Origin of the sequence: Streptomyces sp. NPDC002994 (assembly GCF_040611155.1) — a bacterium.
Classification (GTDB): domain Bacteria; phylum Actinomycetota; class Actinomycetes; order Streptomycetales; family Streptomycetaceae; genus Streptomyces.
Genome location: NZ_JBEXNQ010000024.1, coordinates 55,305 through 112,547 on the forward strand (window position 1 = coordinate 55,305; position 57,243 = coordinate 112,547).

A 57,243-nucleotide genomic window follows, 5' to 3' on the forward strand; every position below is an offset into this window, starting at 1 on the left:
GGTGCTTCTGAAGCAGCGGTACGACGACCATCTGCGCGAAGAGCCCCTTGCGAGCGGCCTGGAGCATGGTCCAGCGGCTGCGCAGCTTCAGCGAGCTGGGCCGGCCGAACTCGATGCCGATCATGAGCCCGCGCCCGCGTACGTCGTGCAGCAGCTCATAACGGCCGATGAGCGCGGTCAGCCGCTCGCGCAGCAGGTCGCCGGAGCGCCGGGCGTTCGCGACGATCTCCTCGTCCTCCATCACCGCGAGGACGGCCAGCCCCGCCGCCATGGCCTGGGCATTGGAGCCGAAGCTGGCCGAGTGGACCAGCACCCGGTCCATCGACGAGTAGACGCGCTTGAAGATCCAGTCCTTGCCGAGGGTCGCGCCGACCGGAACGTAGCCGCCCGAGAGCGCCTTCGCGACGCACAGCAGATCGGGTTCCACGCCCTCCTCGTGCTGGTACGCGTAGAAGTCACCGGTCCGGCCCAGCCCCGTCTGCACCTCGTCGGCGATCAGCAGCGCCTTGTGCCGCCGAAGAAGCTCCTGGGCTGCCCGGAGAAACCCGGGCGGCGATTCATGAACGCCCTTGCCCTGGATCGGTTCGACGACGAAACCGGCCACGTCGCCGCGCTTCAGCTCCCGCTCCAGGGCGTCCAGGTCGCCGAGCGCGATCGCGGTGTCGGGCAACAGCGGCGCGAACCCGTCCCGGAAGCCGGCCTCGCCGTTGACCGACAGCGAGCCGGTGGTCAGTCCGTGGAAGGCGTGCGCGCAGTACAGGATCCTGGGCTTGCCGGTCGCGTACCGGGCGAACTTCAGCGCGGTCTCGACGGCTTCCGTGCCGCTGTTGCCGAAGAACACGCGGTCCAGGTGCGGGCTGTGGGTGAGCAGCTTCTCCGCGAGCAGACCGGGGAGCGGCTGGCAGTCGAACCGCGTCAGGTCTGCGAGCGAGGCGTCCAGGACGTCGTGCAGCGCCTTGCGTACGACGGGATGGTGCCGGCCGAGGCCCATCACGCCGAAGCCCGCGAGCATGTCGAGGTAGTCGTTGCCTTCGGCGTCCCAGAAGTAGGCGCCTTCGGCCCGCTCGTAGACCTTGTCGAACCCGATGGTGCGCAGCATGCGGGGCAGCTGATGGTTCAGGTGTCTGCCGTGCAGCTCGTAGCGCTCGGCCCCGCGCTCGGCGAGAAGCTTCACCAGGTCGAACCCGTCCCGTGCGCCGTCCGTCATTCCACGGTCTCCTTAGCGTTCACCAGTTGGGCCGCCCGCGCTTCCCCGGCTGCCAGGGCGAGGCTGATCCGCCCCGCGATCGATGCGGGCGTGAGCCCGATGTCGGCCAGCACCTCACCGCGCTTGGCGTGCGCGAGGAACTGCTCGGGGATGCCGTACGTACGCAGAGGTACGTCGACTCCGGCATCCCGCAGCGCCTGCCCGACGGCCGAACCGACCCCGCCACTGCGGCTGTTGTCCTCGACGACCGCGACCAGGCGGTGCCGCTCCGCGAGCGGCGCGAGCTGCTCGTCGACGGGCTTGACCCAGCGCGGATCGACGACCGTGCAGCCGACACCGCGCTCCGCCAGCAGCGCGGCGGCCTCCAGGCAGACGGACGCGAGCGCGCCGACGGAGACCAGGAGTACGTCGGATTCGCCGCCGCGGTGCAGTACGTCCATCCCGCCCACCCGGCCGGCCGCCGGGATCGCGGGCCCCACCGAATCCTTGGGGAAGCGCACGACGGTCGGCGCGTCGTCGACGTCGACGGCCTCGCGCAGCTGGGCGCGGAGCTGGTCGGCGTCGCGCGGTGCGGCGATCCGCAGCGTCGGGACGCACTGGAGGATCGACATGTCCCACATGCCGTTGTGCGAGGCGCCGTCGACGCCGGTGACGCCCGCCCGGTCGAGGACGAAGGTCACGCCGCACTTGTGCAGCGACACGTCCATCAGCAGCTGGTCGAAGGCGCGGTTGAGGAACGTCGCGTAGACGGCGACGACGGGGTGCAGCCCGCCGGTGGCCAGCCCGGCGGCACAGACCGCGGCGTGCTGCTCGGCGATGCCGACGTCCCAGACCCGGTCGGGGAACGCCTCGGCGAACCTGGTCAGCCCGACGGGGTGCAGCATGGCCGCCGTGATCGCCACGACGTCGGGCCGCTCGGCGCCGATCCGAACGATCTCGTCGCCGAACACCGATGTCCAGGAGGGGCCGTTGGCCGGCGCGAGGGGCTCGCAGGTCAGCGGGTCCATCGCACCGACCGCGTGGAAGCGGTCGGCCTCGTCCTGCTCGGCGGCGGCGTAACCGCGCCCCTTCTCGGTCAGGCAGTGCACCAGCACCGGTCCGTGGAAGCGTTTCGCGCGGCTCAGTGCCGACTCGACGGCGGCGATGTCGTGGCCGTCGATCGGACCGACGTACTTGAGCCCCAGGTCTTCGAACATCCCCTGCGGGGCGATGAAGTCCTTGAAGCCCTTCTTCGCGCCGTGCAACGACCCGTACAGCGGCTGCCCGATGACGGGCGTGTGCTGGAGCACGTCCTTGCACCGGGCGAGGAACCGCTCGTACCCGTCCGTCGTCCGGAGGGTGGCGAGGTGGTCGGCGAGCCCGCCGATGGTGGGGGCGTACGAGCGCTCGTTGTCGTTGACGACGATGATCAGCGGCCGGTCCCGGGCGGCGGCGATGTTGTTCAGCGCCTCCCAGGCCATGCCGCCGGTGAGAGCGCCGTCACCGATCACCGCGACGACGTGGTCGTGCCTGCCGAGCACCTGGTTGGCCTTGGCGAGTCCGTCGGCCCAGCCGAGGACCGTCGAGGCGTGCGAGTTCTCGATGACGTCGTGCGCGGATTCCTCTCGCGACGGATAGCCGGAGAGGCCGCCCTTGCCGCGCAGTTTGGAGAAGTCCTGCCGGCCGGTGAGCAGTTTGTGTACGTAGCTCTGGTGGCCGGTGTCCCACAGGACGCGGTCGACGGGTGAGTCGAAGACCCGGTGCAGGGCGATGGTCAGTTCCACCACCCCGAGATTGGGCCCGAGATGACCGCCCGTCCGGGCCACGGCCTTTACCAGGAACTCCCGGATTTCGGACGCCAGCTGAGAGATTTCGCTCTCTGCCAGATGCTTCAGGTCGCGCGGCCCCCGGATGCCTTCCAAGATAGTCACGCTCGGGCCCCCTCTCTCTGATCCTTCAGCTCACAGTGACGGCGGGTGCCCCCGAAGGGATGCCCTCGTCCTCCATGGCTGCGGCGATCTTCATCGCCTCTTCGATGAGCGTCTCGACGATCTTCGACTCGGGCACGGTCTTGATGACCTCGCCCTTGACGAAGATCTGACCCTTGCCGTTGCCGGAGGCGACCCCGAGATCCGCCTCACGCGCCTCGCCCGGACCGTTGACGACGCACCCCATCACGGCGACGCGCAGCGGCACCTCCAGGCCGTCGAGACCGGCGGCGACCTGGTCGGCGAGCTTGTAGACGTCGACCTGGGCGCGGCCGCAGGACGGACACGACACGATCTCCAGGCGGCGCTGCTTGAGGTTGAGCGCCTCCAGGATCTGGAGGCCGACCTTGACCTCTTCCACGGGCGGCGCCGACAGCGAGACCCGGATGGTGTCGCCGATGCCCTCGCTCAGCAGCGCGCCGAAGGCGACGGCCGACTTGATGGTGCCCTGGAAGGCGGGGCCCGCCTCCGTCACTCCCAGATGCAGCGGGTAGTCCGACCGCGCCGCCAGCTGCCGGTACGCGTTGACCATCACGACCGGGTCGTTGTGCTTGACCGAGATCTTGATGTCACCGAAGCCGTGCTCCTCGAAGAGCGACGCCTCCCACAGCGCCGACTCCACCAGGGCCTCGGGCGTGGCCTTGCCGTACTTCTCGAGCAGCCGCCGGTCCAGCGACCCCGCGTTCACGCCGATACGGATCGGCGTCCCCGCGTCGGACGCCGCCTTGGCGATCTCCTTCACCTTGTCGTCGAACTGCTTGATGTTGCCCGGGTTCACCCGGACCGCCGCGCAGCCCGCGTCGATCGCCGCGAACACGTACTTCGGCTGGAAGTGAATGTCCGCGATCACCGGGATCTGCGACTTGCGCGCGATGGTGGCCAGCGCGTCCGCGTCGTCCTGTGTCGGACACGCAACCCGTACGATCTGGCAGCCCGAAGCGGTCAGCTCCGCGATCTGCTGAAGCGTCGCCCCGATGTCGGACGTCCTCGTCGTCGTCATCGACTGCACCGAAACGGGCGCGTCCCCGCCGACCGCCACCGACCCGACCTGGATACGCCGCGAAGCGCGACGCACCGCCAACGGCCGGGCCGGCAGCTCGGGGAGCCCCAGTGCTACAGGCTCACCAACGCTCATCACGTCACCCGTGGCTTCCCGAGACCGTATCGCGGACCGCGCGCAGCGACTCCTTGAGCGAGCCCATGGTCGCGAGGACGGCCGTCGGCTCGTAGCCGCAGTGCGCCATGCAGTTGGCGCACCTCGGGTCCTTGCCCCGCCCGTACTTGCTCCAGTCGGTGTCCTCGATGAGCTCCCGGTACGTCGCGACGTACCCGTCGCTCATCAGGTAGCAGGGCCGCTGCCACCCGAAGAGCGTGTAGTTCGGAATCGCCCACGCCGTGCACGGGAAGTCCGCCTTGCCCTCCAGGAAGTCCAGGAAGAGCGGCGAATGGTTCAGCCGCCAGCGCCGCCGGTTGCCACCCGCGAACGCCTTCTTGAACAGCTCCCTGGTCTGCTCGACCCCGAGGAAGTGCTCCTGGTCGGGAGCCTTCTCGTACGCGTAGGCGGGCGAGATCATCATCTCGTCCACCTTCAGGTCGTCATTGAGGTAGTTGAGCACCTCGATGATCGTCTGCGGCGTGTCCGTGTTGAAGAAGGTGGAGTTGGTGGTGACCCGGAAGCCGCGCTTCTTGGCCTCCTTGATCGCCTCCACCGCCTCGTCGAACACCCCTTCCTTCGCCACCGATTCGTCGTGCCGCTCCCGCAGCCCGTCGATGTGCACGGCGAAGGCGAAGTACGGCGACGGCGTGAACTTCTCCATCTTCTTGCGCATCAGCAGCGCGTTGGTGCAGAGGAATACATACTTCCTCTTCGCCACCAGCTGCCGCACGATCTCATCGATCTGAGGGTGCATCAGCGGCTCGCCACCCGCGATGGACACCATCGGAGCGCCCGACTCAAGTACGGCGCCCACGGCCTGGGCCACGGGCATGCGCTGCTTCAGAACCCCGGCGGGGTGCTGGATCTTGCCGCAGCCCTCGCATGCGAGGTTGCAGGCGTAAAGAGGTTCGAGCTCGACGATGAGCGGGAACTTCTCACGCTTGCGGAGCTTTTGTTCAACGAGGTACGTCCCGACCCTGATGGTCTGACGGAGCGGCATGGCCATCTAGCTCACCTCCTGGGGAGCAGCAAAGAACGGTGCCATTCAAAAAAAGCCGGCAGAACTGCGCGGAGAACACGAAAGGCCGATATTCCACCGCGAAGCGTCCCAATGCGTACGAGCTCGTGCTCCGGAGCGTCCACGACCACCCGAACGGCCGCAACCGGACGCGGCCCGGCCCGCAGCGCGCTCCAGAGCGTCGCGGCGGATTCCATGTCCACCGCGATGGCGCCGGTTGCCCGCAGCTCGGCCCGCTCGTGTCCCCGTACGACGTGGTCGGCGCCGGTCAGCGGGCCGGTGTGGACGGTGCGCCCGGGCACCGCCCTGGCCAGCGCCTTCGCCAGCAGCTCCACGCCCGTACAGGCGGTGCTGCCGCGGGGGCCGCGGGTCTCGTCGGCGACGATCAGGTCCCCGGGGTGCATCCCGGGTGCGAGTCCCGCGCAGAAGCCGGACGCGATGACGCAGGCGTCCTCGGCCGGTCCGCCGGGGGCGAGCGCCCGGGTGACGGCCTCCTCGGCCGCCTTGGGCCCCATGCCCGTACGCACAACGGTCACGGGCGGCCCCGGCACCTCCTTGCGCGCACCGCTGCGCAGCGCGAACCGCTCGATGCCGAGCGCGCAGGCGATCAGCAGCGGTGCGGGCCGCGGGGGCTCCGAGGTCCGGCGCATGGGGTCCATCGGACCCATCGGGTCCATCAGGCCCATCAGGTCCCTTCCCGGATGCCCAGGTCCGGGAAAGTGGGCTCCCCGTGGACGTACCGCCCGAGAGCGGTGAGCGGGAAGACCTGCCGGTAGAGGTTGTAGTTGATGGAGAAGTCCCACGGGAATCCGGTCCCCGTGAAGTACGGCTCGTCCCAGGAGCCGTCCTCCCGCTGGGTCTCGGCGAGCCAGGCGACGCCCCGCTCGACGGACTTGGCCTCCTGCTCCCCCGCCGCGAGGAGTGCGAGCAGCGCCCACGCGGTCTGTGAAGCGGTCGAGGCGCCGCGACCGGCCCAGTCGGCCGTACGGTACGAGCGCAGGTCCTCGCCCCAGCCCCCGTCGTCGTTCTGGACGGACTCCAGCCAGTCGACGGCGCGGCGGATCGCGGGGTGGGCGGTGGGCAGCCCGGCCGCGGTCAGTGCCGGTACGACCGACCCTGTTCCGTAGACGTAGTTGACGCCCCAGCGTCCGAACCAGGCGCCGTTCGGCTCCTGTTGGCCCAGCAGCCACTCGATGCCGCGCCGGGTGCGCGGGTCGTGTGCCTTGCCCTCGACGGCCAGCATCTCCACCACATGGGCGGTGACGTCGGCGGACGGCGGGTCGATGACCTCGCCGAAGTCGCAGAAGGGCAGCCGGTTGGGGAAGGGGCTGGTGTTGTCGGCGTCGAAAGCGGCCCAGGCACCGTTCCTGGACTGCATTCCCAGGTTCCAGCGGACGCCGCGTTCGATGCTCGCTTCGGTCCACGCGCGGTCCGGGTGCGCGACGCGCCGCAGCGCCAGAACGACCTCGGCGGTGTCGTCGATGTCCGGGTAGTTGTCGTTGTGGAACTCGAACGCCCAGCCGCCCGGCTCCAGCCCTGGCCGGCGTACGGCCCAGTCACCCGGCCGCACGATCTGCTCGCGCATCATCCAGTCGGCGGCCTTGACGAGCGCCGGGTCGTCGGGCCGTACCCCCGCGTCGGCGAGCGCGATGGTGGCGAGGCAGGTGTCCCAGACCGGCGACTGGCAGGCCTCGATCATGCGGGAACCGTCCTCGCGCCACACCGTGAACCGGTCGAGCGATTCGAGTCCGGCGCGCATCACCGGATGGTCCAGGTCGTATCCGAGCAGGTGGAGCGCGATCAGCGAGTACACGGCGGGCGGCTGGATGCCGCCCCAGCAGCCGTCGTTCTCCTGCCGCTCGATGATCCAGCGCGCCGCGCGCTTCATCGCCGCGCCGCGCAGCCTGGCAGGGGCGAACTTGCGGTAGACGTGCAGGGCCTTGTCGAGCCGCTGGAAGGCGCCTTCCCAACTGGTGGGCGTGGCAAGCCGCTTGCGGGGGTTCGGCACGCGGGCGTTGGTGTGCAGCTCGTCGAGCGCGAACGGCGCGGGACGCACCGGCCGCTTCGCCGAGACCACGGTCAGCGGCACTATGGTCTGCCGCGCCCAGCAGCCGAAGTCGTAGATGTTGAGCGGGAACCACGGGGGAAGGAAGATCAGCTCGGGTGGCAGCTCGGGCAGATCGTCCCACTTCCACCAGCCGAACAGCGCCAGCCAGATCCGGGTGAAGACGCGGCTCGCGGCGATGCCGCCGCGCTCCCTGATCCAGGCCGCGGCACGCTCCATGTGCGCGGCGTCCGGCAGGTCTCCGGCGAGCCGCAGGGCGACGTACGCCTCGATGGTGGTGGAGAGGTCGCCGGGTCCGCCGTAGAAGGTGGCCCAGGTGCCGTCGTCGCGCTGCTCGTCGCGGATGAAGAGAGCGGCGGCCCCGAGGGTCTTCTCGTCCTGAATGCCAAGGAACTGACGGAGCATCAGGTCCTCGGCGTCCATCGTCACATTGGTTTCGAGGTCACCTTTCCACCAGCCCTGATCGTCCTGCTTGGCAAGCAGATGCGCGACCGCGCGGTCCGTGGCCCGCCGCGCCGCGTCCAGGACGTCGGTGGTGTTGGTGTTGGTGTTGGGGGTGTTGGGGGTGTTGGTGTTTTTGGTCTGCTGGGCGAATTCGCTGGCCGCGGCTGCGCGGGGCTTCATGGCCCCGGTGCTTCCGTCGGTCGTCGCTGTCATGGCTTCCCCTTCGTGGCAGTTGGACATCTGCTGTGCTGGGGTCTGACGTCGTCCGGTGCCGGGTTTACGGCGGGTCCCGGCACCGGACGGCGACTTGCGAGTCATATGAGGCGGATGCTGATCATCTCTTTCGTACGACGACGAAGTCCGCGAGCGCGGTGAGCTGCGCACGGACCTGCGGGGGCATGTCGACGCCGTCCAGCGCCTCGATGGCGACGGCATGCTGCCTGCGGGCTTCCTGCGCCGTCCACTCACGGCCGCCCGCCTCCTCGATCAGAGCCGCCCTGGTGGCGAACTCCTTCTCGGAGAAGCTCTCGAAGTCGTTGCTCTTGGCGTCGGCGGAGAGCAGCTCGCCGAGCCGCTTCGACGCCGGACCGCCCGCGGCCAGCGCCGCCACGACGGGCAGGGACTTCTTGCGCTGGCGCAGATCGCTCCAGGTCTGCTTTCCCGTGGCGTCCGGGTCGCCCCAGATGCCGAGCAGGTCGTCGACAGCCTGGAAGGCGAGACCGAGGTGGTAGCCGTACGCCTCCAGCGTGTCGGCGGTACGGTCGTCCGCCCCGCCGAGCACCGCGCCGATGGAGACCGCGCAGGCGAGCAGCGCGCCCGTCTTGTTGCCCTCCATCTCCAGGCACTCCTCGACGGTGACCCGCTCGCGGTGCTCGAAGGAGATGTCCTGCGCCTGGCCGTCGATGAGCTTGCGGGTGGCGGTGGTGAGCCGGCGCGTGGCACGCCCCGCCTCGACGGTGCCCATCTCCAGCAGCAGCTCGTTGGCGAGCGCGAAGAGCGCGTCGCCGACGAGGATCGCCTGCGCGGGGCCGTGCACCTTCCACACCGTGTCACGGTGCCGGCGCTGCTCGTCGCCGTCCATCAGGTCGTCGTGGAGCAGCGAGAAGTTGTGTACGAGTTCGACGGCGACGGCGCCGGGGACGCCGATCTCGGGCGGCGCGCCCGCCGCCTCCGCCGACAGCAGCGCGAGCGCCGGCCGTACCGCCTTGCCGCCGTCACCGTCGGCCGGCCGGCCCTGGGCGTCGATCCACCCGAAGTGGTACGCCGCGACGGTGTCCATGGGCGGCGCGAGCCGGTCCACGGCGGCCTTCAGCACCGGCGTGGACATGGTGCGGCCGCGCTCGAGCAGCGCGGCGATGTCCACCGTGGTGTTGTCGACCGGATTCACCGGGGTCACAGGCTCTCCTCTTGTTTCCATACCAGTGCTCATACCGCCTCCTGCAACGGATGTTTATGGACGCGGCCGAGTTCGCGGAGGGCCGCGCCGGCGGCGGTGATGCCGCTTCGCACGGCGCCCTCCATGGTCGCGGGCCATCCGGTGGCGGTCCACGCGCCCGCCAGGTACAGGCCGGGCGCGTGCGTACGGGCGCCGGGGCGCAGCCGTCCGACGCCGGGGGTGGGAGCGAACGTCGCTGTCCGCTCCCGGGTGACGAAGAAGTCGCGTACGCCCGCACCGCGCGCGGCGGGCAACAGCCGCTCCAGCTCGGGCAGATAGCGCTCGCGCAGCTCGGCGACGGGCGCGTCGATCTCGTCCTGGGCCGCGGACTGGGAGACGGCGAGGTACTGCCCGCCGCCCTTCAGCCCGGAGGACTCCGTGCGGTCGAAGACCCACTGCACGGGGCTGCCGAGCGCCGCGAAGAAGGGCCGGCGCAGCACCTTGCGGTCGTACACGACATGGAGGTTGAGGATCGGCGCGGTGCCGATGTCGAGCAGCCGGTCGGGGGCGTCGATGACGCCCTCGGGCAGCAGTGCGTGCGTCTCGCGCTGGGGTACGGCGAGCACGACGGTGTCGGCCGCGATCCGCTCCCCTGCCGTCTCGACCTCCCAACCACCTTCTGCCGAACGGGAGATGGAGGCGACCCGGGTGCGCAGCTCGGTCCGTACACCCGCCGAGTCGAGCGCCTTGCGGGCGAGCGTGTCGTGCAGGTCGCCGAGCGGTACGTGCGCCCAGCCGATGTCGGCGGCGCCCGGCTCGGAGAGCAGCCCGGTCTTGAAGACCATCGCGGCGAGGCCGAGCGAGGCGTTCGGCGCGGTCGCGTTCAGCGTCGCGACGCCGACGAGGTCCCACAGGGCCTCGATGGTGCGCCGGGACTGCCCGTGGCGGCCCAGCCAGGTGGCGAAGTCCACACCGTCCAGCGCCGGATCGGCCGGGTCGAGCTTCTTGAGGGCGAGCGCGGCCCGTCCCACGCTCGCACGTTCGGCGAGGGACAGGTGCGGATACGTCGCCAGGCTCGCGGCGAGGTGCAGCGGTACGGGCAGCGCGGTGCGGCGCAGCCGTCCGAGCCGGGGTCCCGCCGCCCGGCCGACGTCGAGCACGGGTACGTCGAGACGGCTCTGCAGCGGCGCCAGCGCGGCGCCCCCCACCCGCTCCAGGAACCAGCGGTAGGCGGTGCAGCAGCGCAGGTAGACGTGCTGGCCGTTGTCGACGGTGAGGTCGCCGCGGCGGAAGGAGAACGCGAGGCCGCCCAGGCGCGGGCGCCCTTCGAGCAGCGTCACCCGCATCCCGGCCTCCGCAAGCTGGAGCGCGGCCGTGACGCCGGCCAGCCCTCCTCCGACGACGACCGCGTGCCCCGGTGCCCCGGGCCCGGCCGGCATGGAGCGTGTCATGCGCCCTCCCCTCGGACCTCGCCGACGATGTACGCACGACGGGCCGTTGCAGTCAGGGACGCGTCAGCCCGCCGGGGGGTTGCGCGTCCCTTGTACCCGTTCGTCCCGCCGGCCGCAACGGGCCTCATCAGACCCGCCTCCTGCTGTGGTTGCGGGTGATGTGCCGGGCGTCGAGGCCCGACAGGCCGCGTACGGCGACGTACGCCTTCTCTCGTCCCGGCAGCGAGACGCGGCCCCGCAGCACGGCCCCGGGGTCGCGCTCGATGCGGTCCAGCAGCCGCCGGTAGATGCCGGCCATGGCTGCGACACAGGCGCCGGAGCGCCGGTCGAGCAGGGGCAGCAGCCGGTAGCCCTCGGCGAACAGGGCCCGGGCGCGGCGTACTTCGAAGTGGATCAGGCCCGTGAAGTCGGACCCTTCGGGCGGGGTGGGGCCCTGGAAGCCCGCCGAGCAGCCGAACTTGGCGAGGTCGTCGGCGGGCAGGTACGTGCGCCCGTTCTCGGCGTCCTCGCGGACGTCGCGGAGGATGTTGGTGAGCTGGAGGGCGAGGCCTAGCGTATCGGCGTACTCGGCGGCGCGTTCGGTGGAGCGCGCGCCGGTCTGGGTGCCGAACACGCCCAGGGAGAGCCGCCCGATGGCGCCCGCGACGCACCGGCAGTAGACCTTCAGGTCGTCCCAGGTCTCGTAGGTCTCGCCGCGTACGTCCATGAGGACGCCGTCGATGAGCTCGTCGAGCCCTTCGAGCGGGAGCGGGAAGCGGCGGGCCGCGTCCGAGAGCGCCACGGCGACCGGGTCGGTGTCGTCGTCGTCGATGATGCCCGCGCGGATCCGGTCGAGCAGCGCGCGGGTCTCCTCGAGCCGCGCCTGCTTGACGCCGGGCGTGAGGACGCCGTCACCGATGTCGTCCACGCGCCGCGAGAACGCGTACAGCGCCGACATCGCGTTGCGCTTGTCGGTCGGCAGAAGCCTGATGCCGTACGCGAAATTGCGCGCCTGCTGTCCGGTCACGGCCTCGCAGTAGCTGTACGCGGCGAGTACCGGTGCGGACCTCTGCGTGAGTCCTTCCACGGGCCGGCTCACCCCTCTCTTCGGTCTCATCGCAGGACTGCTCCCACCGCGCGCAGCAGGCTGAGCTTGGTGGACTTGGGCGGTCCGGGGAGCACGTCGTAGTGGGCGGCGGCGATCGCCGTGAGCGCGGCGCGTCCGCCGCCGACGAAACCGGCGAGCAGCAGCTTGAGTCTGCCGTTGACGCTGCCCACGAGGGGGATGCCTTCGTCGAGGAGGCGCCCGGCGCGTTCCACTTCGTACGCGATCAGCGCGCGCACCGAGGCGTTCGCGGACGGCGCGGCAAGATCGGCTTCCTCGACGTGGAAGCGCGCCATGTCGTCGGCGGGCAGGTAGATCCGGTCGCGGCCGAGGTCCTCGCCGACGTCCTGGAGGTGTTCGACGATCTGCAGGGCGGTACTGACCGCGTCCGAGCGGCGGATCCGCTCCGGGCTCGCGGTGCCGGTGACCTGGAGGACCAGCCGGCCGACGGGATTGGCCGACAGCTCGCAGTACGCGACGAGGTCGTCGTAGGTCTTGTAGCGGCGTACGAGTTGGTCCTGCCGGTTGGCTTCGATGAGCCCGATGAAGGGCTCGGGGGTGAGCGAGCAGCGGCGCACGGTGGGCACCAGGGCGCGCAGGAGCGGGTGGCGCGGGCCGTCGCCACAGGCGTCGAAGACGCGGCGCAGGTCGGCCTCGAAAGCGTCGAGCACGATCAGGCGGTCGTCGGCCAGGGCGGGGTCGAGGCCGAGCAGGCGGGCGTCGGCGCCGCCGGGCGCGAGGTCGCCGTCGCCGATGTCGTCGACGAGGCGGGCGTAGCCGTAGACGGCCATCAGATCGTCCCGCCAGGCGCGGGGCAGAAAGAAGGGTGCCACCGGGAAATTCTCGTCGGCGGCCTTGTCCAGGGTCGTGCGCGCGTGTGCGTCGGTGCGCACCTGCCGGGTTCCGGTCATCGCGGGCTGCCCGGTGCGGGGACGGCGTAAGCGTCTTCGAGCTGGAGAGTTTCCATAGCCATTGCCGTCACATCTCCCGTTCTACACTGCCGACCTAATACATCCCATTTCGGACACGCCGCCCACCGGTACAGCTTACGTTGTACAACGACCAGCACCGCCCCGGGGTGTTGGGCGCATTGCAACAAGGCAGCAATATGCCTCAACCTTCCCGAAGGTGGCCGGAGTTGACGATTCCGGCATGTTACGGCGCGCCGGACCGCTCGCGTCGCGCAGACACGCAGACAACGCAAACACCACAGCACCCCCGCCGGGAGGGACCCGGCGGGGGCACCGAACGGTGACCCGGGTGCTAGCGGCCGGTTTCCTTCTCGTACGCCTTGAGGACCTCGTCCGTGGGGCCGTCCATCAGCAGCTCGCCCTTCTCCAGCCACAGGACGCGGTCGCAGGTGTCCCTGATCGACTTGTTGCTGTGGCTGACCAGGAAGACCGTGCCGGCCTCCTTGCGGAGCTCGCGAATGCGCTGCTCGGAGCGGATCTGGAACTTCCGGTCACCGGTCGCCAGCGCCTCGTCGATCATGAGTACGTCGTGATCCTTGGCGGCGGCGATGGAGAAGCGCAGGCGAGCCGCCATGCCGGAGGAGTACGTGCGCATCGGCAGCGTTATGAAGTCGCCCTTCTCGTTGATGCCGGAGAAGTCGACGATCTGCTGGTAGCGCTCGCGGATCTCCTCGCGCGTCATCCCCATGGCGAGGCCGCCGAGGATGACGTTGCGCTCACCGGTCAGGTCGTTCATCAGCGCCGCGTTCACGCCGAGCAGCGACGGCTGGCCGTCGGTGTAGACCTTGCCCTGCTCGGTCGGCAGCAGGCCCGCGATGGCACGGAGCAGGGTCGACTTGCCCGATCCGTTCGTGCCGATCAGACCGATCGCCTCGCCCCGGTAGGACGTGAAGGAGACACCGCGGACGGCGTGCACCTTGCGTACCCCGGGTGAGTCGCCTTTGCCGCGCTTCATCATGCGGTTCAGGGCGGCGGTGGCGCTGCCGCGACCGCCCGCGCCGGCGTTGACGCGGTACACGATGTGCACGTCGTCCGCGATGACCGTGGGGACGCGTCCTTGCTTGTTGTCATCAGCCACGGCCGTACCTCTCCTCAGCCTTCCAGAAGTACACGAAGCCCACGAGGCCCACGAGCAGCGCCCAGCCCAGGGCGACGCCCCAGACGTGCGGGGGCAGGTTCTCGGAGCCGTACCCGTCGATCAGGCCGAAGCGGATGAGATCCATGTAGACGGCCGCCGGGTTCCACTGGAGCACGTCCGTGACCCAGCCGGGCAGGTCCTTGTCGGCGAGCATGACCGGGATGCTGAACATCACGCCGGACGCGTACATCCACGTACGCATCACGAAGGGCATCAGCTGGGCGAGGTCGGGGGTCTTGCTGCCGAGCCTGGCCATGATCAGCGCGAGGCCGATGTTGAAGACAAACTGGACGGCCAGCGCGGGGAGGACCAGCAGCCAGGAGAGCGAGGGGTAGCTGCCGAACGCCATCGCGATGATGACCAGCACGATCATCGAGAACATCAGCTGCTGGAGCTGCTGGAGCGCGAAGGAGATCGGCAGCGAGGCGCGCGGGAAGTGCAGCGCTCTCACCAGGCCCAGGTTGCCGGAGATCGACCGTACGCCGGCCATCACCGAGCTCTGGGTGAAGGTGAAGACGAACACACCGGTGACCAGGAAGGGGACGTACACCTCCCGCTTCATGCCCCGGTCGGCCTCCAGGATCAGGCCGAAGATCAGGAAGTACACGAGGGCGTTCAGCAGCGGAGTCGCCACCTGCCACAGCTGGCCGAGCTTGGCCTGGCTGTACTGGGCGGTCAGCTTCGCCTGCGAGAACGCGAGGATGAAGTGGCGGCGGCCCCACAGCTGCCGGACATAGTCGATCAGCCCCGGCCGGGCACCGCTCACCGACAGGCCGTACTTGGCGGCGAGCTCCGCCGGGGTAAGTCCGTCGTCGGGAGATGGCGGGGCGCTCGTCGCGACCGCACCGTCATGGGTTGTGTCACTCACAAGTTGAAACTTTCGTGTTCAAGATGCGCAGGCAGTAAGGCGCAGGAACGGGCTACAGGTCCGCGTGCACCCGATGCTTTCAGACCCGAGCTTGTCAGATGACAGGAGGTCGGCCGAGCCGGGTCAGTCGCCAGACGGTACGCCATCTCATCGGACGGCGTGGTCCGGCCGAGGTCGTCCACCCCTCCTTGAAGCCGCCGAACCATGCCTTCAGCGCCGGTACGGAGGGGCGCCGCGCCAGCGTGAGCAGCAGCCATACGCCGAGGTAGACGGGCACCAGGAGGGCCGGCAGGTTACGGCGCGCGAGCCAGACCCTGTTCCGGGCCACCATGCGGTGGTAGACGGCGTGCCGGGAAGGAGCCGTCGTCGGGTGGTACAGGACCATGTCCGCGCGGTAGTCGATCATCCAGCCGGCGTCGAGCGCCCGCCAGGCCAGATCGGTCTCCTCATGGGCGTAGAAGAATTCGTCCGGCAGCCCGCCGACCTCGGCGAAGACCTTGGTACGTACGGCGTTCGCGCCGCCGAGGAAGGTCGTCACGCGCGAGGAGCGCAGCGGGTCGGCGGCGCGCAGCCGCGGGACGTGACGGCGCGCGGTTTCCCCCGTGTCGGGGTCCGCGATCCGGAAGCTGATGATGCCGAGCTTCGGATCGGCGGCGAAGGCCTGGCGGCACAGCTCGGCCGTGTCGTGGTGGGCCAGCAGACCGTCGTCGTCGAGGAAGAGCAGGATGTCCATCTCGGCGCCGCTGGGGCCGAATGCCTCGATACCGGCGTTGCGGCCGCCCGGGATGCCGAGGTTCTCCGGCAGGTCGACGGTCCGTACGCCTTCGGGGACACCGGTGACCGGGGAGCCGTTGCCGACGACCACGACCTCGACGCGGTCGCCGTCCTGCTTGGCGACCGAGTCGAGGAGGGCGCGCAGCTCGTCCGGCCGGTTGCCCATCGTGATGATGACGGCGCCGACCTTCAGGCCGGTGCCCGTGCCCGCGGCCGTCACTTCAGCCTGCTGGAAGCGAGGACGGACACGAGGTGGAGCACGGTCTGCAGGAGTGCGATCCCGGCCAGGACGGCGACACCGAGCCGCGAGAAGAACAGGTCGTCCCTGACGCTGTCCACGATCGCCGCGGCGAGGATCAGCAGGGACGCCTCGACCCCGAGGACCAGCCGGTGGAACTTCAGCGCGGCTGCGGCCTTGCGGGCCAGCGCCATTCCTGACGAGCGCGGCTCGGACGCCGACTCCTTCACCGGCGGCATCCCGCCCTGGTGACGGGCGACTCCGACGAGGTCGGTCTCGGCCTTGATCAGGATCGCGCCGAGCGCGGCCAGTGTGCCGAGGAAGGCCCACAGCCAGTCGATTCGCCCCTCGCCCCACAGATCGGCGGCGCGCAGGCCGAAGCCGACCAGGACCGCCGCGTCGCACAGGTAGGCGGCGACCCGGTCCAGGTAGACCCCGGCGAGCGAGTACTGCTTCTTCCAGCGGGCGATCTCGCCGTCGACGCAGTCGAGCAGCAGATAGAGCTGGACCATCAGCACGCCGAGCAGGGCGCCCGGGATGCCCGGTACCAGAAGTGCCGGGGCGGCGAGGGCACCCGCGACGGTCATCACATAGGTCAGCTGGTTGGGCGTGACCCGCGTGTTCACCAGATGGCGGTCGACGCGCAGCGAGACCTCGCGCATGTAGAGCCGGCCGGCCCAGTGCTCGCCGCTGCGCCGGTCCTTCACACCCGGGGGGTGAACGACCGGTCGGAGCTCAGCTACTGATGGCTTTTGCATAGTCGGCGTATGCGTCCTTGATCTGGTCGGTGGACAGGTTCAGGTGCTCCAGGATCGTGAAGCGTCCCGGGCGGGTCTGCGGTGCGTAGGCGACGGCCTGGACGAACTCGTCGACGCTGAAGCCGATCTCCTCCGGCAGCACCGGCAGGCCGTGCCGGTGCAGTACCTCGGCGAAGAGGCCGGACTGCTCGTGCGCGCCGCGCAGGTGCATGGCGAAGGCGGCGCCGATGCCGACCTGCTCGCCGTGGCTCGCGGCCCGCTTGGGGTACAGCAGGTCGAAGGCGTGGCTGATCTCGTGGCACGCGCCGGACGAGGGGCGGCTGTCGCCGCTGATCGACATGGCGATACCGGAGAGCACGAGGGATTCGGCGAGGACCGTGAGGAAGTCGTCGGTGCCGACACCGCCGGGGTGGCGGAGGACGGCTTCTCCCGCCGTACGGGCCATGGCGGCGGCCAGTCCATCGATCGGCTCGCCGTGGAGGCGGTGGGACAGCTCCCAGTCCGCGACGGCCGAGATGTTGGAGATCGCGTCGCCGATGCCGGACCGGATGAACCGGACCGGGGCGTCGCGGATCACATCGAGGTCGATGACCATGGCGATGGGGGTCGGTACGCCGTAGGAGCCGCGGCCGTTGTCGTTGTCCAGGATGGACACCGGCGAGCACAGACCGTCGTGCGAGAGGTTCGTCGCGACGGCGACCATCGGCAGACCGATCCGCGCCGCCGCGTACTTCGTCACGTCGATGATCTTGCCGCCGCCGAGGCCGACCACGGCGTCGTACCGCTTGCCCTTGATGTCGTCGGCGAGCTTGACGGCGGAGTCGATGGTGCCGTCGGCGACCTCGTACCAGTCGGCGCCCGGCAGCACCGGCGCGAGCTTGTCGCGCAGGGTCAGTCCCGAGCCGGGGCTGGTCGCGATGGCCAGCTTGCCGGACGAGGAGATCCGCTGGTCGGCCAGCAGGCCGGCCAGATCATCCATGGCGCCGCAGCTGATGTCGACGACGACCGGCGACGGGATGAGCCGGGTCAGTACAGGCACGCGATCTCCCGGCCCCTCGCGAGGTCCTCGTGGTTGTCGATCTCGACCCACGTCACTTCGCCGATGGGGGCCACGTCGACGGTGAAGCCGCGGTTGACCAGCTCCTGGTAGCCGTCCTCGTAGTAGAGGTCGGGGTCGCGCTCGAAGGTCGTCTTCAGCGCGTCGGCGAGCTCTTCGGCGGCCTCGGGCTCGATCAGCGTGACGCCGATGTACTCACCGGTCGCGGTCGCCGGGTCCATCAGCTTGGTGATCCGCCGGACGCCCTGGCCGTCCTGCGTGATGACCTTCATCTCCTCGTCGGCGAGGCTCTTCACCGTGTCGAGGGCGAGGATTATCTTCTGGCCCTTGCCGCGGGCGGCGAGCAGCGTCTTCTCGACGGAGACCGGGTGGACCGTGTCGCCGTTGGCGAGGATCACACCCTGCTTGAGGACGTCACGCGCGCACCACAGGGAGTAGGCGTTGTTCCACTCCTCGGCCTTGTCGTTGTCGACCAGCGTGATCTTGAGGCCGTACTTCGCCTCAAGGGCCTCCTTGCGCGCGTAGACGGCCTCCTTGCGGTAGCCGACGACGATCGCGACCTCGGTCAGGCCGACCTCGGCGAAGTTGCCCAGCGTGAGGTCCAGGACGGTCGTGTCGCCGTCCACGGGCACGAGCGCCTTCGGGAGGGTGTCCGTGTAGGGACGCAGACGCCGTCCGGCGCCGGCAGCCAGTACGAGGCCGATCATGCGGGTTCTCCTTCGTCATGTACTGCGGGTGCTCCGGAGGACACCCAGAAGCGGGTGGACTCCACCAGCACCACGAGCGCCACGGCCACAGCGAAGGCCGTGAGCGCCAGGGTGAGGTCTGTGTTCCGCGCCGCCAGGAGGGTGGCGAGTACCACTGCCACCAGCGTCCGGCCTTCGTGCCCGCCGATCGTCCGCACCAGCCACTGGGGCGGCGCGCCTGTGCCGCCCCGGATGCGGTACACCGTGTCGTAGTGATGGTAGGCGACCGCCGACACCAGTCCGAAGGCCGCGGGCAGCGCTCCGTTCACTTCGGAGCGGGCGGCGAGGATCAGGATCGTGCCGTACTCGGCCGCCCGGAAAACGGGGGGCACGAGCCAGTCGAGGGCGCCCTTGAGGGGACGCGCGACGGCTATGCCGGAGAGCACCGCGTAGAAGACCGCCGCGATGATCACCTGGCGGCTGCCGAACGGCTGGGTGAGCGCCGTGGCGACCAGGGCGGCGGCGCCGGTGAAGGCGACCGCAGGCGCGGTCCAGGCGCCCTTGAGGCGCGGCCCCCGGGCCGCCACTGCCTGGGCGATCGGGCCGCTGTCCGCGAGGTCGGCGAGGGCCTGCGCGGCGCGGTCGGTACGCCGCGCCTTGCGGGTCAGCGAGCGCAGCACGCGGCCGGCCGTGGTGTAGAGGGCGGCGAGGGCGCAGCCGACGAGCAGGGCGTAGAAGACGATCCGGGGGGTGGTGACGGCGGTCAGGACCGCGATCATGGCCCACCGCTCGCCGATCGGCAGGACGATCATCCGGCGCACCCAGACCGTCCAGCCGACGCTGTCGAGCTTGTCGGAGAGGGCGGCGGTGGGGCTCGTATTGGACTCGGCGTCGTGGTTCGCCTCGTTGAAGGAGAAGTCCACGACATGGCGGCAGGTCTGGAGCACCATCGCGCCGAGCGCCAGCGCCCATACGTCGTCCCCGCCGCGGGCGGCGCCGAGCGCGAGGCCCGCGTAGTACGCGTACTCCTTGGCGCGGTCGAACGTCGCGTCGAGCCAGGCGCCCATCGTCGAGTACTGGAGCGAGTAGCGGGCGAGCTGCCCGTCGGTGCAGTCCAGGACGAAGGAGAAGAGCAGCAGCACGCCGGCCGCGATGTAGCCGCCCCGGGTGCCGGTCGCCGCGCAGCCGGCCGCGATCAGCGCGGTCATCAGCGAGGCGGTGGTGACCTGGTTCGGGGTGAAGCCCCGGCGGGCGCACCAGCGTGCGAGGTAGCGCGAGTACGGACTGATGCAGAAGGTGGTGAAGAAGCCGTCGCGGGACTTCACGGCCGTACGCAGCCGTACGGCCTCCTCGTCGACGGCGGCGACGGCGGCGCGGGCCTGCTCGCGCTCGTCCTCTTCCGTGGCGACGACGGCGACCAGCGAGCCGAGCTCCGGCCGCTGCACGGCGGTGCCGCTCGCGTCGAGCGCGGCGGCGACGGCGTCGGGCCCGGCGCCGCCGTCGGCGCCGCGCACGGCGTGCGCCAGCGCCGCTCGGGCTTCGGGCTGCGCGGTGAGCGCGCCGGGGGCCGCGGCGGCGGGGAAGCGGGGGTCCGTCAGCGCGAGGCGCAGGGAGTGGACGTGGCCGACGAAGCGCGGGTCGACGAGCGCGACCCGCTCACCGGCGGGCGCCCCGTCGAGGAGCTTGGTGATCTGCTCGGCGGCGTCGGCGTCGGGCCCGACGTACCGTACGTCGAATCCCAGCGACCGCAGATCGCCCTCGAGTGGCGATCCGGGTACCGGCGGACCGGTGAGGATGGCGGTCGGCAGACGAACTCACTCCTTGGAGCTGGGCATGGCTGGGCATGGCTGGCCTTGCACGGCAATGACATGCGGCATTCCGGCCCGGCATGGGCGGGAAGGCATGTCGGCAGAGGCTATCGGATGAACGGAAGCGCGAGTTCACGGCCCGTTAACGCCCCGCTAAGACCGGACCGGGACGCGGTCCCCCCAGCCGCGATCAAGCGCGATCATCTTGGTCGATCAATGCCCCGCCCCACAAACCGCGACCTCCGGCGGTCCGGACACACCCTAGGGTGGCCGTTATGACATGGCTGATCACGGGTGGTGCGGGTTACATCGGCGCGCATGTGGCGCGGACCATGGCGGCGGCGGGTGAGCGGGTCGTCGTCCTGGACGACATCTCGTCCGGGATTCCCGACCGGCTGCCGGCGGAGGTCGCGCTCGTACGCGGCTCGGTACTGGACCGGGAGCTGCTCGACCGCACGTTCGCCGAATACGGCGTCACAGGTGTGGTGCATCTCGCGGCGAGGAAGCAGGTCGGGGAGTCGGTCGAGAAGCCGCTGCTCTACTACCGGGAGAATGTGTACGGACTCACAGTGCTGCTGGAGGCCGTCGTGGCGGCCGGGGTGCGCCGCTTCCTCTTCTCCTCCTCCGCCGCCGTGTACGGAATTCCCGAGGCGGAGCTGATCTCCGAGGACGCCCCCTGCGTGCCGATCAATCCGTACGGCGAGACCAAGCTGGCCGGCGAGTGGCTGGTGCGGGCGGCGGGCCGGGCGCACGGTTTCTCGACCGCGTGTCTGCGCTACTTCAATGTGGCGGGTGCGGCGAGGCCGGAGCTGGCCGACACCGGAGTGTTCAACATCATCCCGATGTTCTTCGACCGGATCACGCGCGGCGAGGCCCCGCGGATCTTCGGGGCGGACTATCCGACGCCCGACGGCACCTGCATCCGTGACTACATTCACGTCGCCGATCTCGCCGACGCCCATCTGTCGGTCGCGCGGGCGCTGGCCACGCGGGACGAGGCGGCGGATCTCACCTTCAACATCGGCCGCGGCGAGGGCGTCTCGGTGCGCGAGCTCGCCGATCTGGTGGCCGAGGTCACTGGTTCCACGCTCGTCCCGGTGGTCGAGCCGCGCCGCCCCGGGGACGCCGCGAAGGCCGTCGCCTCCTCCGATCTGATCGCCAAGGAGCTCGGCTGGACGGCCGGGCGCGGGGTGCGCGAGATGGTCGCCTCGGCGTGGGAGGGCTGGCTTCTCCGGCATCCGGAGGCCGCCCGGAACTGATCTTGTCAGCGCTCTGACCTGCGGTCATTTCCGCAGGTCAGAGGACATGACAACGGTGTTCAGTCCCGTGTTGCGCATACCCCCCGCCCGTAGTTCACTGGCACCCGGTCAGACCATCACACCAACCGGGGAGGCGTCCTTCATGGGGGCAGGGCACGATCACGGGCACACGCACGGCGGGCCGCCGCCCACCGGCACGGCGGCCGCCGCGTACAAGGGGCGGCTGCGTATCGCGCTCGGCATCACCCTGACCGTCATGACGGTCGAGATCGTCGGCGGACTGCTCGCCAACTCGCTGGCGCTGATCGCGGACGCGGCCCACATGGCGACGGACGCCCTCGGACTCGCGATGGCGCTCCTCGCGATCCACTTCGCCAACCGCCCGGCCACCACGAAGGCCACCTTCGGGTACGCCAGGGCCGAGATCCTCGCCGCGCTCGCCAACTGTCTGCTGCTGCTCGGCGTCGGCGGCTTCCTGCTCTTCGAGGCCGTCGACCGCTTCATCACCCCGGCGGAGACCAAGAGCGGTACGGCGATCGTCTTCGCGCTGGTCGGTCTCGTCGCCAACATGGTCTCGCTGTCCCTGCTGATGAAGGGCCAGAAGGACAGCGTCAATGTGCGCGGCGCCTTCCTGGAGGTTCTCGCGGACACCCTCGGCTCGGTCGCCGTGCTGATCTCGGCCGGCATCATCATGGCGACCGGCTGGCAGGCCGCCGACCCGATCGCGTCGCTGGTCATCGGCCTCATGATCGTGCCGCGTACGTGGAAGCTGCTGCGGGAGACGCTGAGCGTGCTGCTGGAGATCGCGCCCAAGGGCGTGGACATGGCGGACGTGCGGGAGCACATACTCGATCTGCCCGGCGTCGACGACGTACACGATCTGCATGCCTGGACGATCACCTCGGGCATGCCGGTCCTGTCCGCGCACGTCGTGGTCAACCAGGAATTCCTCGACTCGGTCGGGCACGAGAAGATGCTGCACGCCCTCCAGGGCTGCCTCGGCGAACACTTCGACGTCGAGCACTGCACATTCCAGCTGGAGCCGCGCGGTCACGCGGAGCACGAAGCGAAGCTCTGCCATTGACTGTTAGAATCTTCGAAGAGACATTCGGGTCTCGGGGACACGATGAGGGGAGATGAGGTTGATGACCGTCACGGTCGATGCTGCTGCGAGCAGTGTCCGGTTCATCCTCAACTCCCGGGCTCTCGGCTGACCCCTCGTTCGTACGCGTCGGCCGGAGCCCTCACACCCAAGGGTTTCTCACGTTGACCGACCACCACGACGTCATGGTTCAGGCTTTCATGACCCTGCACGGCGGACTCCCCCGTCAGGGTCCCGGCTCCGACGCCACCACCCGCCATCTGCTCTCCCTCGCCGGTCCTCTTCCGCCCCGTCCGCGCGTCCTCGACCTGGGCTGCGGCCCGGGCAGGGTCTCGCTGCTGCTGGCGGCCGAGACCGGCGCCGAGGTGACGGCCGTCGATCTGCACGCGCCGTTCCTCGCCGAGCTGCGGAGCGCCGCCGAAGCGCGCCGGCTCGGCGACTCCATCCGTACCGTCGAGGGTGACATGGGCGAACTCCCCTTCCCCGACGGGGCGTTCGACCTCGTCTGGGCGGAGAGCTCCGCCTACAGCATCGGTTTCGACACCGCACTGAGCAAGTGGCGGCGCCTCGTCGCACCCGGCGGCGCGCTCGTCGTCACCGAGTGCGAGTGGACGTCCGACGAGCCGTCACTGGCGGCCCGCGCGTTCTGGGACCGGAACTATCCGGCGATGCGCGGCCTGTCCGAGAACACGGCCGCGGCCGTCGCCGCGGGCTACGACGTCCTCGGGGTGTACGCACAGCCCGAGAGCGACTGGGACGAGTACTACGTCCCGCTCGGCGCCCGCGCCGACGCGGCCGACCCCGCCACGCCCGGAATGGAGCAAGCACTCGCCTTCACCCGCGAGGAGATCTCCATGCGCGCGGAACACGGCACGGAGTACGGCTACACCGGCTATGTACTGCGGCCCGCGGACCGTCTGAGCTGACGGATCGTCCGCCCTCGCCGCGCCGCGCGGCGGGGGCGGACATGCGGTCCGTTCCGCGAAGTACGGACAAGAGGCTTTTGTACGGCAGACTTGGACGCCGGGAACCGAAGCAGCGAAGGATGGTCATGCCGAGCACACCAGTCACCGCGGCGAACAGCTCGTCGAACGGCACAGCGGAAGAGATCCTGCTCGAGCTGGTCGACGAGGACGGCAATACCATCGGCACCGCGGAAAAACTGTCCGCGCATCAGGCTCCCGGCCGCCTGCACCGCGCCTTCTCGGTCTTCCTCTTCGACGAGTCCGGACGGCTGCTGATCCAGCGCCGCGCGCTCGGCAAGTACCACTCCCCCGGCGTCTGGTCCAACACCTGCTGCGGACACCCCTACCCCGGGGAGTCGCCGTTCGCCGCGGCCGCCCGTCGTACGTACGAGGAGCTGGGCATTTCCCCCTCGCTGCTCGCCGAGGCGGGCACCGTCCGCTACAACCACCCGGACCCCGACTCGGGCCTGGTCGAGCAGGAGTACAACCACCTCTTCGTCGGGATGGCGCAGAGCGCGCTGCGGCCCGACCCCGAGGAGGTCGGCGAGACGTCGTTCGTTACGCCGGACGAGCTGGCCGAGCGGCACGCGAAGGCGCCGTTCTCGGCGTGGTTCATGACCGTGCTGGACGCCGCGCGCCCGGCGATCAGAGAGCTGACGGGCCCGGCCGCGGGCTGGTGACGACCGCCCCCGCCAGCGGCAGGGCGACCCAGATGACCTTCCCGCCGCTCGCGGTGTGCTCGATGTCGCACACCCCGCCGGCCTCGGCGGTGATCTCCCGCACGAGCAGCAGGCCGCGCCCGCCGGTCTGCGCGTAGTCCCGCTCCAGGGCCTTGGGCCGGTAGGGGTGGTTGTCCTCCACGGAGACCCTGATCCACTCCGTGCCGATCGCCACCTCTACGGCCAGCTGCGGAGAGAGCAGCGCCGCATGACGTACTGCGTTGGTGACCAGCTCGGAGACGATAAGCAGCAGCCCCTGCACCAGATCGTCGTGGACCGGTACGCCCTGCCGGTTCAGCAGGTCACGGACCGCGTGCCTGGCTTCCGGTACGGAGGCGTCCGCCGCAGGGGCGGTGAAGCGCCAGACTCCTTCGTACCCTGCCGGTGCGTCTTCTCTCGTCACCACGCATTGAGTGTTGGGAACCAGCCGGTCCGAGCCGGGCTTCTGAACACAAGTCAGCCGCAATCGACAACTTCTGACCGTTGCGCCTATGACAGCGTCAGTTGTGTGACTCTTCCTGGTCCTCCGGCGTCGCCGTCGCGACCAGGTTGTTGACCATCTGGCGACCGCCCGTGCCGATCGCGATCAGTCCGAGCCCGTCGAAGAGCAGCGCGAGCGAGAAGAAGCAGCCCAGTACGTACAGGCTGCTGTGCGGCCAGTCGAAGAGCACGAAAAGGCCGAGCAGTACGCCGAAGGCGCCCTGCACCAGCGTCCAGCCGAACTGCGGGCCGCGCACCACCACACTCCCGACCAGCCGGAAGACGCCGCCGGTCAGGAAGAGCAGGGCGGCGAACATCGTCAGCGCCTCGGCGGTGCCCTCGGGGTGGCGGATGACGACGATTCCGGCCGCCAGGTTGAGCGCGGCGACGACGACACCGAGCCAGAAGAAGTTCGAGCCGCGCGACTGGACCGCCTGGAGCAGGCCGACAAGGCCGCCGACCAGCAGCAGCCAGCCGAAGAGGATCATCGAGGTGAGGGTGGCGACGCCCGTATAGAGGAGACCGACGATTCCTCCGAGCACGAGGATCGCGCCGAGGAAGGTCAGGAGCCCGAAACCGCGCTTGAGTTTCCTGCCCTCGTTCGAACTCGCGTCGCGACCGGCCATGAGCGACTCCTTCACGCAGCAGCGTCCGCTTCTCGGCCCCCTTCTTGATCATAGGTTCGTACGGTCCGGATAGCATCCGGCGCATGGAGCCGCAGCAGGAGCAGATCTTCGCAGAGGTGGAGAACGGGGTCGCCACCGTCGTCATCAGCAACCCCGCCAAGCGCAACGCCATGACCGCCGGGATGTGGGGCGCGATGCCGGGGCTGCTGGAGGCGCTGGCCGGGGACACGGGCGTACGGGCGCTCGTGCTGACCGGGGCGGGCGACACGTTCTGCGCGGGGGCGGACATCTCGTCGCTGCGTGAGGGTGACGCTCCGCAGGGGCTCGCGGTGCTGGCAGAGGAGGCGCTGGCCGCGTTCCCAAAGCCGACGCTGGCTGCCATCAGGGGTTACTGCGTCGGTGGCGGCAGCCAGCTGGCCGCCGCCTGCGACCTGCGGTTCGCGGAGGAGGGGGCGTCCTTCGGGGTCACGCCCGCGAAGCTCGGGATCGTCTATCCGGCGTCGTCGACCCGGCGGCTGGTCGCGCTGGTGGGGCCTTCTGCCGCGAAGTATCTGCTGTTCTCCGGCGAGTTGATCGGTACGGAGCGGGCGCTGCGGACCGGGCTGGTGGACGAGGTGCTGCCTGCGGGTGAACTGGCCAAGCGGGTTGCCGAGTTCACCCAGGTGCTCGTGTCGCGCTCGCAGCTGACCCAGGCCGCGGTGAAGGAGTTCGCCGATGGCCGTATCGACCGGGACGCGTACTGGGCCGAGCAGGCGCGCGGGAGCGGCGACACCGCCGAGGGTGTCGCCGCGTTCCTGGAGCGCCGTACGCCCCACTTCACGTACGAGGTCTGAGGCGGGCGCCGTTCAGTCCTGGACCGCCAGAACCTTTTCCGCCTCACCGCGCCAGTGCGCGACGATCTCGGCCGGGGCCTTGGCCGGTGAGCCGGCGTCGTAGGGCGGCTGGGGGTCGTACTCCGTGAGCAGCTGCACGGTCTGGGCGAGCGCGTCTCCGCCGATCCGTCCGAGCAGGTGGAGCGCCATGTCGATGCCGGACGAAACCCCGGCAGCGGTGACGTACTTCCCGTCGAAGACCACGCGCTCGCCGGTCGGTTCGGCGCCCAGCGGCTTCAGCTCGTCGAGTGAGAGCCAGTGCGCGGTGGCGCGGCGGCCGGTGAGAAGTCCGGCGCCCGCGAGCACCAGGGAGCCGGTGCAGACCGAGGTGGTCCAGGTGCTGGTGGCGTCGGCCGTACGGAGCCAGTCGAGGATCGTCTCGTCGTGCATGGCCTGCCGGGAGCCCGGGCCGCCGGGCACCAGAATGATGTCGGGACGTGTCACCTCCGCGAGCGACCGGTCGGCGACGAGGGCGAGGCTTCCCTGGTCGTTACGGACCTGACCGGCCTCCTTCGCGACGAACACCGTCTCGGCGCCGGGCAGCCGGGCGAGCAGCTCGTAGGGCCCGACGGCGTCGAGCGTGGTGAAGCGGTCGTAGAGCAGAACGGCGATCTGCATGGGTGATCCTCTCAGCGGGCGGGTCGCGGTCGCGCGGGTTGCGCGGGGGCGTGGAAGCGGCGGCGGTACTCCATCGGGGGCGTACCGAGGGACTTGACGAAGGCGCGGCGCATTGCCTCCGGGGTGCCGTAGCCACAGGTCCGGGAGATTTCCTCGATGCCGTCCGTGGAGTCCTCCAGGAGCCTGCGCGCGTGTTCCAGGCGTACGCGATCGACGTACCTGCCCGGTGTCGTGCCGGTCTCGGACTGGAACGCGCGGGAGAAGTGACGGGGCGAGAGGCGGGCGCGTTCGGCCAGCGACTCGACCGACAGGTCGTCCCCGGGATGCTCGGTGATCCACTGCTGGACCTCCCGGAGGGGCTCGCGCTGCGCGGTCTGGGCGGCGAGCTGGGCGCTGAACTGGGCCTGGTTTCCCGGGCGCCGCAGGAAGACGACGAGATGGCGGGCGATGGTGAGGGCGATGTCCCTGCCCAGGTCCTCCTCGACGAGGGCCAGCGCCAGATCGATGCCCGAGGTGACGCCGGCCGAGGTCGCCACGTTCCCGTCGCGTAGGTAAATGGGGTCGGGGTCCACCTCGACGGCCGGGTAGGTGCGGGCCAGGTGGTCGGTGACGACCCAGTGCGTGGTGACCCTGCGGCCGTCGAGGAGTCCGGCCGCCGCCAGCAGGAGCGCTCCCGTACAGACGGAGACCAGGCGCTCGGCGCGCGGGGCGTTCTCGCGCAGCCACTTGATCAGGCGCGGGTCGGGGGCACGGGTGCCCTGGCCGCCGGGCACGAGGAGGGTGTGGGGCGCCGGCTCGTCTGCGAGGGCGGCGTCGGGGACGAGCGTGAGGCCGCTGGACGTGCGGACGGGCGCGCCGTCGAGCGAGGCGGTGCGGATGCGGTACGCGCCCGGGCCGCCGTCGCGCGTCTGGAGGGCCGCGCCGGCGAAGACCTCCACCGGGCCGGTCACATCGAGGCTCTGGACGTCGTCGAACAGTACGACGAGGACGGTGCGTACGGATCGCTGCGGCATGCGCCCCATCCTTCGGGGCGCCATGGTTGTCCGCAACGACGAATACCCCACCTTTCCTGCCATGAGGGCCTGGCGCTTCCGAACGTACTGACCAGTCGGTAGCGTACGGACATGACTTCTCTGCCCGCGCGGGCCGGCCGCCGCTGCCACAACGCCCTCAATCCGCTGCACTCGACCGTGTACTTCTCCCCGGACTTCACGAAGGAACTGGCGGAGGTGGGCATCGAGGACAGCAACGCCGCCTACTTCGCCGGCCGGGGCGCCGCCATGGGGGCGGTCGGGGCCGGGGTGATCACCGCCGCGTTCTACAACTTCAACCACGACCTCGTCGCCCGCCACGTCCCCCGGGTGTGGCGTACGGCGTCACCCGAGGTCGTCCTCGAGGCGCGGCTGCGTGCCGTCGACACCACCCTGCGGCGGCTGCTCGGCGAGGAGGCCATCGCCTCCGACGAGATGGCGGAGGCCGCCGGGCTCGCGCTGCGCGCCGCCGAGGCGTGCACCCGCCACGCCCGCCCGCTGTACGCCGCCCACGCCGACCTGCCCGTGCCCGAGCGGCCCCACCTCGCCTACTGGCACGCCGCGACGCTGCTGCGCGAGCACCGCGGCGACGGCCACCTGGCCGCGCTGCTCGCCGCCGGTCTGGACCCGCTGGAGGCGCTGGTCAGCCACACGGCGACGGGCAAGGGGATGTCACCGCGCTGGACGCTGGCGACGCGCGGCTGGAGCCGTACGGACTGGGAGGCGGCCTCCGGAAGGCTGCGGGAGCGCGGGCTGCTGGACCCCGAGGGCGAGTTGACCGAGGCGGGCACGGCACTGCGGGCCGAGCTGGAGGACGTCACGGACCGGCTCGACACTGCGCCGTACGAGCACCTGGGCGCCGAGGGCACCGAGCGGCTCACCGAGCTCGGGCGCGGGTTCCTCGGGGTCGCGCTCGGGGCCGGTGCGTTCCCCGCCGACCTCACCGGGAAGTGACGCCGACCGCCGCGCGGAGTGTTTGCGCGACGCCATGACGGACACCCGTGCTGTGTCGGACAACGAGATTTGTGTCGGACACCGGGACAGCGGGAGGTTCAACGTGTTGAGTGCGATAGCAGATTTTTTCCGAATGATCGGTTCGGCCATCGCGACAGTGGTGACCCTGCCCTTCCGGCTGGTCGCCAGGCTCTTCGGAGGTGCGTCGAGCACCGCGTCTCGCGGCGGTGGCCGCACGCGCCGCGCCTGAGCCGCCTGAGCGGACGGCGGCCGGGGCGCGCGCGACAGGAGACCCGACAACCCTGCACAATGCAGGCTCAAGCACAGCCCGCAGGAGAAGGCGAGTCGGGAACATCGTGACGACGTCCATCGAAGGCAGGATCGCCGAGGAACTCGGCGTAAAGGAGCGGCAGGTCCGGGCCGCCGTCGAATTGCTCGACGGCGGCTCGACCGTGCCGTTCATCGCTCGCTACCGCAAGGAAGCGACCGAGATGCTCGACGACGCGCAGCTGCGCACGCTCGAGGAGCGGCTGCGGTATCTGCGCGAGCTGGAGGAGCGGCGGACAGCGATCCTGGAGTCCGTACGCGAGCAGGGCAAGCTGGACGACGCCCTTGAGGCGCGGATCCGGGCCGCCGACACCAAGGCCCGGCTGGAAGACATCTACCTGCCGTTCAAGCCCAAGCGCCGCACGAAGGCGCAGATCGCGCGCGAGGCGGGACTCGAACCGCTGGCCCAGGGGCTGCTGGCCGATCCTTCGGTGGATCCGCTCGCGGCCGCCGCCGCGTTCGTGGACGCGGAGAAGGGGGTGGCCGATGCGCAGGCCGCCCTGGACGGCGCTCGGTCGATCTTGACGGAGCGCTTCTCGGAGGACGCCGATCTGATCGGTGAGCTGCGTGAGCGCATGTGGTCGCGCGGGCGGCTGGTCGCGAAGGTACGGGAGGGGAAGGAGGAAGCCGGCGCGAAGTTCGCCGACTACTTCGATTTCGCCGAGCCTTTCACCGCACTGCCCTCGCACCGGGTCCTCGCCATGCTGCGGGGCGAGAAGGAAGACGTACTGGATCTGGTTCTGGAGCCCGAGGAGGCTTCGGAGGCGGCTGGGCCCTCGACGTACGAGAGCATGGTCGCGCGGCGGTTCGGGATCTCCCAGCAGGGCCGGCCCGGCGACAAGTGGCTCGGCGACACCGTGCGCTGGGCATGGCGGACCCGGATTCTGGTGCACCTCGGGATCGATCTGCGGCTGCGGCTGCGTACCGCCGCGGAGGACGAAGCGGTACGGGTCTTCGCCGCCAACCTGCGGGACCTGCTGCTGGCGGCGCCGGCCGGGACGCGGGCGACTCTTGGGCTCGACCCCGGGTTCCGTACGGGCGTGAAGGTCGCTGTGGTGGATGCGACCGGCAAGGTCGTCGCGACCGATGTGATCTACCCGCATGTTCCCCGGAACAAGTGGGACGAGTCGCTGGCTACGCTGGCGCGGCTCGCGAAGGAGCACGATGTCGAGCTCGTCGCTATTGGTAACGGCACTGCGTCCCGCGAGACCGACAAGCTCGCCGGTGAGCTGTGCGACAAGCACCCCGAGCTGAAGCTGACGAAGGTGATGGTCTCGGAGGCGGGTGCGTCCGTGTACTCGGCGTCCGCTTTCGCTTCGCAGGAGCTTCCGGACATGGACGTGTCGCTGCGCGGCGCCGTGTCCATCGCGCGCCGGCTGCAGGATCCGCTGGCCGAGCTGGTGAAGATCGACCCGAAGTCGATCGGGGTCGGCCAGTACCAGCACGATCTGGCCGAAGTGAAGCTCTCGAGGTCGCTGGACGCGGTTGTTGAGGACTGTGTCAATGGTGTGGGTGTCGACGTCAACACCGCTTCCGCGCCGCTGCTTTCGCGGGTGTCGGGCATCAGCTCCGGGCTCGCCGAGAACATCGTGGCGCACCGGGATGCGAATGGCCCGTTCCGGTCCCGGAAGGGGCTGAAGGACGTGGCGCGGCTCGGCCCGAAGGCGTACGAGCAGTGTGCGGGCTTCCTGCGCATCCAGGGCGGCGACGATCCGCTGGACGCGTCCAGCGTGCACCCCGAGGCGTACCCGGTGGTGCGGGCGATGGTGAAGACGGCGGGCAGCGGGGTCGGCACGCTGATCGGGAACACGGCTGTGCTGCGGTCGCTGCGGGCCGGTGACTTTGTGAACGACACGTTCGGGTTGCCGACCGTGTCGGACATTCTGAAGGAGCTGGAGAAGCCGGGGCGTGACCCGCGGCCCGCCTTCAAGACGGCGACCTTCAAGGAAGGCGTCGAGAAGATCGGGGACCTGGCGGCCGGGATGGTTCTTGAGGGCGTGGTGACGAATGTCGCGGCGTTCGGGGCGTTCGTGGATGTGGGTGTCCATCAGGACGGGCTGGTGCATGTTTCGGCGCTGTCGAAGACGTTCGTCAAGGATCCGCGCGACGTGGTGAAGCCGGGTGACGTGGTGAAGGTCAAGGTCATGGACGTCGACATTCCGCGCAAGCGGATCTCGTTGACGCTGCGGCTGGACGACGACGTGGCGGCAGCTGGTGCGGCTGCTGCGGGTGAGGCGAAGCGGGAGCGGGGCGGCGGCTCGGGTGGCCGGCCTCCGGCTCAGCGGCAGGGTGGGCGTGAGCGTCGCGGTGGCGGGGGCGGTGGTGCCGGCGCTGCTGGTGAGCGGCGTGGTGCCAGCGGTGCTTCGCGGCAGGCGCCGGCGCCGGCCAACAGTGCGATGGCTGATGCGCTGCGGCGGGCCGGTCTGACCGACCCGAAGGCGGGCGGCGGCAAGCGCGGCTGAGGGGACGGGGGCGGGGGGGGCCGCTGCGCGGAGCTTTCCCCTACCCGCCCCTTCCCACAACCGGGGCTCCGCCCCGGACCCCGCTCCTCAAACGCCGGAGGGGCTGAAGGTGCCGGGGGTCAGAGCTCGGTGACCTTGCCGTCCGTTACCTCGACTCGGCGGGTCGTACGGACCGCGTCCAGCATCCGGCGGTCGTGGGTGACCAGCAGCAGCGTGCCCTCGTACGTGTCGAGTGCGGACTCCAGCTGCTCGATCGCGGTCAGGTCGAGGTGGTTCGTCGGCTCGTCGAGGACGAGAAGGTTCACGCCCCTGCCCTGGAGCAGCGCGAGGGCGGCTCGGGTCCGCTCCCCCGGCGAGAGAGTGGTGGCGGGACGCAGGACGTGCGCGGCGCGCAGGCCGAATTTGGCCAGGAGGGTACGTACCTCCGCCGGTTCCGTGTCGGGAACAGCCGCGCAGAAGGCGTCGAGGAGCGACTCGGAGCCGTAGAAGAGGCCGCGGGCCTGGTCCACCTCGCCGACGACCACGCCGGGGCCGAGCGCCGCGTGGCCCTCGTCCAGCGGGAGGCGGCCGAGGAGGGCGGCGAGCAGCGTGGACTTGCCCGCGCCGTTGGCCCCCGTGATCGCCACGCGGTCGGCCCAGTCGATCTGGAGCGACGCCGGGCCGAAGGAGAAGTCGCCGCGCCGGACCGTCGCGTCGCGCAGCGTGGCGACGACCGCGCCGGAGCGCGGGGCCGCCGCGATCTCCATCCGCAGCTCCCACTCCTTGCGGGGCTCGTCGACGACGTCGAGGCGCTCGATCATGCGCTGCGTCTGGCGTGCCTTGGCGGCCTGCTTCTCGCTCGCCTCGCTGCGGAGGTTACGACCGAGCTTGTCGCTGTCGGTCGCCTTGCGGCGGGCGTTCTTGACGCCCTTGTCCATCCAGCCGCGCTGCATCTGGGCGCGGCCTTCCAGTGCGGACTTCTTGTCGGCGTACTCGTCGAAGTCCTCGCGGGCGTGGCGGCGCGCGGTCTCGCGCTCCTCCAGGTACGCCGCGTAGCCGCCGCCGTAGAGCTTGATCTGCTGCTGGGCGAGATCGAGCTCCAGGACCTTGGTGACGGTGCGGGTGAGGAACTCGCGGTCGTGGCTGATGACGACTGTGCCCGCGCGCAGGCCGGAGACGAAACCTTCGAGGCGCTCCAGGCCGTCGAGGTCCAGGTCGTTCGTGGGCTCGTCCAGCAGGAAGACGTCGTACCGGGAGAGGAGGAGCGAGGCGAGGCCGGCGCGGGCCGCCTGGCCGCCGGAGAGGGCCGTCATGGGCTGGTCGAGGCCGACCGTCAGGCCGAGGGTCGCGGCTACCTCCTCGGCGCGCTCGTCGAGGTCGGCGCCGCCGAGGTCGAGCCAGCGGTCGAGGCTGTCGGAGTACGCGTCGTCCGCGCCCGGGGTCTCGTCGACGAGCGCCTGGGTGGCCTCGTCGAGGGCGGTCTGGGCGGCGGCCACTCCGGTACGCCGGGCCAGGAAGGCCCGTACCGTCTCGCCTTCGCGGCGCTCCGGCTCCTGCGGGAGGTGCCCGACGGTGGCGGTGGGCGGCGAGAGCCGCAGCTCGCCCTCCTCGGGGGTGTCGAGTCCGGCGAGCAGGCGAAGGAGTGTGGACTTGCCCGCGCCGTTCACGCCGACGAGGCCGATCACGTCGCCGGGGGCGACTACGAGGTCGAGCCCGGAGAAGAGGGAGCGGTCGCCGTGGCCCGCTGCGAGATCTTTGGCGACGAGAGTTGCAGTCATCAGGCCATGGATTCTACCGAGCCTCTTGGGGTGGGTGCGGGGTGCGCCTGTGGATCATCAGCGGATCATCGGGGCTACCAGTACCGCTCCCCTCGTGCGGGCGACGATGAACGACTGGCCCTTCGTCGCCCGCGCGTCCAGCGGGATCCGGTGCTTCCCCGGTTCCAGCATGTCGTCGAAGACCTCGTGGGTGTGCGTCCGCATGAGCCGGTCGAGGCGGTACGCGATCAGCTGTACCCGGCAGGTGGACGTCACCTCGACCCCCGCCTCGCCCTCCACCGCCACCAGCCGTGTCAGGCGGCGCTGCTCCGGTGGGCTGCGGTCCAGGGCTGCCTCTATCTGGGCCACGAGGAGCGGGACGATCGGGGCCAGGCCGTCCACGTAGGTCACATCCGCGCCCGCTCGGTCGAATGCCTCTCGGACGGACCTTTGTTTGTGCTCGTCGACCGCCCTGCCGAACGCCACGGCTCCGTACGCCCTCAGCTCTTCGGGTGGGACGTCGGCCGCGTCGGTGGTGATGTCCGCGCCGATGTTGATCGTGCGCAGGGCGGCGGCCAGCTTCGCCAGTACGTCGACTCGTGCGCCGATCAGGAGGACTCGGCGGCGAGGTGGTGGCTCCTCGTCGCCGGCTGCGAGGAGGCGTTCCAGCGCTGTGCGGTACTCCTGGCCGCGGAAGCGGAAGGGGCCTATCCCGTGGTAGCCGTTCAGGTCCAGGTCGGCGGTCTCGCTCGTCTGCCAGGCGAAGTCCCGCCAGACGAAGTCCTCCCCTGCCCGCTCGATTACGGCGGTGACCGCGCCGCAGTCCAGGCTTTCGCACTCGGGGCAGCCGTAGATCACGTACCGGCCGTCGGGGAGGGGCGCGTCCGCTTCCAGGAGCAGGGTGCGTACCTGGGCGGTGAAAATGGCGGGTGGTACGTCGGCGGCCAGTGGGGACACCGCGTCGAGGTCGGAGAGCTGGTGGAGCAGCGGGTGGCCGTCGATGAGGAAGTCCATGAAATCGCGGTGCACTTGGTAGTCCCCGTTGACGAGAACACCACCGGCCCGCATGGCCGGAGCCAGCCCGAAAGTCGCGTAGTCGGCAGACATGTCCTGAGTATCCCCAGCTGCGAGGTGATGTGAGCACGGCAGCGCGGATTGGCGTTAGCGTCCGGTCATGAGCGGTGAAGTGGTGGTCGTGGGCGGTGGCGTGGCGGGGCTGGCTACGGGGGTTGTCCTCGCGGAGAGTGGCTGGTCGGTGCGGGTGTGGACCAGGGAGCCCGTGGAGCGGACTTGCTCGGCGGTGGCGGGCGCGCTGTGGTGGCCCTATCGCATCGAGCCCGCAGAACTGGTGGGCGACTGGTCGGTGGAATCGCTGCGGGTTTACGAGCGGTTGGCCCGTACGCCGGAAGAAACGGGCGTACGGCTCGTGGGTGGTGTCATGGCGGGCACCACGGTTGCCGGGCTCGGGGCGTGGGGGGCGGAGGTGGCGGGGCTGCGGGACAGTGCTGGTGGGTTGCGGGCCGTGCTGCCGCTGATCGACATGGTGGTGCATCTGCGGTACCTGCGGGAGCGGCTGGAGGCTGCGGGGGGCGTGGTGGAGTTGCGGGATGTGACGCGGCTGGGGGAGGCGGCGCCGTCGGTGGGGCACACGGTTGTCAACTGCACCGGGATCGGGGCGCGGTCGCTGGTGCCGGATGCGGGGGTGCGGGCGGTGCGGGGGCAGTTGGTTGTGGTGGAGAACCCTGGGGTTGAGGAGTGGTTCGTGGGGGCGACGGGGGGTTCGGAGTCGGTCTATTTCTTTCCTCAGCCGTACGGGCTGGTCCTCGGCGGCACGGCCCAGGAGGACGACTGGAGGCAGGAGCCGGATCCGGCGGTGGCTCGGGGGATCGTGGAGCGCTGTGCGGGGGTGCGGCCGGAGGTGGCGGGGGCGAGGGTTCTGGAGCACCGGGTCGGCCTGCGGCCTGCGCGCGTCGGGGGCGTGCGGTTGGAGGGGGAGCGGCTGGCTTCTGGGGGGTGGTGTGTGCACAACTACGGGCACGGGGGTGCGGGGGTCACTGTTGCGTGGGGCTGCGCGCGGGAGGCGGCGCGGCTGGTGGGTGGGGCGGGGGTGAGGTGACGCGGGGGCGTCTCCTCCTGGCACCGCGAACACGAAACGGTGCGGCCGGGCAGGCACCCAGGGCGCTGGGGTCGGTGCCGCGCCGGGGCGTCTCCTCGGGTGCCGAACGTTCGGGTACTCGGCCTTCGCTCGCAGTGGTCGCGTTCGACACCCTGCGGGGAGCGCCCCGACACGTCCCCTCCCGGCACCGCGGAAGCGAAACGGTGCGGCCGGGCAGGCACCCAGGGCGCTGGGGTCGGTGCCGCGCCGGGGCGTCTCCTCGGGTGCCTAACCTTCGGGTACTCGGCCTTCGCTCGCAGTGGTCGCGTTCGACACCCTGCGGGGAGCGCCCCAACACGCCCCCTCCCAGCACCGCGAACGCAAAACGGTGCGCCCGGCCAAGCCCCCAGGGCGCCGGGGTCGGTGCCGCGCCGGGGCGTCTCCTCGGGTGCCGAACGTTCGGGTACTCGGCCTTCGCTCGCAGTGGTCGCGTTCGACACCCTGCGGGGAGCGCCCCGACACGTCCCCTCCCGGCACCGCGGAAGCGAAACGGTGCGGCCGGGCAGGCCGCGGGGGCGTTCCGTCAGGGGTTCTTCTTGCGCTCGTCCTCTTCGCCCGGGGTGGTACCGGCCTCCGGGCCCGGGCCGATGCGGATCTCGAATTCACCGGCGTACTTCTCGTGGCCCGCGATCACGGCGCTCTCCACGGCCTCCTCGGCGATCTCACCGCGGACGATCAGCGGGTCCTGGCGCAGGTCGCGCATGAGGGCCAGGCACATGCCCACCATGACGAGTACGAAGGGCGCCGCTACGAGGATGGTGAGGTTTTGGAGGCCGGCCAGGGCGTCGCCCTTGCCGTCTCCCACGAGCAGCATGACCGCCGCTACCGCGCCGGTCACCACGCCCCAGAAGATGACTACGAACCTGGCCGGTTCGAACGTGCCTCGCTGGGAGAGCGTGCCCATGACGATCGAGGCGGCGTCTGCTCCTGAGACGAAGAAGATGCCGACCAGGATCATGACCAGGAGGCTCATCACGCTGGCGATGGGGAACTCCTGGAGTACGCCGAAGAGCTGGCCCTCGGGCGTCGCCTCCTTGGCGAGCTGTCCGCGCTCCTGGAGCTTCATCGCCGTACCGCCGAAGATGGCGAACCAGACCAGGCTGACGGTGCTGGGGACCAGGATGACGCCGCCCACGAACTGACGGATCGTTCGACCGCGGCTGATGCGGGCGATGAACATGCCGACGAACGGCGTCCAGGAGATCCACCAGGCCCAGTAGAAGACCGTCCAGCTGCTCAGCCAGTCCGAGACCTCACCGCCGCCGGTTGCCGCCTCGGTACGGCCGGCGAGCTGGGGGATTTCGTCGATATAGGCGGCGAGGGAGGTGGGGAGGAGGTCCAGTACGAGGATGGTCGGGCCGGCGATGAAGACGAAGAGCGCGAGGACGACCGCCAGGACCATGTTGGTGTTGGACAGCCACTGGATGCCCTTTTCGACACCGGTGACGGCCGAGAAGACGAAGGCGACGGTGAGGACTCCGATGATGGAGATCAGGAGTCCGGTGCCGGCCCTCTCCATCCAGCCCAGCTCCCGGAATCCGCTGCCGATCTGCAGGGCGCCGAGGCCGAGGGAGGTGGCGGAGCCGAAGAGGGTGGCGAAGATCGCGAGGATGTCGATCAGCCGGCCGGGCGTGCCGTCGGCGCGCTTCTTGCCGATCAGCGGCACGAACACGGCGCTGATGGTCTGCCGCCTGCGGCGCCGGAAGGTGCTGTACGCGATGGCCAGGCCGACGACCGCGTAGATCGCCCACGGGTGGAGGGTCCAGTGGAAGAGGGTGGTGGCCAGGGCTGTCTGCATCGCGTCCGCCGAGTCGGCGGGGTCGGTGCCCGGGGGTGGGGTGGTGTAGTGCGCGAGCGGCTCGCTGACGCCGTAGAACATCAGGCCGATGCCCATGCCCGCGCTGAACATCATCGCGACCCAGGAGACGGTACGGAATTCGGGTCGCTCGTGCTCCTGGCCGAGCGGAATCCTGCCGTAACGGCTGATGGCCAGCCAGAGAGCGAAGACGACGAACCCGGAGGCGGCCAGGACGAAGGCCCAGCCGCCGTTGTGCATCAGGCCGCTCAGCATCTTGTCGGAGACGCTCTCCAGCGTCTTGGTGAAGATGGAGCCCCAGACCACGAAGGCCACGGTGAGTACGGCCGTTACGCCGAACACCACCCGGTCGGTCTGGGGCGTCTCGTCCTCGTGCGGGTGGCGGCCCGGGAGAGCCGCCCTCACCGGCAGCCGAAGCCGTTGAGCCGGTTTCTGTTCGTGCGACACAGGGGGCACCTTTCAGGGATTCGCGGGAGCCTGATTTCGCTCTCCCGTACCCCCTACCACATGTGTTGCACGTCACAACTGTCTAACAGGTGGTGTCGGGCCTCCCGGTTGTGAGGTGGTACGCCGCACGGTCGTCGAGGAGGAGGACGGCGAGGGCGCGCTGGGACTGGCGCAGTGGTACGTAGGCGCCGGTGGTGTGGGGGTGAGACGCGATGCCGTGGAGTTCTAGTTCGTCTTTGATTTCCGCGTACTGCGCCGGGGAGAGGTGGTAGCCGCAGGGAGGGTTGTTGATTGTCTCGGTGGGTTCTGGTGGGTCGTTGTCGGCGCCGCCGAGGTGGACGGGGCCTCGGTCCGCGAAGCCCGCGAGGCGTGCCTGGGTGGTTGCGGCCCCGATGCGGCCCCGGCGCTCGTCGGTGAAGGTGAATGCGCCGGTCAGGGCTGCTAGTTGGGTCTCTACGCGGCGTTTGTTGTTGAGGGCCGGGTTTTCTCTTTCGTCGGCGGTCAGGGGGTCTACTCGGGTTTCCACCAGGAGGCCCACCGAATGCTTGATGCCGGCCGTGTTGCGCAGGATGCGCTCCTGGCCGTCGCCCGCCACCTGTTTGACCGGCTCGTTTGTTACTGGATCCGTCCAGATGCCGTAGATGCCGCTGCTGAAGCCGGCGTCCTCGGCGTGGGGGCGTACATAGGACTCGGAGAGGGTGTGCGCCTCCGCGTGCACGTGGTGGTGCGTGTTGGGGTTGCGGGGCCAGAGGGACAGCAGGTCCTTGTCGTAGTACGGCGAGGTGGCGCCGTACTCGTGCAGGTCGTAGATGATTTCTGGCTTGTGGTCGCGGATGACTGCGGCCATCGCCCTGGCCTCGGCGGTCTTCAGGGCGATGTGGTCGCGGTTGATGTCGACGTTGTCGGAGTTGGTACGGGTATTCGCCGCTCGGCCGTCGGGGTTGGCAGTAGGGATGACGAGGACCGTGGTGCGGGCGAGGAAGTCGAGGGTCTTCTTGTCCTTGGCGTACGCGAGGTCCCGGACGGTCGTCAGGCAGGCTTCGCGTCCTGACGGTTCGTCGCCGTGCTGGGAGCAGATCAGCAGCATGGTGGTGGATGTGCGCTGCTGAGCTGCGATGCGCAGGAGGTGGATCGGGCGGTTCTGGTTCGTGGTGCCGATGGTGGATTTCGTGATCTTGTTGCTCGCGCGGTCGACTGTGGTGAGGAAGTCTTGTTCCTCGGGCTGGGTCGTCCAGCGGGCGCCGTTGGACGACTCGAAGCCGGTACGGGGCGGGGCCGGGGACGCCTGGGCGGTGGTCGTGGCGATCGGTGCGGCCAAGGCCGCTGCGGCGGCGGCGACTACTAGTGCGCGGATACGCGGGTGCATCAGCGGGTGGCTCCCGGGATCGGGCGGATAGTGCGCGGCTCGGCCACGCCGTCGAGGCGGGCGTCCGGTGTGGTGGAGTACCGCGAGCCGGCTGTCGCTCGGGCGAAGGCCTGCGCGCCGCCGGCTATGGGCAGCTCCGCGGTCGTACGGGAAAGGTCGATGCCGAGGGTCGGGGTGGTGGACGGAGGGTCGATCAGGCCCGCGTCGGTGCCGCCGACGATCAGTGCGAGACGGTGTCCGGCGGGGACGACGTGGTCGCTCGAATGGAGGTCCAGGGTGATCGTGTACCGCTTGCCCGGGGTGAGCGGGCGGCCGCGGTCCGGGTCCGCGTGGGTTCCGAGGTCTGCCCAGCCGCGGCTGAAGACCGTGTAGTCGACGTTCGCGGTACGGGCCTTCGTCTCCTTGAAGCAGGAGCTGTCACCGGTGGTGCTCGGACCCCAGCAGGTGCGGTTGGTGAGGGTGGTGATGCCTTCGCCCGCAGCGGTGTAGTCGCGGATCGTGTCGGGGCCGAGGTCGACCAGGACTGCGGAGAGGTGCGCGGTGGAGGTGGACGGCGTCGCGGTGATGGTCACCTTGGAGGAGCCCGAAAGGCGCAGGTCGCGGGTCAGCGGCTTGGTGGTGAAGCCCGCCTTGGCGGGGGTTGATTTGTCGATCTGCGCGGCCCAGTCGCTCTCGCTCAGCTTGGGGTCGTCCGTGAAGGTTTCCGTGGCGCCGGGGGCGGCGGGCTTCAGGGAGAGGGTGCCGACGCCGGGCGCGGATCCCTTGCCGGGGCGCAGGGCGGTGGCGTCGGTGGACCGGGGCGGCCAGACCGTGTCGGTGGACCACTGGTCGGGGGCGCGCTCGATGTCGGCCATCGGCTCGCGGTCGATGCCGTTGTCGTAGCCGAGGAGTTCGTGGTCGAACCAGCGGTGCAGGGTCTTCACCCAGTCGGCGCGGCGGAAGTCGAACGGGTCGACGTGGCCGGTCTGGGAGAGCCATATCTTGCGGTCCACGCCCGCGTCGGCGAGGGCGTCCCACCACTGGCCGAAGTGCTTGGCGCGGACGTTGAGGTCCTGCATGCCGTGGATGAGGAAGATGCTGGCGTTGGTTTTGTCCGCGTCCTTTACGTAGTCGCGCTCGGCCCACAGGGGCGTGAAGTCGCCATTGCGCGGGGCCTCGTCCACCAGGCGCTTCTGCACGGCCTGGCAGCGGGCGCGGGCGTCGGGGCTTTCCACGTAGTGGGAGAGCCACTCGGGGCCGCTGTCGTAGAGCGGGGCGCCCTGGGCGAAGTAATAGTCGTACCAGGAGGAGATCGCGCCGATCGGGACGATCGTCTTGAGGCCCTCGACTCCGGTCGCCGCTACGCCGTTGGCGATGGTGCCGTCGTAACTCTTGCCGATCATGCCGGTGTTTCCGGTGGACCAGGCGGCCTTGCTGCGCTCGGTGCCGGTGCGGCTCGTGTACGCCTTGCCGCGGCCGTTCAGCCAGTCGACGACTGCCTTGGCCGACTGGATGTCGGAGTGGCCGCCCACGTCCACGCAGCCGTCGGAGCGGTTGGTGCCGGCGAGGTCCACGGCGACGAAGGCGTAGCCGCGGGGCACGAAGTAATTGTCGTAGTAGAGCGGGAACTGGACGGGGTTGCCGTCCGCGTCGTACGTCTTCTTCTGGCTCTCGTTGCCGCGCCCGCAGCAGGAGTAGTACGGGCTGGCGTCCATGATGACGGGTATTTTCCGGCCCTGTGCGGCCGGTTCCCTGGGGCGGACTATGTCGACGGCGACGCGGTCGCTCTTCCCGTCTCCGTCGCCGTCCATCCTGGTGTCGACCCATACGGCTTCGCGGATGGCGTTGTCGTAGGAGTAGACCGGTCTGCTCTCGGCCGGACCGGTCGCGGTGCCCTGGGCGCCCGCCGGAGTCAGCATGACCGCCACCAGGGCAGCCGTGGTCGCCGGAATGAGCCTTTGCCACTTCAAGCGGGATCCCCGCGCAGGTATCGGCATGGGCCGGAAGGTACTCCGGTCAACTCCCGTGCAAAAGAGGGCAGGAGCGGTCCGCGTGTCGGCCGGATGGCAGTTGTGTGACAGGAGCGACCATGGACATGACTGGTGGCACTGGGGCTGAATAGGCTGCCAACAGATCCTTCGGACTGATGATTTGGAGTATCCGTGCACCGCAGACTTATCGTCCCGGGCGCGCTGGCGGCCTCGCTCTTGCTGGCGATCCCGGCATCGGCAGCCAATTTTGGTCCGGGCGCGCCGGGCGTCGGCGACAGCTACTACCCGGCCAGTGGCAACGGCGGATATGACGTAGCGCATTACGACCTCCGCCTCAAGTACCAGCCCACGACCGACCTGCTGGAGGGCACGGCGACGATCCTCGCCACCACCACGCAGAACCTCTCTCGCTTCAACCTCGACTTCGGTCTGGGTGTGAGTGAGGTGCGGGTCAATGGGAAGAAGGCGAAGTTCGTCAAGGACGGCGATCAGGAGTTGGTCGTCACTCCGGCCGCACCGCTGGAGAAGGGCCGGGCCGTCTCGGTCGTCGTGCGGTACGCCGGAAAGCCCTCCGAGCTGAAGATCGGCGGCTACACCGCCTGGCACCGCACCCCGGACGGCGGCGTCGCCGCCCAGGAACCGGACTCGGCCGTCTGGTGGTTCCCTAGCAACGACCACCCGCTGGACAAGGCGACGTACGACATCTCCGTCCTGGTGCCGGACGGCACGCAGGCCATCAGCAACGGCGTACTCCAGTCGCAGAACTCGAAGCTGGGGTGGACCCGCTACAACTGGCGCTCGAACAAGCCGCAGGCCAGCTACCTGGCCACGCTCGCGGTCGGGAAGTTCGACATCACGACGGACAAGACGGCGGACGGGCTGCCCGTCCTCAACGCCTACAGCAAGGACCTCGGCGACAACGCCGGCGCCGCGCGCGCCAGCATCGAGCGGACCACCGAGGTAGCCGAGTACCTGACCGAGGTTTTCGGCCCGTACCCCTTCAACGCGCTCGGCGGTTACGTCCCGAACGTGACGAGTGGTTATGCGCTGGAGACGCAGACCCGGCCGTTCTACAGTCCGCGGCAGTTCGCCAACGGCGCGAACGTCTCGGTCGTCGTCCACGAGCTGGCCCACCAGTGGTACGGCGACAGCGTCGCCGTCAAGGGCTGGAAGGACATCTGGATCAACGAAGGCTTCGCCCGCTACAGCCAGTGGCTGTGGTCCGAGAAGGAGGGGGAGGGCACGACGCAGGAGCTCGCGGACTATGTGTACGAGACGCGCGCGGCCGACGACCCCTTCTGGACGGTCAAGCCGGGTGACCCGGGGCCGGACAACCAGTTCCACATCGCCGTGTACGACCGGGGCGCGCTGGCCGTGCAGGCGCTGCGCAACGAGGTCGGCGACGAGGACTTCTTCAAGATCCTGAAGGGGTGGCCGGCCAAGTTCGCCCACGGCAACGCGAGTGTGAGCGACTTCGTGAAGTACGCCGAGAGTGTCTCGGGCAAGCCGCTCGCCGCGCTCTTCGACACCTGGCTGTACGAGCCGTCGAAGCCGGGTGCTCCGTCGGCTGCCGAGAGCCGGATCGCCCGCTCGGGGGCCGATGAAGGCGCGAAGCCCGCGCAGCCCAAGTCGTGGAAGAAGATCGCCGCGACGAACACCATCCACGAGCACGACCACCACTGACCGGTCGTACGCCGCGCCGCCGTCCCCTGGTGAGGGGGCGGCGGCGTTGGTCGCGTCAGTGGGCTGAAAGCGCTCTCACGTTGCCTTGGCTGCGGATATTCTCCCTCTCAGCAGCCCTCTCCCCCGCTGCCGCCCCGAGCCGCCGAGGAGCGCCCGTCTTGCCCGAGCAGTCCGCCGGTTCCCGCCCCACTCTCGAAGCCGTCGCCGCCCGCGCCGGAGTCTCCCGGGCCACGGCCTCCCGTGTCGTCAACGGCGGTGCGGGCGTGCGGCAGCCCCTGGCCGACAAGGTGCGCGAGGCGGTCGAGGAGTTGGGGTACGTCCCGAATCACGCGGCCAGGTCCCTCGTCACGCGCCAGAGCGGCGCGGTCGCCGTGGTCATAGCCGAGCCGGAGTTCAGGATCTTCTCGGACCCCTTCTTCGAGCAGCAGGTGCGCGGCATCAGCAGGGAACTGACGGCGAACGACTCCCAGTTGGTGCTGTTGTGGGTGGAGGGGCCGGGTGACTACGACCGGATCGCCCGGTACCTCGGCGGCGGCCACGTCGACGGCGCGCTCGCCTTCTCGCTGCACAACGACGACGGGCTGCCCGCCCTCATCCGCGGCACCAAGGTCCCGACCGTCTTCGGCGGCCGGCCCGGCGCCGGGGCGGCAGCGGTGCCGTACGTCGACTGCGACAACCGGGGCGGCGCCCGGGCGGCGGTACGCCATCTCGTCGGCCTGGGCCGGGAGCGTATCGCCCACATCGCGGGACCGCGCGACCAGACCTCAGCCATGGACCGCGCCGACGGCTACCGCGACGTACTGTTCGACGCCGATCCCGCGCTGACCGCGCAGGGTGACTTCACCGTGGACAGCGGTGCGCGCGCCATGGCGGAACTGCTCGCGCGCCGGCCGGACCTGGATGCCGTCTTCGCCGCCAACGACCTCATGGCGGCGGGCGCGCTGCGGGTCCTGCGGGAGAGGGGGCGGCGGGTGCCGGAGGACGTCGCGTTCGTCGGCTTCGACGACGTGGTGAGCGTTGCCGCGTCGGCGGATCCTCCACTGACCACGGTCCGTCAGGACATCGAGGGAATGGGCCGGCTGATGGTCCGGCTGCTGATGAGGGTTTTGAGTAGCGAGGAGGCTGGCGCGGGGGACGCGCCGGCCTCGGTGATCATGCCTACCGAGCTGGTGCGGCGGGCCTCGGCCTGATCGGCCGGGACCCGCCGCGGGTGGGGGGCGTTAAGTACGTACCGGTCACTGGTAGGGAATCACCAGGACTGAATCACCCGTTCCGGTGCGGAGTTGGGCGGTGCCGTTGCCGATGGCGCTCCACACTTCGAGGCGTACGGTGCCGCCCTTGAGGTCGCCGGGCGTGCCGGTCGCCGACTTGAGACCGCGAGCCTGGGTGTACTGCTCCCAGCCCGCCACCGGGTCGGTCGCGAAGTACTGGTAGGTCTCCGTCCGGTCGTACGTGCCGTCGCCCGTCAGGTCGTAGCTGACCCGGGCCTGCTGGCCGAGGCCGACCGTCGTGCCCGCGTCGAGCTGAAGGCGGAAGGTGGTCGGCGTACCGGACTTGAGCGTGCCGTTGACCCCCTTGACCGTGTACGTCAGCGGCTGGTGGGGTGTGCCGTCGTGGTTGGCGCCGCCCGCCGAGGCGATGGTGTCGGTGGTGGCGGTGGTTCCTGTGGTGGTCGTGAGAGCGCCGCCTGTGCGCAGTTGGAAGGTGTCCCCGGTGGGGGGTTCGGGGTCCGGGTCGGGGTCGGTGCCGCCCGTGCCGGTGCCCGTGGCGGTCGAGCGGGCGGGGACGGTGAGCTTGCCGCCGTCGGAGAAGGTGACCGTGCGGGTGGTGGAGGTGTGGTTGTGGGCGGCGTACGTCCGTACCGTCCCCTTGGTGAAGACGGCCGACGTCGGGATGTCACCGCTCACCGTCGTGTCGGGGGCGCCGAGCGTGTCGAGGGTGCTGATCCAGTGGTAGGTGTGCGCCTTGGACTCGCCCTGCTCGGGGGTGTAAGCGGCGCTTCCGGCGTCCCATTTGGCCTTGGCGGCGGCCGGGTCGGCCAGTGACTGGAACTCCCAGAGGATGTCGCGCCATTCGACGGCGGGTCCGCCGTTCTCGCGTTCCATCTCGGCGAGGTTGCGGCGGATGGCGGCCTTCTCGCCGCCCAGGTGCAGTGAACCGCCGGTGACGGGGAGGACGTTGATGCCGTGGATCTCCTCGGGGTTGGCGGTCCACCAGGTGGCGTACGCCCCGCCGCTCCCCCACACCATGCCGACCGTGTCGTGGCCGAAGGAGGACGGGAAGACCTGCTCGTCGGCGTCGAACCAGTACTGGGCGATGGCTTCCGACTCGGTGGTCAGGAGGTACGTGCCGAAGTCGCGCAGGGCCGTGTCGCCGGTCGCCGCGCCCCACAGGACGAGACCGGCGCTGAGGTTGGTGGATTCCGAGGACGACTCCTGGTTGTTGCCCGCCGCGAAGCCCTGGTGGCCGGAGGCCCAGCTGTGGCCCGCGTACACGTCGAAGCCGCGCAGGAAGGGGAAGGCGGTGTCGGTGCGGCTGGGGTTGGCGGCGTCGCGGATCAGGGTCTTCACCATGCCGCCCCACGCCGAGTCGGCGGCCCAGGACGGGTCGTACTGGGCGACGATCGCGGCCGCGTAGATGTAGTAGCTGTAGTGGAAGTGGTGGTCGTTGAGCTCGGTGTCGCTGCCGTACGACGCCGGATAGCCGGTCAGCGTCTTCCAGGTCTTGTCGTACGAGAATTCGTTGGCTCCGCCCGCCGTGAACCAGTCCTGGAGGCGACCCTTCATGAGGCCGAGGAGCTTGTCGCGGACGGCGGTCTCACCGATTTGGTCGGCGACGGGTACGAGCTGGGCGAGGCGGCCCAGCGCCTTGCCGGTCCAGTAGGTGTCGGTGGCGCCGGAGAAGGGGTCGGCAGCGTTCGCGGCCTCGGTGAGGTAGCCCCTGAGCCGGGCTTTGTCGACACCGCTCGACTGCGGCAGGGCGGGCAGCACGCCGGAAGCGCGCTGGCTGGTGGTGAAGGAGGTGCCCTCGCGGACCTTCATCGTGCCGCGCGGCGAGAGGTACGTGTACGGGGTGAGCGGGTCGGCGGTGTGCAGCCACTGGTGGCGGTAGAGGGCCTGGAGCGTGCCGGGTTCACTGCCCTCTTTCGCCTCGGTGGTGAGGGTGTACGTCGCCTTCACCGTGCCGCCGGTGGAGGTCCAGCTCGCCCTGGAGCCGGTCACGAAGCTGTACGCGTACTTCTTGTACGTCGCGAGGGCGTCGGTGGAGGGCAGCACGGCGAGCGAGAAGTAGTCCTTGGCGCCGAGGCCGGCGGTGATGGTCGATCCGGCGATGTTCCAGTCGCTGCCGGTGGGTGCGAAGAGGGCGTAGTGGTGGCCGGCGACGGTGATGCCGAGGACGTTGCCCTGGTCGGCGAAGACGGTGGGCGCTGCGGCCGTGGTGATCTGGGCGCCGGCGCCCGAGCCCTTGGCGTACACGAAGGGCAGGCCGTGACCGATGGTGGTGCGCAGCGTGCGGGCGCCGTCGGACCAGTACGGGGTGACGGTCCAGTCGGACCAGTCGTCGGCCTTCGTGTCGGGTGAGTTGAGGCCGGTCAGGCCGAGCGTGAGGTCGCGCTTGTGGGCGTACTCGTACTGCCTGCCGTCGCCTACAACGGCGGGAGTGGTGGGGTAGCCGACTTCGAGGCCTGCGGCGGTGGCCTGGTAGGTGAGCGGGTGCCCGTACATGGGAGTGGAGTGCGGGTTGTCGCCGTACCGCTGGAAGGCGAGGGAGGACCACCAGTCGTTGGTGGGGAGCGGCTTGTCCTTCGCGGCGGGGGTCAGCTTGGGGGTGACGGGTGTGCCGGTGTTGGTGGTGGGTCCCGATGTTCCGGCGGGGCGTACGTCGGAGTAACTGCCCGACCCGACGGGGATGGTGGCGGCGGTCGCGGGAGAGGCGGCGGAGCCGAGGCCGAGGGCGGCCAGGGCGGAGACGAGGACCAGTGCGGACGCGGTTCTGAACGGAGGAGCTGGCATGGACGGCACCTCGGAGTCGTGGGGGAAGGGCGTCCGAGAGCGCTCTCAGATATCAGGGAACGTAAAACTCCTGTAAGGGAAGTGTCAATACATGTGACACGGACGGCAGTTGGAGGCACGGCTGAGCGCGGTGCGTTCAATTGTTGACGGGGTGGGGGGCGCGGGAGCATGCTGCGACTAGATTTCCGAGAGCGCTCTCAATCAGATTCGGGAGGCTGCCTGGTTGTTCCGGTGCCGCGCCCTGGCCTCGCGCGCCAGGGGCAGATAGCGCAGCCGCTCGGGCAGCAGCGGAACCAGGGTGCGTACGACGCGGCTGAACCTGCGCAGTCTGCGTTCCTGTACGTCGCTCCACTCCAGCCCCAGCGCCTCCCGCGCGTCCGGCGGCATGTAGCCGACGGTCACGAACGCCCTGAAGCGGGCCAGCGACGGCAGCAGAACAGACCACAGGGCGCGCAGGACGAGACGTACCGGCAGCGGGCCCCGGTCGGGGGCGGGAACCGGGCTGTCGGTGGCGATCAGCTCCCGCACCACCACGGTCGGTTCCAGCTCCTCGGCCAGCATCTTGCGGAAGTACGGCCAGAACTCCTCGACGGTCTGCGGCATGTCCCGGTCGTTGATGCCGAGGATCCGGCCGACCTGGAGCCACTCGGCGTACAACTGCCGCTCCTGTGCCTCGGTCAGCGGCCGGAAGAGATAGCGCAGCGCGTGCTGGTAGCAGGGGAAGCCGGTGGCGTGGACCCAGGAATAGTGGGCCGGGTCGAGCGCGTGGTAGGGGCGGCCGTGCGCGTCGGTGCCCTGGATGCTCTTGTGGAGCTGCCGAAGCCTGCGGCCCTCCTCGGCTCCCGCCTCTCCCCCGTACACCCACAGCTGCACGGAGCGCAGCGACCGCTCGCCGCGCCCCCACGGGTCCGTACGGAAGACGGAGTGCTGGTCGACGCCCGCGCCGACGGCCGGACGGGCGACCTGGAGGGTGAGCGCGGCGGGCAGCATGAGCAGCGCGCGCACGTCACCGGCGACCGACCACAGGACACCGCCGGGGGGCGGCGGTACGGGGTCCTGCCCACTGATCTTCATGCCTCCAGTATGCGAGAGCTACGGCCGGTGGTCGGCGGCCGGCGCCGGGGCGGGCTCGCCGAGGACACGGCCGGCCAGTTCCCGCGCCAGCCCGTCGACGTACGGGCGGACTACGGCCTCGGCGGCGGCCCGCTCGGCGGCGATGACCACCGCCCCCTCGGCGAGAATCTGCTCGCGCACGCGCATGCCGTCCGCCCGGGCGGCGGCGATCAGGGCTATGCCTTCCTCGTGCGCCTGCTGCCGGGTCCTGGCGGCGACGTGCCGGGCATCGGCCAGTGCGGACTCGTACAGGGCGCGGACATCGGCGAGTTGGGGAGATCGTGTGCCTTCTGCAAGGCATTCGCCGCCCAATGTCTACCGGAAGGTAACTAGGGCTGATTTGATGTGCCGCGCCGAGCCTTACCCCCCACTTGAAACAGGAGCCCCAGTGCCGCACTCCATGCTCCGCCGTACCCCTGGCGCCGCCCTGGCCACCGTACTGGCGGCCGCCACACTTGGCGCGACCGCCCCGGCCGTCTCGGCGGCCCCGGTGACCGCGGCGGCCGCCTCCGCCGCCGCCTCCGCCGAGGTGCCGTCGCTGAAGGTGCTCTCGTACAACACCTTCCTCTTCAGCAAAAACCTTTACCCCAACTGGGGCCAGGACCACCGCGCGAAGGCCATACCGGCGGCCTCCTTCTTCCAGGGCAACGACGTGGTCGTCGTCCAGGAAGCCTTCGACAACGGCGCCTCCGACGCGCTGAAGAGCAACGCCGCGGCCCAGTACCCGCACCAGACACCGGTGATGGGCCGCAGCAAGACCGGCTGGGACGCGACCGGCGGCTCGTACTCCTCCACGACGCCCGAGGACGGCGGGGTCGCGGTCCTCAGCAAGTGGCCGGTCGTCCGCAAGGAGCAGTACGTCTACAAGGACGCGTGCGGCGCCGACTGGTACTCCAACAAGGGCTTCGTGTACGCCGTGCTCGACGTGAACGACACCTTGGTCCATGTCGTCGGCACACACGCCCAGTCCACCGACCCGGGCTGCGCCGCGGGCGAGGCCGCCCAGATGCGCAGCCGGCAGTTCAAGGCGATCGACACCTTCCTCGACGGCAAGAACATCCCCGCCTCCGAGCAGGTCATCGTCGCGGGCGACTTCAACGTGGACTCGCACAGCCCCGAGTACGCCACGATGCTCGCCGACGGCGGCCTGACCGGCGACGACGCGCGCACCGGCCACCCGTACTCGTTCGACACCGCCGACAACTCGATCGCCTCGGAGCGATACCCGGACGACCCGCGCGAGGACCTCGACTACGTCCTGCACCGCGCCGGGCACGTCAAACCGGCCGGCTGGACGAACGAGGTGATCAAGGAGCAGAGCGCGCCCTGGACCGTCTCCAGCTGGGGCAAGCAGTACACGTACACGAATCTGAGTGACCACTACCCGGTGGTGGCCGGCGGCCGCTGACCCGTATGGGTGCGGGCTGATGTCACATTCCGCACCGGCCCGTCCGTCCTGGTGGAGCAGGAGACCGGAACGGACGGGCTGGAGGAAGACGACATGACCGGGGATGTGACCGTGGTCGGCGGCGGAGTGGCGGGGCTGGTTTCCGCCATCGCCTGCGCGGAGGCGGGCGTACGCGTGGACCTGTACGAGGCGCACGGATCGCTCGGAGGGCGCGGGAGAGCCACGCCCGCGCCGTACGTCGCGCACGAGGGCCCGCACGTCTTCTACAGCGATCTGCCGCACTGGAAGTGGCTCACCGACCGCGGGCTGACCGGCCCGCTCGGGCTGCCGGCCCTGCGGCAGGCCAAGGCCGGTTTCGTACGCGACGGGAGGCTGCGGCCGCTGCCGCCCGCCGGGCTGGCCCGGATGGTGCTGCCGGGCCGCCCGCGCACCGCGCCCGTCGACGAGACCTTCCACGACTGGGCGGCCCGGCGGTACGGGGAGAGGACCGCGCGGGCGGCGGCCAATGCGATCGGCGTGGTGACGTACGACGCCGACACGGGGCGGCTGTCGGCCGCGTTCGTGTGGGAGCTGTTCCGGCGGGTGTACGCGCCGGCTGTGCCGACGGTGCGGTGGGTCGTGGGCGGCTGGCAGGGCGTGATCGACCGCATGGAGGCGCGGGCCGGGGATCTGGGCGTACGCATCCATACCGGGACACGGCTGAGCGAGCTGCCGGGCGGTCGGCCGGTGATCGTGGCGACGGAACTGTCCTCGGCGCGCGGGCTGCTGGGCGACGATTCCCTGCGCTGGGAGAGCGGGCACTGCGTGCTGCGGGATCTGGCGGTGCGCAGTGACCGGCGGGACCGCTTGCTCGCGGTCGACCTCGACTCGGGCGGCTTCCACGAGGCGTACTCGATGCAGGATCCGACGATCGCACCGCGCGGGGAGTCCCTGTTCCAGCTGGACATGCCGGTACGGGCGGGCGAGAGCGCCGGCGAGGCGCGGGAACGGCTCGACGCGCTGGCCGATCTGACGGTGCCGGGGTGGCGGGAGCGGACGACCTGGCAGCGTACGGCGACGGCGAAGGGCCGGACCGGGGCGCTGGATCTGCCGGGGTCGACCTGGCGCGACCGGCCCGCGATCGACCGGGGCGACGGGGTGTTCCTGGCGGGGGACATGGTGGCCGCGCCCGGCATGCGCGGGGAGATCGCGATCTTCAGCGGCATCCGGGCGGCGGAAGGGGCGGTGCGGGCGGTGCGTCGCTCGGCCAAGGCGGCGGCGCGGGGGCGGGTGGGGTAGCGGGTCGGGTAATCGCGAGTGGTTCGCACCTGGTCACGGGCTGTTTTTCGACAGTGGCTGCACGGGAGTTGGTGTGCCACCGTGGTGAGCATGACGGGTCACGGACACGGTCACGGACACCATCACCATGGCCATCAGGACCGGATCGACTCCGCGCTCGAAGGGTCGGCGGCCGGGCTGCGGACACTCTGGTTCTCCTTCGCGGTCCTCGCGGCGACCACCGCCGCCCAGGCCGTCGTCGCCGCGCTGTCCGGTTCGGTCGCACTGCTCGGCGACACCGTCCACAACGCCACCGACGCCCTGACCGCGCTGCCCCTCGCCGTCGCCTTCCTGCTGGGGCGGCGCGCGGCGACCCGCCGCTACACCTACGGCTTTGGGCGGGCCGAGGACCTGGCGGGCGTGTTCGTGGTGCTGGTGATCGCCGCCTCGGCGGTGTTCGCCGGGTACGAGGCGGTGCGGCGCCTTCTCGATCCGCAGGAGGTCAGCCACCTCCCGGCGGTCGCCGCGGCCGGCCTGATCGGCTTCGCGGGCAATGAGTGGGTGGCGCGGGCCCGCATCCGTACCGGCAGGAAGATCGGCTCCGCCGCGCTGGTCGCCGACGGCCTGCACGCCCGCACCGACGGATTCACCTCCCTCGCCGTGCTGGCGGGCGCGGGCGGCTCCGCGCTGGGCTGGCGTTACGCCGACCCCCTGATCGGACTGCTGATCACGGCCGCGATCGTGCTGGTGCTGCGTGGCGCGGCCCGGGAGATCTGGCAGCGGCTGATGGACGCGGTGGATCCGGCGCTGGTGGACGAGGCCGAGCACGCGCTGTCCCATGTCGATGGCGTACGGGCGGTGGGCGCGGTCCGCATGCGGTGGCTGGGCCACAGTCTGCGCGCCGAGACGTCGGTGGTGGTCGACCCCGGCCTGACGGTCGTCCAGGCGCACGCGGTGGCGGTCGCGGCGGAGCACGCGCTGCTGCACGCGGTGGGCCGACTGGCCGGCGCCACGGTCCACGTGGACCACGCCCCGCAGCCGGCAGCCCCGGACCCACACGCACCACTGGCCCACCATTTCGGCCGGGGGGCCTAGGGGGCGCCCCAGCACCATCCAGCCCCTCCGGCGTTAGAGGAGCGGGGTCCGGGGCGGAGCCCCAGGTCGCCCCGCTCCTACGCCCGCGCCCTACGCCGGCTGCTCAGTCGTGGTCGTAGACCGTGACCGCGATGCCCCGCGTCACCAGCCGCTCCCCTATCAGCGGTTCGATCCGCGACCACTTTCCGCCCGCGAGCCCGCAGCCGATGCGCGGCATGTGGACCGAGGCGCCCAGCTCCGCCGCCTTGGCCGCCACCGCTTCGAGTGCCGCGTCGATCGCGTCGTACCGGACCGGCACGCCCTGGCTGCCGGTCCGTATGCCGTGCTGGCCCACCATGTTGGCCACCCAGACGTACGGCCCGGCCTGCACGAACTGCACGGCGCCCAGGCCGAAGTCATTGCCCGCCCGCTCCCGGTGCCAGCGGCGATACGCGGCCTCGGGCTCGCGCCACCGGCGGGATACCGCCAGCACGAAGCCCTTGCCCCAGCCGCCCAGGTCGTTGCAGACATGCGCGATGATCTTGACGCCCTTGCCCTGCGGCGCGGTGGCGTCCCCCTGTACGTAACTGATCCCCGACATGGCACCACCGTACGGGCGACCACTGACAGTCCGGACGGACCGCTTTCACAACAGTGGTGAGACAGCAATACTGTTGCACTGTATTGGCGCAGTACCGGGAAGCGAGGCGCAGTCATGACGACGGACACCGAGGGGCCGACGCTCACGGTAGACGAGCTGGCCGCGCGGGCCGGGGTCACGGTGCGTACGGTCCGTTTCTACAGCACCCGCGGGCTGCTCCCGCCGCCCGTGATCGGTCCGCGCCGCGTCGGCCACTACGGGCCGGCCCACCTGTCCCGGCTGGCGCTCATCGAGGAGCTCCAGCACCACGGCATGACGCTCGCCGCGATCGAGCGTTACCTGGAGCAGCTGCCGCCCGACCTGAACGCGCACGATCTGGCGATCCACCGTGCGGTGGTGGCGTCGTGGGCGCCGGACTCGGCGGAGGACGCGACCCGGGCGGAGCTCGATCGGCGGGCGGGCCGTCCTCTGTCGGACGAGGACATCGACCGGCTCGCCGCGATGAACGTCCTGGAGCGGGCCGAGGCCCCCGACACCTTTCGCGTCGACCCGGGGCTGCTGGGTCTCGGCGTACAGCTGCTCGGTGTGCCCATAGCGCACGAGACGATCCTTGCCGCCCGGACGATTCTGCTCGAACACGCCCGGTCGGTGGCGCACGCGCTCACGAACCTTTTCAAGGACGAGGTGTGGAGTCCCTACCGCGAGCGGGAGTCGGATCCTGAACATGTGAAGGCGATGAAGTCGCTGTCGGCGCATATGCAGCCGATGGTGGTGCAGGCGCTGGTGACGGCGTTTCAGCGGTCGCTGAGGGAGGAGTTGCGGGCGGCGTTCACGGCGGAGTGAGGGGGGTGCGGGAAGCGGGGCGCGGCTTTCTCCCCGCCCCGCCCCTTCCCGAACCGGGGCTCCGCCCCAGACCCCGCTCCTCAAACGCCGGAGGGGCTGAAAGTTGCCCAGGGGGCAATATCAAGCCCCTCTGAGCAGCGGCCACCCGCCCCGCACCGGGGCCCCAAAACGGAACCCCGGCCCGGCAGGGCGTCACGCGTCGCTGAAGCTCTCCCCCCGCTCCGCCTTCTCCACCAGCAGCGCCGGCGGCGTGAAGCGTTCGCCGTACGTCGCCGCCAGCTCGCGCGCCCGTGCCACGAAGCCGGGCAGGCCGCCCTCGTACCCGTTGATGTACTGGATCGCGCCGCCCGTCCAGGCCGGGAAGCCGATGCCCATGATCGAGCCGATGTTGGCGTCCGCGACCGACGTCAGCACGCCCTCCTCGAAGCAGCGGACAGTGTCCAGCGCCTCCGAGAACAGCATCCGCTCCTTCATGTCGGCGAAGGGAATCTCCGCGCCCGGCTTCGCGAAGTGCTCCCGCAGCCCCGGCCACAGGCGCGTGCGCTTGCCGTCCTCGCCGTACTCGTAGAAGCCCGCCCCGCCGCTGCGGCCCGTACGCCCGAACTCGTCGACCATCCGGTCGATGACCGCGTCCGACGGGTGCCCCGGCCACGTGCCGCCCGCTGCCTCGATCGCCCGCTTCGTCTCGTTGCGGATCTTGCGCGGGAGGGTAAGGGTCAGTTCGTCCATCAGGGACAGGACCTTCGCCGGGTAGCCGGCCTGGGCCGCCGCCTGCTCGATCGACGCGGGTTCGATGCCCTCGCCGACCATCGCGACGCCCTCGTTGATGAACTGGCCGATGACGCGGGACGTGAAGAAGCCGCGAGAGTCGTTCACGACGATCGGCGTCTTCTTGATCTGGCGTACGAGGTCGAAGGCGCGGGCCAGCGCCTCGTCGCCCGTCCGCTCCCCCTTGATGATCTCGACGAGCGGCATCTTGTCGACCGGCGAGAAGAAGTGCAGGCCGATGAAGTCGACGGGGCGGGAAACCCCTTCCGCCAGACCGGTGATGGGCAGCGTGGAGGTGTTGGAGCAGAGCAGCGCGTCCGGCTCGACGACGTCCTGGATCTCCTGGAACACCTTGTGCTTCAGCGAGGTGTCCTCGAACACCGCCTCGATCACGGCGTCGCAGCCCGCGAGGTCTGCCGCGTCGGCGGTCGGCGTGATGAGGGCGAGCAGCGCGTCCCGCTTGGCCTCGGTCGTACGGCCGCGCGAAAGCGCCTTCGCGAGGAGCTTCTCGGAATACGCCTTGCCCTTGGCGGCGGCCTCGGGCGTCACGTCCTTCAGTACGACCTCGATGCCGGCGCGCGCGCAGGAGTACGCGATGCCCGCACCCATCATCCCGGCGCCGAGGACGGCGACCTTGCGGACGGGGCGCGGCTCGATGCCCTTGGGGCGGCTGGCGCCGGAGTTGACGGCCTGGAGGTCGAAGAAGAACGCCTGGATCATGTTCTTGGCGATCTGGCCCGTGACGAGCTCGGTGAAGTAGCGGGCCTCGATCGTCAGCGCGGTCTCGAAGTCGACCTGCGCGCCCTCGACGGCCGCCGCGAGGATGTTGCGCGGGGCGGGGTAGGGGGCGCCCGCCGTCTGCTTCTTGAGGTTGGCGGGGAAGGCGGGGAGGTTCGCGGCGAAGCGCGGGTTGGCCGGGGTGCCGCCGGGGATCTTGTAGCCCTTTACGTCCCAGGGCTGCTGGGACTCCGGGTTGGCGTCGATGAAGGCGCGCGCCTTGGCGAGCATCTCGTCGCGGGTGGCGGCCACTTCGTGGATCAGGCCGTTCTCCAGGGCCCGCTGCGGGTTGTACTGCGTGCCCTGGAGCAGGACCTTCAGCAGCGCGTCCGCGATGCCCATGAGGCGTACGGTACGGGTGACGCCACCGCCCGCCGGGAGCAGACCGAGCGTGACCTCGGGCAGGCCGATCTTGGAGCCGGGCGCGTCGAGCGCGACGCGGTGATGGCAGGCGAGAGCGATCTCGTAACCGCCGCCGAGGGCGGCGCCGTTGATCGCTGCGACGACCGGCTTGCCCAGCGTCTCGATGCGGCGCAGGGAGTTCTTGATGGCCGTACCGGTGTCGAAGGCCTGCTGGGCCTGCTCCGGACCGACCTTGATCATGTCCTTGAGGTCGCCACCCGCGAAGAAGGTCTTCTTGGCGGAGGTGAAGATGATGCCGCGGATCGAGTCCTTCTCGGCCTCCGCGCGGTCGGCGATCGCCGCGATCGAGGACTTGAAGGCCTGGTTCATGGTGTTGGCCGACTGGTTGGGGTCGTCGAGGACGAGGGTGACGACACCGGTCTCGTCCTGTTCCCAGCGGATGGTGGTGGACTCGCTCATGCTGTGGGTTCTCCGTAAGGGGTGGGGACGGGACGGTCAGACACGCTCGACGACGGTGGCGATACCCATGCCGCCGCCGACGCACAGCGTGGCGAGGCCGTACCGCTTGTCCTGGCGCTCCAGCTCGTCGACGAGGGTGCCGAGGATCATCGCGCCGGTGGCGCCCAGCGGGTGGCCCATGGCGATGGCGCCGCCATTGACGTTGATCTTGTCGAGGGAGAGCCCCATGTCCTTGGCGAAGCGCAGGACGACGCCCGCGAACGCCTCGTTGATCTCGACGAGGTCGATGTCGTCGATGGTCAGGCCTGCCTTGGCCAGCGCCTTGCGGGTGGCCGGCGCGGGGCCCGTCAGCATGATGGTGGGCTCGGAGCCCGAGACGGCCGCCGAGACGATACGGGCGCGGGGCGTGAGGCCGTAGCGCTCGCCGACCTCCTTGGTGCCGATCGCGACGAGGGCCGCGCCGTCGACGATGCCGGACGAGTTGCCCGCGTGGTGGACGTGGTCGATCTTCTCGACCCAGTGGTACTTCTGGAGCGCCACCGCGTCGAAGCCGCCCATGTCACCGATCGCGGCGAACGAGGGCTTCAGCGCGGCCAGCGAATCGGCCGTCGTACCGGGGCGCATGTGCTCGTCGTGGTCGAGGACGACCAGGCCGTTGCGGTCCCGGACGGGGACGACGGAGCGCTCGAAGCGGCTGTCCTTCCAGGCCGCGGCGGCCCGCTCCTGCGACATCGCGGCGTATTCGTCGACGTCACGCCGCGAATAGCCCTCGATGGTCGCGATGAGGTCGGCGCCGATGCCCTGCGGGACGAAGCCGTTCTCGAAGTTGGTCATCGGGTCGGCGAACCAGGCGCCGCCGTCCGAGCCCATCGGGACGCGCGACATCGACTCGACGCCGCCCGCGAGGACCAGGTCCTCCCAGCCCGAACGTACCTTCATGGCGGCCAGGTTGACGGCCTCCAGGCCCGAGGCGCAGAAGCGGTTCTCCTGTACGCCGGCGACCGTGTCCGGCAGTCCGGCGGCGATCGCGGCGGTACGGGCGATGTCCGAGCCCTGGTCGCCGACGGGGCCGACGACGCCGAGCACGATGTCGTCGATGGCTGCCGGGTCCAGGCCGGGGAAGCGCCGGGTCACTTCGTGGATGAGGCCGACGACGAGGTCGATCGGCTTGGTGCCGTGCAGGGCACCATTGGCCTTGCCGCGGCCGCGCGGGGTGCGGATCGCGTCGTACACAAACGCTTCGGTACTCAAGACAGCAGCCTTTCGAGGGTTACGTGACATGACGTGGCGTGACGTGACAACAGGGAGAGTCAGGCGAGGAGCGAACGGCCGATGATTTCCTTCATGATCTCGGTCGTACCACCGTAAATCGTCTGGATACGGCCGTCAGTGAAGGCCTTCGCGACGCGGTATTCAGTCATGTAGCCGTATCCTCCGTGCAGTTGCAGGCAGCGGTCCGCCACCCGCTTCTGGAGTTCGGTGGCCCACCACTTGGCCATCGACGCGTGGACCGCGTCGAGCTCCCCGTTCGAGTGGTCGACGATGCAGCGGTCGAGGAACGTGCGGGTGACGGCGCATTCGGTGGCCATCTCCGCGATCTCGAAGCGGATGTGCTGGAGCTTGGACAGCGGCCGTCCGAACGCCTCGCGCTCCTTGACGTACGTCGTGGTGATCTCCAGGAGGTACTCGGCGGCGGCGATCCCGGCGACCGCGATGCCCATGCGCTCCTGCGCCAGGTTGGTCATCAGGTGGATGAAGGCGCCGTCGAGCTCGCCGAGCAGGTTCTCCTTCGGGACGCGTACGTCGTTGAAGAAGAGCTCGGCGGTGTCCTGGGACTTCTGGCCGATCTTGTCGAGATTGCGCCCGCGCTCGAAGCCTTCGGCGCCGCGCTCCACGACGAGCAGGGACAGGCCC

47 protein-coding genes and 1 pseudogene (2 of these 48 running past the window's edge) are annotated in these 57,243 nt (G+C 70.1%); 15 read left to right on the plus strand and 33 right to left on the minus strand.

The window, feature by feature from the left end; all coding sequences use genetic code 11:
* The 17 genes from ABZX79_RS28080 to ABZX79_RS28160 form a co-directional block, all read right to left on the minus strand.
* A protein-coding gene (locus tag ABZX79_RS28080; protein WP_355263463.1) for an aspartate aminotransferase family protein crosses the window boundary here: on the minus strand, positions 1-1,207 show its 5' portion. It extends 191 nt beyond the left edge of the window; the window shows 1,207 of its 1,398 coding nt (coding positions 1-1,207); its start codon is at positions 1,205-1,207; its stop codon lies beyond the left edge, outside the window.
* Positions 1,204-3,117, minus strand: a complete 1,914-nt coding sequence (gene dxs / locus ABZX79_RS28085) for a 1-deoxy-D-xylulose-5-phosphate synthase (RefSeq protein ID WP_355263466.1) — start codon at positions 3,115-3,117, stop codon at positions 1,204-1,206. The genes ABZX79_RS28080 and dxs overlap by 4 nt, the downstream gene beginning before the upstream one ends.
* Before the next feature lie 25 nt (positions 3,118-3,142).
* Positions 3,143-4,309 carry a flavodoxin-dependent (E)-4-hydroxy-3-methylbut-2-enyl-diphosphate synthase gene (gene ispG / locus ABZX79_RS28090; RefSeq protein WP_355263469.1) on the minus strand — a complete coding sequence of 389 codons (1,167 nt, stop codon included), beginning with the start codon at positions 4,307-4,309 and terminating at the stop codon, positions 3,143-3,145.
* A 4-nt stretch (positions 4,310-4,313) separates the two neighbouring features.
* Complete coding sequence (hpnH, locus tag ABZX79_RS28095) at positions 4,314-5,336, minus strand: adenosyl-hopene transferase HpnH (RefSeq protein ID WP_355263472.1); 1,023 nt, start codon at positions 5,334-5,336, stop codon at positions 4,314-4,316.
* 5 nt (positions 5,337-5,341) lie between these two features.
* A complete protein-coding gene (locus ABZX79_RS28100; RefSeq protein WP_355263475.1) occupies positions 5,342-5,998 on the minus strand; it encodes a 1-hydroxy-2-methyl-2-butenyl 4-diphosphate reductase in 657 nt (218 codons plus the stop codon).
* Between the two features lie 35 nt (positions 5,999-6,033).
* Positions 6,034-8,070, minus strand: coding sequence for a squalene--hopene cyclase (gene shc, locus ABZX79_RS28105; protein WP_355263478.1), 2,037 nt, complete (start codon positions 8,068-8,070; stop codon positions 6,034-6,036).
* A 121-nt stretch (positions 8,071-8,191) separates the two neighbouring features.
* The gene (locus ABZX79_RS28110; RefSeq protein WP_355263481.1) at positions 8,192-9,286 is read right to left on the minus strand and encodes a polyprenyl synthetase family protein; all 1,095 of its coding nucleotides are present in this window, start codon (positions 9,284-9,286) and stop codon (positions 8,192-8,194) included.
* Complete coding sequence (hpnE, locus tag ABZX79_RS28115; protein WP_355263484.1) at positions 9,283-10,683, minus strand: hydroxysqualene dehydroxylase HpnE; 1,401 nt, start codon at positions 10,681-10,683, stop codon at positions 9,283-9,285. Before hpnE ends, ABZX79_RS28110 begins: the two co-directional genes overlap by 4 nt.
* Positions 10,684-10,810: 127 nt before the next feature.
* Positions 10,811-11,749: a presqualene diphosphate synthase HpnD gene (gene hpnD, locus ABZX79_RS28120; RefSeq protein WP_355263487.1), complete on the minus strand. Its 939-nt coding sequence runs from the start codon at positions 11,747-11,749 to the stop codon at positions 10,811-10,813.
* Positions 11,750-11,775: 26 nt separating this feature from the next.
* Positions 11,776-12,678 carry a squalene synthase HpnC gene (gene hpnC / locus ABZX79_RS28125; protein ID WP_355263490.1) on the minus strand — a complete coding sequence of 301 codons (903 nt, stop codon included), beginning with the start codon at positions 12,676-12,678 and terminating at the stop codon, positions 11,776-11,778.
* 352 nt (positions 12,679-13,030) lie between these two features.
* A complete protein-coding gene (locus ABZX79_RS28130; protein ID WP_214979048.1) occupies positions 13,031-13,816 on the minus strand; it encodes an ABC transporter ATP-binding protein in 786 nt (261 codons plus the stop codon).
* Positions 13,809-14,744, minus strand: coding sequence for an ABC transporter permease (locus ABZX79_RS28135; RefSeq protein ID WP_355263494.1), 936 nt, complete (start codon positions 14,742-14,744; stop codon positions 13,809-13,811). The genes ABZX79_RS28130 and ABZX79_RS28135 overlap by 8 nt, the downstream gene beginning before the upstream one ends.
* A 94-nt stretch (positions 14,745-14,838) precedes the next feature.
* The gene (locus ABZX79_RS28140) at positions 14,839-15,738 is read right to left on the minus strand and encodes a glycosyltransferase (protein ID WP_355263497.1); all 900 of its coding nucleotides are present in this window, start codon (positions 15,736-15,738) and stop codon (positions 14,839-14,841) included.
* Positions 15,735-16,514, minus strand: a complete 780-nt coding sequence (locus ABZX79_RS28145; protein ID WP_355263500.1) for a CDP-alcohol phosphatidyltransferase family protein — start codon at positions 16,512-16,514, stop codon at positions 15,735-15,737. Before ABZX79_RS28145 ends, ABZX79_RS28140 begins: the two co-directional genes overlap by 4 nt.
* Positions 16,492-17,553, minus strand: coding sequence for an iron-containing alcohol dehydrogenase family protein (locus tag ABZX79_RS28150; protein WP_355263503.1), 1,062 nt, complete (start codon positions 17,551-17,553; stop codon positions 16,492-16,494). Before ABZX79_RS28150 ends, ABZX79_RS28145 begins: the two co-directional genes overlap by 23 nt.
* On the minus strand, positions 17,541-18,278 hold the full coding sequence (locus ABZX79_RS28155; protein WP_355263506.1) for a phosphocholine cytidylyltransferase family protein: 738 nt from the start codon (positions 18,276-18,278) through the stop codon (positions 17,541-17,543). The genes ABZX79_RS28150 and ABZX79_RS28155 overlap by 13 nt, the downstream gene beginning before the upstream one ends.
* A complete protein-coding gene (locus tag ABZX79_RS28160; protein WP_355263616.1) occupies positions 18,275-20,065 on the minus strand; it encodes a DUF5941 domain-containing protein in 1,791 nt (596 codons plus the stop codon). Before ABZX79_RS28160 ends, ABZX79_RS28155 begins: the two co-directional genes overlap by 4 nt.
* 275 nt (positions 20,066-20,340) lie before the next feature.
* On the opposite strand from ABZX79_RS28160, the gene galE reads away from it, so the two are divergent.
* The 4 genes and pseudogenes from galE to idi all read left to right on the plus strand — a co-directional run bounded on the left by galE (position 20,341) and on the right by idi (position 24,071).
* Entirely contained in the window at positions 20,341-21,324 is a 984-nt protein-coding gene (galE, locus tag ABZX79_RS28165; protein WP_355263509.1) for a UDP-glucose 4-epimerase GalE, read from the plus strand.
* Positions 21,325-21,466: 142 nt separating this feature from the next.
* Entirely contained in the window at positions 21,467-22,408 is a 942-nt protein-coding gene (locus tag ABZX79_RS28170; protein ID WP_355263512.1) for a cation diffusion facilitator family transporter, read from the plus strand.
* A 182-nt stretch (positions 22,409-22,590) separates the two neighbouring features.
* Positions 22,591-23,340: pseudogene (locus tag ABZX79_RS28175) on the plus strand (class I SAM-dependent methyltransferase); the annotation flags it as partial.
* Between the two features lie 137 nt (positions 23,341-23,477).
* Positions 23,478-24,071 (plus strand): isopentenyl-diphosphate Delta-isomerase, encoded by a 594-nt coding sequence (idi, locus tag ABZX79_RS28180; protein ID WP_355263515.1) that lies wholly within the window; start codon positions 23,478-23,480, stop codon positions 24,069-24,071.
* On the opposite strand, the gene ABZX79_RS28185 is transcribed toward idi, so the two are convergent.
* Together ABZX79_RS28185 and ABZX79_RS28190 are read right to left on the minus strand one after the other, a co-directional pair.
* A complete protein-coding gene (locus ABZX79_RS28185; protein WP_355263518.1) occupies positions 24,037-24,516 on the minus strand; it encodes an ATP-binding protein in 480 nt (159 codons plus the stop codon). The two genes, idi and ABZX79_RS28185, sit on opposite strands and share 35 nt — an antisense overlap.
* A 94-nt stretch (positions 24,517-24,610) precedes the next feature.
* Entirely contained in the window at positions 24,611-25,216 is a 606-nt protein-coding gene (locus tag ABZX79_RS28190) for a DUF308 domain-containing protein (RefSeq protein ID WP_355263521.1), read from the minus strand.
* An 83-nt stretch (positions 25,217-25,299) separates the two neighbouring features.
* On the opposite strand from ABZX79_RS28190, the gene ABZX79_RS28195 reads away from it, so the two are divergent.
* Positions 25,300-26,049 carry an enoyl-CoA hydratase/isomerase family protein gene (locus tag ABZX79_RS28195; RefSeq protein ID WP_355263524.1) on the plus strand — a complete coding sequence of 250 codons (750 nt, stop codon included), beginning with the start codon at positions 25,300-25,302 and terminating at the stop codon, positions 26,047-26,049.
* A 12-nt stretch (positions 26,050-26,061) separates the two neighbouring features.
* Here the strand turns inward: ABZX79_RS28195 and ABZX79_RS28200 are convergent, their stop codons facing one another.
* Positions 26,062-26,706: a DJ-1/PfpI family protein gene (locus ABZX79_RS28200; protein ID WP_355263527.1), complete on the minus strand. Its 645-nt coding sequence runs from the start codon at positions 26,704-26,706 to the stop codon at positions 26,062-26,064.
* Positions 26,707-26,717: 11 nt separating this feature from the next.
* Positions 26,718-27,719 carry a GlxA family transcriptional regulator gene (locus ABZX79_RS28205; protein ID WP_355263530.1) on the minus strand — a complete coding sequence of 334 codons (1,002 nt, stop codon included), beginning with the start codon at positions 27,717-27,719 and terminating at the stop codon, positions 26,718-26,720.
* A 111-nt stretch (positions 27,720-27,830) separates the two neighbouring features.
* On the opposite strand from ABZX79_RS28205, the gene ABZX79_RS28210 reads away from it, so the two are divergent.
* The 3 genes from ABZX79_RS28210 (at position 27,831) to ABZX79_RS28220 (ending at position 31,480) form a co-directional block, all read left to right on the plus strand.
* Positions 27,831-28,691, plus strand: coding sequence for a hypothetical protein (locus ABZX79_RS28210; RefSeq protein ID WP_355263533.1), 861 nt, complete (start codon positions 27,831-27,833; stop codon positions 28,689-28,691).
* A gap of 103 nt (positions 28,692-28,794) precedes the next feature.
* A complete protein-coding gene (locus tag ABZX79_RS28215) occupies positions 28,795-28,941 on the plus strand; it encodes an LPFR motif small protein (protein ID WP_355263619.1) in 147 nt (48 codons plus the stop codon).
* Positions 28,942-29,047: 106 nt separating this feature from the next.
* Positions 29,048-31,480, plus strand: a complete 2,433-nt coding sequence (locus ABZX79_RS28220; protein WP_355263536.1) for a Tex family protein — start codon at positions 29,048-29,050, stop codon at positions 31,478-31,480.
* Between the two features lie 119 nt (positions 31,481-31,599).
* Here ABZX79_RS28220 and ABZX79_RS28225 read toward each other — a convergent pair whose 3' ends face one another.
* Together ABZX79_RS28225 and ABZX79_RS28230 are read right to left on the minus strand one after the other, a co-directional pair.
* Positions 31,600-33,237 (minus strand): ABC-F family ATP-binding cassette domain-containing protein, encoded by a 1,638-nt coding sequence (locus ABZX79_RS28225; RefSeq protein WP_355263538.1) that lies wholly within the window; start codon positions 33,235-33,237, stop codon positions 31,600-31,602.
* A 57-nt stretch (positions 33,238-33,294) separates the two neighbouring features.
* Positions 33,295-34,323 carry an oxidoreductase gene (locus ABZX79_RS28230; protein ID WP_355263540.1) on the minus strand — a complete coding sequence of 343 codons (1,029 nt, stop codon included), beginning with the start codon at positions 34,321-34,323 and terminating at the stop codon, positions 33,295-33,297.
* 67 nt (positions 34,324-34,390) lie between these two features.
* On the opposite strand from ABZX79_RS28230, the gene ABZX79_RS28235 reads away from it, so the two are divergent.
* The gene (locus ABZX79_RS28235) at positions 34,391-35,332 is read left to right on the plus strand and encodes an FAD-dependent oxidoreductase (RefSeq protein ID WP_355263542.1); all 942 of its coding nucleotides are present in this window, start codon (positions 34,391-34,393) and stop codon (positions 35,330-35,332) included.
* Between the two features lie 562 nt (positions 35,333-35,894).
* Here the strand turns inward: ABZX79_RS28235 and ABZX79_RS28240 are convergent.
* The 3 genes from ABZX79_RS28240 to ABZX79_RS28250 all read right to left on the minus strand — a co-directional run bounded on the left by ABZX79_RS28240 (position 35,895) and on the right by ABZX79_RS28250 (position 40,976).
* Positions 35,895-37,598: a BCCT family transporter gene (locus tag ABZX79_RS28240; protein WP_355263622.1), complete on the minus strand. Its 1,704-nt coding sequence runs from the start codon at positions 37,596-37,598 to the stop codon at positions 35,895-35,897.
* A 118-nt stretch (positions 37,599-37,716) separates the two neighbouring features.
* Positions 37,717-39,000 carry a M14 family metallocarboxypeptidase gene (locus tag ABZX79_RS28245; RefSeq protein WP_355263544.1) on the minus strand — a complete coding sequence of 428 codons (1,284 nt, stop codon included), beginning with the start codon at positions 38,998-39,000 and terminating at the stop codon, positions 37,717-37,719.
* The gene (locus ABZX79_RS28250; protein WP_355263547.1) at positions 39,000-40,976 is read right to left on the minus strand and encodes a Xaa-Pro dipeptidyl-peptidase; all 1,977 of its coding nucleotides are present in this window, start codon (positions 40,974-40,976) and stop codon (positions 39,000-39,002) included. The genes ABZX79_RS28245 and ABZX79_RS28250 overlap by 1 nt, the downstream gene beginning before the upstream one ends.
* A gap of 165 nt (positions 40,977-41,141) precedes the next feature.
* Between ABZX79_RS28250 and ABZX79_RS28255 the strand changes: the two genes are divergently transcribed.
* Together ABZX79_RS28255 and ABZX79_RS28260 are read left to right on the plus strand one after the other, a co-directional pair.
* On the plus strand, positions 41,142-42,653 hold the full coding sequence (locus tag ABZX79_RS28255) for a M1 family metallopeptidase (RefSeq protein WP_355263550.1): 1,512 nt from the start codon (positions 41,142-41,144) through the stop codon (positions 42,651-42,653).
* Between the two features lie 158 nt (positions 42,654-42,811).
* Positions 42,812-43,843 (plus strand): LacI family DNA-binding transcriptional regulator, encoded by a 1,032-nt coding sequence (locus ABZX79_RS28260; protein ID WP_355263552.1) that lies wholly within the window; start codon positions 42,812-42,814, stop codon positions 43,841-43,843.
* Between the two features lie 45 nt (positions 43,844-43,888).
* Here the strand turns inward: ABZX79_RS28260 and ABZX79_RS28265 are convergent, their stop codons facing one another.
* From ABZX79_RS28265 to ABZX79_RS28275, 3 genes are all read right to left on the minus strand, one after another.
* The gene (locus ABZX79_RS28265) at positions 43,889-46,666 is read right to left on the minus strand and encodes a glycosyl hydrolase (protein ID WP_355263555.1); all 2,778 of its coding nucleotides are present in this window, start codon (positions 46,664-46,666) and stop codon (positions 43,889-43,891) included.
* 201 nt (positions 46,667-46,867) lie between these two features.
* Positions 46,868-47,740 (minus strand): oxygenase MpaB family protein, encoded by an 873-nt coding sequence (locus ABZX79_RS28270; protein WP_355263558.1) that lies wholly within the window; start codon positions 47,738-47,740, stop codon positions 46,868-46,870.
* Positions 47,741-47,758: 18 nt separating this feature from the next.
* Positions 47,759-48,091: a hypothetical protein gene (locus tag ABZX79_RS28275; RefSeq protein ID WP_355263561.1), complete on the minus strand. Its 333-nt coding sequence runs from the start codon at positions 48,089-48,091 to the stop codon at positions 47,759-47,761.
* Between the two features lie 76 nt (positions 48,092-48,167).
* Between ABZX79_RS28275 and sph the strand changes: the two genes are divergently transcribed.
* The 3 genes from sph to ABZX79_RS28290 all read left to right on the plus strand — a co-directional run bounded on the left by sph (position 48,168) and on the right by ABZX79_RS28290 (position 51,539).
* Positions 48,168-49,187 carry a sphingomyelin phosphodiesterase gene (gene sph / locus ABZX79_RS28280; protein ID WP_355263564.1) on the plus strand — a complete coding sequence of 340 codons (1,020 nt, stop codon included), beginning with the start codon at positions 48,168-48,170 and terminating at the stop codon, positions 49,185-49,187.
* Between the two features lie 9 nt (positions 49,188-49,196).
* Positions 49,197-50,465 carry an NAD(P)-binding protein gene (locus ABZX79_RS28285; protein WP_355263567.1) on the plus strand — a complete coding sequence of 423 codons (1,269 nt, stop codon included), beginning with the start codon at positions 49,197-49,199 and terminating at the stop codon, positions 50,463-50,465.
* A 90-nt stretch (positions 50,466-50,555) separates the two neighbouring features.
* On the plus strand, positions 50,556-51,539 hold the full coding sequence (locus tag ABZX79_RS28290) for a cation diffusion facilitator family transporter (RefSeq protein WP_355263570.1): 984 nt from the start codon (positions 50,556-50,558) through the stop codon (positions 51,537-51,539).
* A gap of 103 nt (positions 51,540-51,642) precedes the next feature.
* On the opposite strand, the gene ABZX79_RS28295 is transcribed toward ABZX79_RS28290, so the two are convergent.
* Positions 51,643-52,119 carry an Appr-1-p processing protein gene (locus ABZX79_RS28295; RefSeq protein WP_355263573.1) on the minus strand — a complete coding sequence of 159 codons (477 nt, stop codon included), beginning with the start codon at positions 52,117-52,119 and terminating at the stop codon, positions 51,643-51,645.
* Positions 52,120-52,233: 114 nt separating this feature from the next.
* Here ABZX79_RS28295 and ABZX79_RS28300 point away from each other — a divergent pair, with 114 nt between their 5' ends.
* Positions 52,234-52,962: a MerR family transcriptional regulator gene (locus ABZX79_RS28300; protein WP_355263576.1), complete on the plus strand. Its 729-nt coding sequence runs from the start codon at positions 52,234-52,236 to the stop codon at positions 52,960-52,962.
* Positions 52,963-53,154: 192 nt separating this feature from the next.
* On the opposite strand, the gene ABZX79_RS28305 is transcribed toward ABZX79_RS28300, so the two are convergent.
* The 3 genes in view from ABZX79_RS28305 to ABZX79_RS28315 are tightly spaced (at most 59 nt apart) and all read right to left on the minus strand, a layout consistent with a single transcriptional unit that may run on beyond the window.
* Positions 53,155-55,329 (minus strand): 3-hydroxyacyl-CoA dehydrogenase NAD-binding domain-containing protein, encoded by a 2,175-nt coding sequence (locus ABZX79_RS28305; protein ID WP_355263579.1) that lies wholly within the window; start codon positions 55,327-55,329, stop codon positions 53,155-53,157.
* 36 nt (positions 55,330-55,365) lie between these two features.
* Entirely contained in the window at positions 55,366-56,580 is a 1,215-nt protein-coding gene (locus ABZX79_RS28310; protein ID WP_215134615.1) for an acetyl-CoA C-acetyltransferase, read from the minus strand.
* Positions 56,581-56,639: 59 nt separating this feature from the next.
* On the minus strand, positions 56,640-57,243 hold the 3' portion of the coding sequence (locus ABZX79_RS28315; RefSeq protein ID WP_355263583.1) for an acyl-CoA dehydrogenase family protein. The gene runs 539 nt beyond the window's last position; 604 of the gene's 1,143 nt are visible here — the last part of the coding sequence; the start codon falls outside the window, past its right edge — the gene reads right to left on this strand; its stop codon occupies positions 56,640-56,642.

What these genes read in the sequence shown, in the direction of transcription:
- ispG (WP_355263469.1), bottom strand. Translation starts at nt 4,309, where the DNA reads ATGAGCGTTGGTGAGCCTGTAGCACTGGGGCTCCCCGAGCTGCCGGCC.
- hpnH (WP_355263472.1), bottom strand. Translation starts at nt 5,336, where the DNA reads ATGGCCATGCCGCTCCGTCAGACCATCAGGGTCGGGACGTACCTCGTT.
- ABZX79_RS28100 (WP_355263475.1), bottom strand. Translation starts at nt 5,998, where the DNA reads ATGCGCCGGACCTCGGAGCCCCCGCGGCCCGCACCGCTGCTGATCGCC.
- shc (WP_355263478.1), bottom strand. Translation starts at nt 8,070, where the DNA reads ATGACAGCGACGACCGACGGAAGCACCGGGGCCATGAAGCCCCGCGCA.
- ABZX79_RS28110 (WP_355263481.1), bottom strand. Translation starts at nt 9,286, where the DNA reads ATGAGCACTGGTATGGAAACAAGAGGAGAGCCTGTGACCCCGGTGAAT.
- hpnE (WP_355263484.1), bottom strand. Translation starts at nt 10,683, where the DNA reads ATGACACGCTCCATGCCGGCCGGGCCCGGGGCACCGGGGCACGCGGTC.
- hpnC (WP_355263490.1), bottom strand. Translation starts at nt 12,678, where the DNA reads ATGACCGGAACCCGGCAGGTGCGCACCGACGCACACGCGCGCACGACC.
- ABZX79_RS28145 (WP_355263500.1), bottom strand. Translation starts at nt 16,514, where the DNA reads ATGCAAAAGCCATCAGTAGCTGAGCTCCGACCGGTCGTTCACCCCCCG.
- ABZX79_RS28155 (WP_355263506.1), bottom strand. Translation starts at nt 18,278, where the DNA reads ATGATCGGCCTCGTACTGGCTGCCGGCGCCGGACGGCGTCTGCGTCCC.
- galE (WP_355263509.1), top strand. Translation starts at nt 20,341, where the DNA reads ATGACATGGCTGATCACGGGTGGTGCGGGTTACATCGGCGCGCATGTG.
- ABZX79_RS28170 (WP_355263512.1), top strand. Translation starts at nt 21,467, where the DNA reads ATGGGGGCAGGGCACGATCACGGGCACACGCACGGCGGGCCGCCGCCC.
- idi (WP_355263515.1), top strand. Translation starts at nt 23,478, where the DNA reads ATGCCGAGCACACCAGTCACCGCGGCGAACAGCTCGTCGAACGGCACA.
- ABZX79_RS28190 (WP_355263521.1), bottom strand. Translation starts at nt 25,216, where the DNA reads ATGGCCGGTCGCGACGCGAGTTCGAACGAGGGCAGGAAACTCAAGCGC.
- ABZX79_RS28195 (WP_355263524.1), top strand. Translation starts at nt 25,300, where the DNA reads ATGGAGCCGCAGCAGGAGCAGATCTTCGCAGAGGTGGAGAACGGGGTC.
- ABZX79_RS28200 (WP_355263527.1), bottom strand. Translation starts at nt 26,706, where the DNA reads ATGCAGATCGCCGTTCTGCTCTACGACCGCTTCACCACGCTCGACGCC.
- ABZX79_RS28205 (WP_355263530.1), bottom strand. Translation starts at nt 27,719, where the DNA reads ATGCCGCAGCGATCCGTACGCACCGTCCTCGTCGTACTGTTCGACGAC.
- ABZX79_RS28210 (WP_355263533.1), top strand. Translation starts at nt 27,831, where the DNA reads ATGACTTCTCTGCCCGCGCGGGCCGGCCGCCGCTGCCACAACGCCCTC.
- ABZX79_RS28225 (WP_355263538.1), bottom strand. Translation starts at nt 33,237, where the DNA reads ATGACTGCAACTCTCGTCGCCAAAGATCTCGCAGCGGGCCACGGCGAC.
- ABZX79_RS28230 (WP_355263540.1), bottom strand. Translation starts at nt 34,323, where the DNA reads ATGTCTGCCGACTACGCGACTTTCGGGCTGGCTCCGGCCATGCGGGCC.
- ABZX79_RS28235 (WP_355263542.1), top strand. Translation starts at nt 34,391, where the DNA reads ATGAGCGGTGAAGTGGTGGTCGTGGGCGGTGGCGTGGCGGGGCTGGCT.
- ABZX79_RS28245 (WP_355263544.1), bottom strand. Translation starts at nt 39,000, where the DNA reads ATGCACCCGCGTATCCGCGCACTAGTAGTCGCCGCCGCCGCAGCGGCC.
- ABZX79_RS28250 (WP_355263547.1), bottom strand. Translation starts at nt 40,976, where the DNA reads ATGCCGATACCTGCGCGGGGATCCCGCTTGAAGTGGCAAAGGCTCATT.
- ABZX79_RS28265 (WP_355263555.1), bottom strand. Translation starts at nt 46,666, where the DNA reads ATGCCAGCTCCTCCGTTCAGAACCGCGTCCGCACTGGTCCTCGTCTCC.
- ABZX79_RS28270 (WP_355263558.1), bottom strand. Translation starts at nt 47,740, where the DNA reads ATGAAGATCAGTGGGCAGGACCCCGTACCGCCGCCCCCCGGCGGTGTC.
- ABZX79_RS28290 (WP_355263570.1), top strand. Translation starts at nt 50,556, where the DNA reads ATGACGGGTCACGGACACGGTCACGGACACCATCACCATGGCCATCAG.
- ABZX79_RS28295 (WP_355263573.1), bottom strand. Translation starts at nt 52,119, where the DNA reads ATGTCGGGGATCAGTTACGTACAGGGGGACGCCACCGCGCCGCAGGGC.
- ABZX79_RS28300 (WP_355263576.1), top strand. Translation starts at nt 52,234, where the DNA reads ATGACGACGGACACCGAGGGGCCGACGCTCACGGTAGACGAGCTGGCC.
- ABZX79_RS28305 (WP_355263579.1), bottom strand. Translation starts at nt 55,329, where the DNA reads ATGAGCGAGTCCACCACCATCCGCTGGGAACAGGACGAGACCGGTGTC.